This is a genomic window from Bianquea renquensis, from assembly GCF_014384895.1.
GTDB lineage: Bacteria > Bacillota > Clostridia > Lachnospirales > Bianqueaceae > Bianquea > Bianquea renquensis.
This window is the reverse complement of the sequence record NZ_JACRSQ010000020.1, coordinates 1-53,752: the sequence shown is the minus strand read 5'-3', so window position 1 is coordinate 53,752 and position 53,752 is coordinate 1. Positions and strand designations below refer to the sequence as shown.

Genomic DNA, 53,752 nt, shown 5'->3' with positions numbered 1-53,752 from the left:
AGCGGATAGAAGCCTATAAGGCCAAATGGTGTGTATAACATAAATATCCGCCATATCTGAACACAGATATGGCGGATGCCTATAATCTTATTTTAGATATTTCGCTTGTCTACTTGACAAGGGGCTGATCATTTGGATGGCTCTGGTTTTTTTGCGTATTTCATGGATGGGTTGCGTCTACATAGTTGATTTTTCTTAAGAAATGCCGTATAATAAGAAAAATGGGTAGCCGTATCCGTACGGCGTGGAGGCTATATGAGGGCAAAACCGGTGATTGGGATTACGACGGATTATGATATGCAGGAGAACCGGTATTATCTGAGAGAAGAATATGAGAAAGCGGTCGTCGAGTGTGGAGGAATCCCTGTAGGCATCTTTGCGCCAGCTGGCCGTCCGGTGCAATGGTCCGGCGGTGCAGAGCAACTGCTGGAAGACTATACAGTGGACAATACCTTATGGGAGGTATTGGACGGAATCCTTTTCAGCGGGGGAGAGGACATAGATCCTATGTTTTACCGTGAGAAGACGCGGCAAGAAAATGGAGAGATCAATCCCATACGCGACCGGTATGAGCTGAATTTGGCGAGAGAAGCTATGGCGCGCGATATCCCCTGTCTTGGCATATGCCGTGGTATTCAGGTGATGGCGGTGGCCTGCGGAGGAGGCATCTGGCAGGATTTAGCCATGCTAGACGGATTGCGCGTCCAGCATAAGGGGAAAGCGCCGAACTGGTATCCGATTCACTCTGTCAGGGTGGAGGAGGGGAGCCGGTTAGCGGAAATATTGGGGGAGAGCCAGATTCGAGTCAATTCGAGCCATCATCAGGCTGTCCGGGAGAGCCGGGAAGATCGGTACAGGGTTAGCGGGAGAGCGGAAGATCTGGCGGTGGAAGCGATCGAGATGTGCGATCTGAGGTTTTGGATCGGGGTCCAGTGGCATCCAGAACGAATGCTGCATGATCCCATTCAAAGGCGGTTATTTCAAGTATTTATAGACACATGTAGCACCACAAGATAAGGAGAGATGAGCGTGGACATTCAGCTAAATGATATTGTAAAACTCAAAAAGCCCCACCCCTGTGGCAGCTACCAGTGGCGAGTGCTCCGCACAGGGATTGATTTCCGGCTGCGCTGCACAGTCTGCGGTCATGAGGTTATGATTCCCAGAGAAAAATTGGAGAAAAAGATTCGGCGGATTTTGCGGGGCGATACGGAGATAAATCCCAATAAGCAGTAAAAACTACAGAAGTGCAAACTGCGGGAAATGATGGGTTTCTATTGGCTATGGGAGAAAACTATGGTATAATAATCGCGTTAGCGATTATAAGCGCCGGCCGCGCAGTGAGCGAAGCGAACAAACCGCGGTTTACGAGAGTATTTATCTGTGGGAAAATTGGGGAGGGATGTGCATGAAACGATCCGTTGCAAAGGGCCTGAATATTTATTTCATCCTTCTGTATTTTGTATTGCTTATTTTGACTGCCACGACTGCCATGTTCTTTGCCAGCGGAAACAACACAGAGGGCATCATCTCCGCATGTCTTGTCGTTGTGACGGCAATCGCGGCGTTCTATGTGATTATGGTTCTGCGGACGACCGTGAGCGAACGGATTCTGTGGAATGCGGTCCAAATTGGAACGATCCACGAACAGTATATGAATCAATGGGATTATCCCTATGCGATCCTCACGCTGGAACGGACAGTCTTATGGTATAATCAGGAGTTCAAGAAACTTTTTGCGGACGTTGATGACCTGGAGGAAAAGAGCATTGAGGAGCTCTTAGGGGGAATAAAGCTACAGAAGGACGGCAGGGAGCTGGAAGAGAAGGAAATTACCTATAATGGCCGCTACTATTTCCTGCGGCTGAACCGGGTTCAAATTGAGGATGACGAGCAGGCGGAGGAGAAAGACGGGCTGGATGAGCACGTAAAGCAGTTTTATACTATAAGCCTGATTGATATCACCCGCGAGGTGGAGCTGGAACAGGAAAATCTGGACCGGCAGACAGTTGTCGCGCTGATCTATATCGACAATTATGACCTTGTATTCAGCAGCATGGAGGAAGGCCGCAGGCCCTTATTGGAGGCCATGATTTACCGTCGGCTCAACGACATGGCGGCGGAATTGGGCGGCATCTTGACGCGCCTCGAGAAAGATCGATTCTTTTTGATCTTTCCGCATAAAGCGCTGCTCAAAATTGAAGAGGGAAAATTTAAAATTCTGGAAGAGGTTCGAAAGCTCAATATTGGAAATAAATTGCCGGTAACTCTCAGCATCGGCGTCGGAATCGATGAAAAACTGGAGCAATCCCAGGAGTACGCCAGGGCTGCAGTGGATTTGGCCCTCGGCCGCGGCGGCGATCAGGCGGTGATCAAGAATGAAGAGCGGTATATTTTCTATGGAGGCCGCACCAGCGGCGTAGAAAAGAACACGAGAGTGCGAGCGCGCTTGATCGCCTATGCCCTCAAGGAACTCATTGTCGAGTCGGACCGTGTTTTTATCATGGGGCATAAAAATCCAGACCTGGACTGCTTTGGGTCTGCGCTGGGAATTTATCGGGGAGTGACCGCGCTCAATAAGCCGGCCCATATTATCATGGGTGGCCCTCACCCAGCGGTCATGGATCTATACCGCAGGGTGGTGGAGGAACGGGATTATGCCGATATCATCATTGATGAAGAGCAGGCCCTTGACTATACCGATGAGAATACGCTATTAATTTTAGTCGACGTCAACCGGCCATCGATCTGTGAGAGCAGCCGGCTTGTGGAGATCATCAAGAATGTGGCGGTTATCGATCATCACCGGACCAGTGTTGAAAATGTAGGAAAGGCTGTTGTGTCCTATGTGGAGCCGTATGCATCCTCCGCCAGCGAGATGGTGACAGAGGTACTACAATACCTTACGGAGCGGATTAAGCTAAAACCGGTGGAGGCGGACGGACTCTTTGCGGGGATCGCCCTGGACACGAAAAATTTTACCATTAAAACGGGAGTCAGGACCTTTGAGGCCGCCGCCTTCTTGCGGCGCAACGGCGCAGACTCAATCCGAGTTCGGAAAATGTTTAAGAATGATATGGAGGAGTACAAGGCCAAAGCACAGATTGTGGCCAGCGCAAAGATCGTATATGATACCATGGCGATTGCAGAGTGGGTTAGCGGGATGGACAACGCCAATGCGGTGGCAGCGCAGGCTGCCGATGAACTGCTGGATATTGCGGGAATCCGTGCTTCCTTCGTATTGACGAAGACTCCTGAACAGGTCAATATTAGTGCCAGATCCCTTGGGGACATCAATGTGCAGCTCATCATGGAGAAGCTGAGCGGCGGTGGGCATCTCACGGTGGCTGGCGCGCAGCTGAAAGGCGTATCTTTGGAGGAGGCAACAGCCAAACTTCGCGAGGCCATAGAAGAATTTACGCGCGGATCGGACAGAGAGTAACGGCGGTCTGCCGTGCAGGACAGAAAGGGGTAAACACGATGAAAATTTTATTGCTGGAAGATGTAAAGAAACTTGGGAAAAAAGGCGAAATCATGGAAGTGAGCGATGGTTACGCCAAGAATTATATTATACCGAAAAAATTGGGGAAAGAAGCGACGAAAGAGGTTATCAACGAATGGTCTATCAAAAAGGAGAGCGAAGCCAGAAAAAAAGAGCGGGAAGCCGAGGAGGCAAAGGCGTTGGCGGAGACTCTCAGCAAGACGGTTGTTGTCATCAAGACGAAATCCGGCGAGGGCGGGCGTCTGTTTGGCTCCATCACATCCAAAGACATCGCGGAAGCGCTGCTCAAAATGGATCTCAATGTGGATAAGAAAAAGATCTTTGTGAAGGACCCCATCAAGGCCATAGGCAATTACAGTGTAGAAGTAAAGCTTCATGCCAATGCGGCAGCCAACCTCACGGTCCGCATTGAAGAAGCGTAAAGTTGCGGGAGAGATACAATGGCAGATGAGAATCTAACGCCGAGAGTTCCACCCCACAGCGAAGAGGCGGAACAATCGGTGCTGGGCTCTATGCTCATGGACCGGGACGCAGTCAACGTGGCGGTTGAAAACCTATCGCAAGAGGATTTTTATAATTTGCGCCATGGCGAGATTTTTGGAGCCATGGTGGATCTATATCATGAGAACCGCGCAGTGGATCTGGTCACTCTGAAAAACCAGCTGGAACAAAAGGGAAAGCTGGAGGCCGCCGGCGATATGAAGTACTTGAGTCAGATTGCCGCCGCCGTACCCAATTCGGTCCATATTAAAAACTATGTGCAGATTGTAAAGGACAAATCCCTCTACCGGAAGTTTATTCAGCTTGGCAATCAAGTCATGGCCGAGGGATACAGCACGGAGACTCCCATCGATGTCCTATCTGAGGAGGTGGAGCAGAAAGTATTCCGCATTCTTCAGAATAAAGGCAACGAGGACTTTTCCCACATTCGGGACGTGCTGCTGGAGACCTTTGACGATATCGAGCGGATTGCAAAGAGCGAAGGTGAGATTACCGGTATCCCCACCGGATTTGTGGATCTGGATTATCGGACCTCGGGTTTACAGCCATCGGACCTTGTACTGGTAGGCGCAAGGCCCTCCATGGGAAAGACAGCTTTCGCGCTGAATGTTGTGCAGCATGCGGCGGTTCGGAAGCATAAATGCAGTGCCATTTTCAGCCTGGAAATGTCAAAGAAGCAGCTAGTCAACCGAATGCTGTCCTGTGAGGCGGGCGTGGAGTCGGAGAAGCTTCGCTCCGGAAAGCTGGAGGATTCGGATTGGGAGAAGCTAGCCATGGCGCTGGCACCGCTGTCGGAGGCGCCGATCTATATCGATGACACGCCGGGCATCACCTTGGCGGAGATGCGCTCCAAATGCAGAAAGCTTAAGTTGGACAAGGGGTTAGACCTCATTATGATCGATTATCTTCAGCTCATGAGCGGAAGCGGACGAAATGGGGACAACCGGCAGCAGGAGATTTCGGATATTTCCCGGGGGTTAAAAGCGCTGGCCAGGGAGATGCAGGCTCCGGTGGTTGCGCTGTCCCAGCTGAGTCGGGCCTTGGAGGCCAGAGCCGATCACCGCCCCATGCTGTCGGATCTGCGTGAATCAGGTGCCATTGAGCAGGACGCGGATGTCGTCATGTTTCTGTACCGGGATGAGTACTATCATCCGGAAACAGAGGATAAGAATATCGCGGAAATCATCATCGCTAAGCAGCGAAACGGCCCGACGGGAACTGTGAAGCTGGCGTGGCTTGGACAATATACAAAGTTTGCAAATTTGCAATTTTAAGAAAAGCAGGAAGTCTGTCTGGGAACAGTTCCTGCTTTCTTATCCCAAAAGTCCGCCGAAAGGCGGACCTGATTCGAAGAACCAAAGGTTCTTGCAAAGTTTGCGAGGACGCAACTGCTCAATCACGATACTCCTGAAATCTACAAGATGAAAGGAAGGTCCAATCATGGCAAAGGAACAGTCGAAGCTGTCTTTTCTATGGCGGCTTACCAGAGGACATCGGTTTAAATTTTTGCTTGCTCTCCTGTTTTTATTCGCAGCCAGCTTCGCGGCCCTCATCGGCCCACAGGTCATCCGTCTGTTTATCGACTCGGTGGTTGGCGGCATGTCGCCAGGGCTTCCAGCCGTTGTTCTTCCGTGGTTCGAGTCAGCTGGCGGTACGGAAATGCTGCGCCAAAATCTGTGGCTAGCTCTCATAGGAATTGTAGCCGCAGGGGGGTTGTACATGCTATTTCAGTATATGTATGATGTGACGGCAGGGGACGTGGGGGAGAGCGTGGCGAAGAATACTCGCGAAAGCATTTACACCCATCTTGTCCGCCTTCCCTATGATTATTTTGTGCGGACGCCTTCGGGTGATATTTTGCAGCGCTGTTCCTCCGACATCGGTGAAATTCAATCCCTTCTATCGGAGGATTTGATGTCCATCATCGGCGCAGTGATTACCATCGCCGTCAATCTGGCAATCATGATTGCCATTGACCCGGTCTTAACCGTGGTATCGGTGGCCCTGGTGCCATTCATGATTATTCTGACGTCGATAACAAAGGGCGTCATGGCTAGGGCCTTTGAAAAAAATAAGAGCTGCGGTGACGATCTAGCGAGCTTTATGCACACCTATGTCCAGGGAATCCGAGTGATCAAAGCCTTTGGCCGGCAAGCGTACGAAAATTCGCGTTTTCAGAAGCTCAATCAGAGTCTGGGTGACAGCGTCCGTGACACAGAATACGCGTCCGCATACTACTGGCCCTTTTATCTCACCCTGATTCTAGGGCAGACAGCTCTGGTGATCATTGTCGGGATTTTTCGCGTTGCAGGCGGCTTGACCTCCGTTGGGACTGTGGTCGCCTTTATCTCCTACTCAACAGCGACGATCAACCAGTTCCGATATTTTGGATACATCCTAATCTCCATCGCAATGGCGCAGGTGGCGCTGGGGCGGCTCGATGACATCCTTGGCGAGGAGCAGGAAATGCCGGATGGCGAAGACTTTGAGAAAGCCCTCCAGGGAGACATCGGCTTTGAGAATGTATCCTTTTCCTATGGGGAGCGGCAGATTCTGCGAAATATAAACCTGCATGTGGCGCCCGGAGAGACAATCGGAATCCTGGGAAAGGCTGGTTCAGGGAAATCGACGCTAATGCAACTCTTAGTCCGCCTGTATGATCCCACATCGGGGCGCATTACAGTCGATGGACATGACCTTAGCACAATCTCCCGCCAGTATATGCGGAATAACGTGGGCTTTGTGGTGCAGGAGCCCTTCTTGTTTTCGCGAACGGTGGCGGACAATATTGCAATGGCACAGCCGGATGCGACGGAAGACGAGATCCGCGCTGCGGCGGAGATGGCGTCCGTTGACCAAGATATTCAGGCATTTCGCGACGGATATGGAACGGTGGTTGGTGAGAGAGGGATGACGGTGTCGGGGGGACAACGGCAACGGATCGCCATTGCACAGACGCTGATTCGAGATTGTCCGATTCTCATACTGGACGATTCCCTGTCCGCTGTGGATGCTGATACCGACAAGCGAATCCGGTGGGCTCTCAAGAGGGCGGCAGCGAACAAGACCGTCTTTGTGATCTCCCACCGCATCAACAGCTTAGCGACTTGTGACCGTATCTTTGTGCTGGAGGACGGCGAAATCACAGCATGGGGGACGCACAGAGAACTGGCATCGAGGGAGGGGCTGTACCGGCGAATTATGGAAATTCAGTCCGCAGACAGGGATATGGTGCTGGAGGATGTGGAGAAGGCTCATCAGGAGGGGGGACTGGCATGAAGAAGACGGATACGCAGATCCAGCGGGACGGGCGCAGGATGCTGAACCGGCTGCTGTCATACCTCAAACCATATCGCAGAGAACTCGCCTTCGGCATTTTTGTCCTTGCGGTGCTGGCAGCGTTGGATACGATTTTTCCCATCATGCTAAGGGAGGGGATTGACCGATTTGCGGAGACGGGTTCCCTTGAAGGAATCTGGGAATATGTAGGCATTTACATTGCCCTTATCGCGCTGTCCACCGTGTTTGTCTCCCTGGGCCTGAAATCCTGGGCTCGAAGCTGGGGCTATTTACTCAACGCGCTGCGGCGGGATCTATTTGGTAAATTGGAATGTCTCTCGCTGGATTACTATGATACGGCGCGCTCAGGATGGATTATCGAACGATTTATGCGGGATGTGGACATCATAGCATTTTTTCCCACAAAATTTGTGCATCAGCGCGGAAGCTGTGTGTTTCGCCTTGTGTTCTTTGCCGTGGTCATGCTTGCGCTTGATTGGCGCATGGGGCTGATTATCATGGCCACCATACCGCTCATCCTGCTCCTCATCAAGTTTTTTAGCATATTGATGATCAAACGCCAGCGGGAAACGCGGCGGCAGGGCTCCGATATGACGGCTTTTTTCTCTGAGACTGTCACCGGAGCTAAAAATATTAAATGTTTGAATTTGGAGGACCGGCTGACAGAAGAGTTTCATGAACAATCCACACAGGTCAAAAAGGTGTCCATGTCGCTGATCCGAGTTAATTCCGCGTACGCACAGGCAATCTACTTTATGGGATGTCTCACCATGGGCATTGTGGTTACCCTTGGCACTTCCCTCTGCCTTGACTACAGTATGAGCGTGGGTACCCTTGCGGCCTTTATCTCCTATGCCACTGCACTTTACAACAATATTGTCAGCCTGTCAGCTGTGGGGGAGCGATACCAGAACTGCAAAGCGGCCATGGAGCGCTTTTTTTCCTTGCTGGATCAGCCGGTCCGGGTGGATGATACCCCGGAGGTTAAGGCACAGTATCCCGACGAGGCGGCCATAGCGCATCTGCCTAAGCTACATGGCGGCATTACCTTTGAAAATGTACATTTCTCCTATGAGGACGGTCAAACTGTTTTTCGCGGCCTCAACCTGACCATCCGCCCGGGGGAGACCATTGCCCTCGTCGGGGAGACCGGGGCGGGAAAGACAACCCTTGTCAATCTGGCCTGCCGGTTCTATGAGCCGACAGAAGGCCGAATTCTCCTGGATGGCCAGGATTATCGAAACCTGCCTCTCCGGTATATATACAAAAACCTGGGCTATGTGCTCCAATCACCACATTTATTTTCGGGTTCGATTCTAGAAAATATTCGGTATGGCCGGCTGGACGCCACCGATGAGGAGGTGAAAGCGGCGGCGCGAATGGTGTATGCGGATGCCTTCATTTCAAGGTTGGCGGAGGGGTATCAAACGGATGTAGGGGAAGGGGGGAGCCTATTATCCACCGGCGAGCGGCAGCTCGTGTCCTTTGCCCGCGCGCTGCTAGTTGACCCGTCGATTCTCGTATTGGACGAGGCCACAGCCAGTGTGGACAGTGAGACGGAAGTACTGATCAGCAAAGCGACGGAGGCGCTCATTGAGGGACGGACCACCTTTATCATTGCCCACCGATTATCGACGGCGCGAGGTGCTGACCGCATCCTGGTGGTTGATCACGGGGCAGTGGTGGAAGATGGAACCCATGAGGAACTGATGGCAGCTCGAGGGTACTACTATCGCCTGAATCTTCGACAGTATGAAAATGAATTGTTGGCCTAAAGGAAAAGGGGCTGTCTCAAAATGATTTTGCGAAATCATGAGGGACAGCCCTCTTTATTTGCATGAGGCTGGGAAAAATGGGACAACCAGGTGCGTTCCCAACTGGCCTGTTTGTATTTTATGATGCAGCTTCAGAAGGTTGTAGGCCATGCTCACTAGATACCATCCAACCATGACATTGGAATTCCCCGTATCAGAAACCGCCGGAAGTTCATGTCCTCTTTGATCATGGCAAATACACCCTCCGACTGGATGGAACGGTTGACTCGGAGCAGAATCCCTTCCTCTATGGATATCTTTTGCTCTATGACTTCCCGCTGCCGGATGCACTTCTCCTTCACCGGACACTCCTTGCAGTTGGCGCATTCATATACCGTCACATCCTAGACATAGCCCGTCTCTGACTTCCGATTTTCACAGCCACAGTCTGTAGTTTCTGCCCCTGTGCACATGTATAGATATCTTTCTCCTCGTCATAGGCCATATTTTCCCTGCGGCCAATGTCACTTTTATACTTGCGCTTCTTTTTCTGCTCACGGTTGGAAGGCTTTACAAACAGGGAGAGCTGCTCCCTTCCATCTACATAGTGGTAGTTCTCCTCACTCTCATAGCCGGAATCTGCCATGACCCGGTTTACAGGGTATTTCTGACACAGCTTTTCCAGAAATGGGATAAAGGTTTTGGTATCCGTCCGGTCTTCCCCACAATATATTATATATTGGAAGACTGCCCGCCGGCGTGCATTTTTCTTCCCGATTCTCCGCCGGCAAGATCGTCTCGCCGCTGGCGGCAGGGAATTAGCCTCCGTGTGCCCGCTGGCCGGTGTCGTTCTTAGCCTTGCCGGCGTGCATTTATCGTTCTGTTTTTCCGCTGGCAAGATCGTTTCGACGGTGGCGGTGTGGAATATGTCTCCGTGTGCCCGCTGGCCGGTGTCGTTCTTAGCCTTGCCGGCGTGCATTTATCGTTCTGTTTCTCCGCCGGCAAGATCGTTTCGAAATTGGCGGCGTGGAATATGTCTCCGTATGCCCGCTGGCCGGTGTCGTTCTTAGCCTTGCCGGCGTGCATTTTTCGTTTTGTTTCTCCGCCGGCAAGATCGCCTCGCCGCTGGCGGCGTGGAATTAGCCTCCGTGTGCCCGCTGGCCGGTGTCGTTCTTCGCCACGCCGGCGTGCATTTATTATTCTGTTTCTCCGCCGGCAAGATCGTTTCGACTTGTGACGGCGTGGAATATGTCTCATTATGCCCGCTGGCCAGTGTCGTTCTTAGCCTTGCCGGCGTGCATTTTTCATCCCGTTTCCCTGCCGGCTCGGTCGTTTCGACGGTGGCGGCGGAGAATATGTCTTCGTGTGCCCGCTGGCCGGTGTCGTTCTTCGCCACGCCGGCGTGCATTTATCGTTCTGTATCTCCGCCGGCAAGATCGTCTCGCCGCTGGCGGCGTGGAATTAGCCTCCGTGTGCCCGCTGGCCGGTGTCGTTCTTCGCCACGCCGGCGTGCATTTATCATTCTGTTTCTCCGCCGGCAAGATCGTTTCGAAATTGGCGGCGTGGAATATGTCTCATTATGCCCGCTGGCCAGTGTCGTTCTTAGCCTTGCCGGCGTGCATTTTTCGTTCTGTATCTCCGCCGGCAAGATCGTTTCGCCGGTGGCGGTGTGGAATATGTCTCCTTATGCCCGCTGGCCGGTGTCGTTCTTCATCTCGCCGGCGTGCATTTTTCGTTCTGTATCTCCGCCGGCAAGATCGTTTCGCCGGTGGCGGCGGAGAATATGTTTCCGTGTGCCCGCTGGCGGCTGTCGTTCTTCGCCACGCCGGCGTGCATTTATCATTCTGTATCTCCGCCGGCAAGATCGTTTCGCCGGTGGCGGCGGAGAATATGTTTCCGTGTGCCCGCTGGCGGCTGTCGTTCTTAGCCACGCCGGCGTGCATTTATCATTCTGTATCTCCGCCGGCAAGATCGTCTCGCCGCTGGCGGCGTGGAATTAGCCTCCGTGTGCCCGCTGGCCGGTGTCGTTCTTCGCCACGCCGGCGTGCATTTATCATTCTGTATCTCCGCCGGCAAGATCGTTTCGCCGCTGGAGGCAGGGAATTAGCCTCTGTGTGCCCGCTGGACGGTGTCGTTCTTCGCCTTGCCGGCGTGCATTTTTGATCCCGTTTCTCTGCCGGCTCGGTCGTTTCGACGGTGGCGGCGGAGAATATGTCTTCGTGTGCCCGCTGGACGGTGTCGTTCTTTACCTCGCCGGCGTGCATTTATCATTCTGTTTTTCCGCCGGCAAAATCGTTTCGACTGTGATGGCGTGGAATATGTCTCCGTATGCCCGCTGGCGGCTGTCGTTCTTCGCCACGCCGGCGTGCATTTATCATTCTGTTTCTCCGCCGGCAAGATCGTTTCGACTGTGATGGCGTGGAATATGTCTCCGTGTGCCCGCTGGCGGCTGTCGTTCTTCGCCACGCCGGCGTGCATTTTTCGTTCTGTTTCTCTGCCGGCAAGATCGTCTCGAAATTGGCGGCGTGGAATATGTTTCCGTATGCCCGCTGGCCGCTGTCGTTTTTAGCCACGCCGGCGTGCATTTATCATTCTGTTTTTCCGCTGGCAAGATCGTTTCGACGGTGGCGGCGTGGAATATGTCTCCGTGTGCCCGCTGGCCGGTGTCGTTCTTCACCTCGCCGGCGTGCATTTATCATTCTGTATCTCCGCCGGCAAGATCGTTTCGCCGGTGGCGGCGGAGAATATGTCTTCGTGTGCCCGCTGGCCACTGGCGTTCTTCACCTCGCCAGCGTGCATTTTTCGTTCTGTATCTCCGCCGGCAAGATCGTTTCGACTGTGACGGCGTGGAATTAGCCTCCGTGTGCCCGCTGGCCGGTGGCGTTCTTCACCTTGCCGGCGTGCATTTTTCATCCCGTTTCCCTGCCAGCTCGGTCGTTTCGCCGGTGGCGGCGGAGAATATGTCTTCGTGTGCCCGCTGGCCGGTGGCGTTCTTCGCCACGCCGGCGTGCATTTATCGTTCTGTTTCTCCGCCGGCAAGATCGTTTCGACTGTGACGGCGTGGAATTAGTCTCCGTATGCCCGCTGGCCGCTGTCGTTCTTCGCCACGCCGGCGTGCATTTATTATTCTGTTTCTCCGCCGGCAAGATCGTTTCGAAACTGGCGGCAGGGAATATGCCTCCGTGTGCCCGCTGGCCGCTGTCGTTCTTCATCTTGCCGGCGTGCATTTTTCGATGTGTCTCTCCGCCGGCAAGATCGTCTCGACGATGCCGGTGGGCAATTTGCCTCCGTGTGCCTGCTGGCCGCTGTCGTTCTTCGCCACGCCGGCGTACAAAAGGGGGCTGTCGGGAAATAGACAGCCCCCTGTGTTATCCCAATAGAAAAGTCCGCCGTGAGGCGGACTTGTGCGAAGAACCGAAGGCTCTTCCAAAGTTCGCATTCTGCGAACTTTTATTCTGCTGAAGGAGCGCCAACAGGACAGACACCGGCGCAAGCGCCGCACTCGATGCAGGTTTCAGCGTCAATTACGTACTTGCCGTCACCCTCCGAGATGGCGCTGACGGGACATTCAGCCTCACAAGCGCCGCAGCTGATGCAATCATCGCTAATTACGTATGCCATGGCAATAGCACCTCCTATATAAGTATTGATATTCACCGTGTGATGAATTCCTTTATAAATAACACAGTCTTATTCTACCGTATTCCCCCGATTTGCGCAAGGGAATTTTTTATGAATTTTTATATGGTAGAAGCTGCGTATTTATCAATGCAACAGACATCGTTTAGGACGGAGACTGGAGCGGTACCCCATACTGCCGCAGGATAGCGGCAGCTTCGGCAATCTGCGCCTTGGTAGGCTCTGGTGTTTCCCATAGGGTATAGGGGTACTGAAGTGTCTTCCATTTATATTCCCCTAGCTTGTGGAAGGGAAGCAGATCCACGCGCTGAATATTTTCCATGGGCTGGAGAAAGGCGCCTAAGCGGTGGAGTCCCTCTTCCTGGTCCGTCAGCCCGGGAACCAGCACATACCGAATCCATGTGGGGATCTTCTGCTCTTGGAGATAGCGGGCAAATTCCAGCGTAGGCGCTAAGGCTCCCGCTGTAAGATCGCGATAGCGGTCCGGATCCATATGCTTGATGTCCAGCAATACAAGATCTGTATGCTCCAGGACAGCGCGGCAACGGTCCAGAGGAACACTGCCGGCAGTATCCAGCGCAGTGGAGATCCCCTCCTCATGGCAGAGGCGAAAGAATGTCTGAACAAATTCAGACTGTAGCAGAGGTTCGCCGCCGCTGACGGTGACGCCGCCGCCAGAAAAACGCATATAAGACTTATATTTTCCCGCCTCTGAGACAAGCTGGCCGGCGGTCACAATCCTGCCATCCTGGAGTTTCCAGGTGTCAGGATTGTGACAATATTGGCAGCGCAGGGGACAGCCCTGCATGAAAATAACATAGCGGATTCCAGGCCCATCGACGGTGCCGCAGGATTCGGTGGAGTGGATATATCCCTGTATGGTAGAATCAGGCATGTCTGTAGATCCCCTTTCCGAGTGTTTACGCGTGTTCGTGGAATGTGCGGTGAATGACGTCCAACTGCTGTTCGCGGGTGAGCTTAATGAAATTGACCGCGTATCCGGAGACACGGATGGTCAGCTGGGGATATTTTTCTGGGTGGTCCATCGCGTCGATAAGGGTCTCCCGATCAAAAACATTGACGTTGATGTGATGCCCTTCGTCGTGGAAATAACCGTCCAGCAGACCGCACAGATTTTGGATCCGCTCCTGTTTCGACTTTCCGAGAGCGCCAGGGACGATGGAAAACGTATAGGATATCCCATCCTGAGAGTGCTCATAGGGCAGCTTTGCCACAGAGGACATGGAAGCGATAGCTCCATTTTTATCCCGCCCGTGCATGGGATTTGCGCCGGGAGCGAAGGGTTCTCCGGCCTTTCGACCATCTGGGGTGCAGCCGGTCTTCTTGCCATAGACTACATTGGAAGTAATGGTCAAGATGGACAGCGTGGGGATGGACTCCCGGTACGTCTTGTGTTTGCGCAGTTTATTCATGAAGCGCTCCACAATGTCGCAGGCAATGGAATCCACCCGATCATCATTGTTGCCGAAGGCCGGATACTCGCCCTCCACATCATAGTCCACCGCCAAGCCGGCCTCATTGCGGATGACTTTCACTTTGGCATATTTAATAGCGGAAAGTGAATCCGCGACGACGGATAAGCCGGCAATACCACAGGCGGAGGTCCGCAGGATATCATTGTCGTGTAGGGCCATCTGTAGCCGCTCATAACAATACTTGTCATGCATATAGTGGATGATATTTAGCGTATTGATATACAGGTTTGAAAGCCAATCCAAGATTTGGTCAAACCGGTCCATCACCTGATCGTAGTCCAGATAATCCCCCGTAATGGGTGCAAACAAGGGGCCGACTTGATCGCCTGATTTTTCATCCTTGCCGCCGTTGATGGCATACAGGAGTGCCTTTGCCAGGTTGGCGCGAGCGCCAAAGAACTGCATCTGTTTCCCGATGCGCATGGCGGACACACAGCAGGCGATCCCATAATCATCGCCCCAATATTCCCGCATTAGGTCATCATTTTCATACTGAATGGAGCTAGTATCAACGGAAACTTTAGCGCAGAACTGCTTAAATCCATCGGGAAGATGCTCGGACCACAAGACTGTCAAATTTGGCTCCGGAGCGGGCCCTAAGTTGTACAGGGTGTGAAGGATACGGAAGCTATTTTTTGTCACGAGCGTCCGGCAGTCCAGTCCCATACCACCGATGGATTCTGTGACCCAGGTGGGATCCCCGGAAAAAAGTTCATTGTAGGAGGGAGTTCTGAGAAAACGGACCATGCGAAGCTTCATGACAAAGTGATCCATGAGCTCCTGTGCCTCCACCTCTGTTAGAACACCTGCCTCCAGGTCGCGCTGGATATAGATGTCCAGGAAAGTCGAGACGCGGCCAAGGCTCATGGCAGCTCCGTCCTGCTCCTTGATGGCGCCCAGGTACGCAAAGTATGTCCACTGAATGGCTTCCTTCGCGTTGGCGGCAGGACGGCTGATATCAAATCCATAGGAGGCGGCCATCTCTTTGAGTTCGGCAAGAGCGCGAATTTGTTCGGATATCTCTTCCCGCTGCCGGATAACCGGAGAGTCCATATAGTTGGGATCCATCAGTTTCTTATCCTGCTTTTTCTGCTCGATAAGAAAATCCACACCGTACAGCGCCACCCGGCGGTAGTCGCCAATGATACGGCCGCGGCCGTATGCGTCGGGCAGACCGGTAATGATTCCAGAATGGCGGGCCTTGCGCATGTCATCGGTGTACGCGTCGAAAACGCCATCATTGTGAGTCTTGCGGTATTCCGTGTAGATAGTTTTTGTGCTGGGATCTAATTCATACCCAAAGGCGCTCAGCGCGTTTTCCACCATGCGGATGCCACCCTTTGGCATTATGCCGCGCTTCAGCGGAGCATCTGTCTGAAAGCCCACAATCTGTTCCTTTTCTTTATCGAGATAGCCGGGGCCGTGGGATGTGATGGAAGAGGGGATTTTTGTTTCCGCATCTAAGATCCCTCTTTTGTGCTCCTCGTCCATAAGCTTGCGCACATCCGCCCACAGTGCTTCCGTGCGGTTGGTGGGTCCCTCCAGAAAGGAATCATCACCTTCATAGGGCGTGTAGTTGCGCTGTATAAAGTTACGGACATCGATGGTGGATGTCCAGTGTCCTTCTGTAAAACCGGTCCATTCAGGACGCATTAGAATTCCTCCTTTACATTTGGGTATGGTCTGCATACCGGGGCCGAAAGATAAATCATGCCACTATTGAGAATGATTATTACTTGAAAAAAGTTGTTACCTAAAGTACATCTATATTATATTCGTATACTGTATACAAGTCAAGGTTTTTTGATAAATTGCCTCAGAATTTCATGCCGAAAAAATGAAGAGAATATTGAAAGCTTTTGGGAAGAATGTTACAATGGAGAAAGAAAGCTGGTGAGGCAATGGAAAGGAAGAGCGGAGAGGGTCCTATTTATCTAAAGATTAAGGAGGATATTCTCCAAAAGATTGAAGCTGGTGAATACAAAAAAAGTAGCCGGATTGAGCCTGAGCGCCAGTTGAGTCTTCAATATGGAGTCAGCCGCATGACACTCAGGCAGGCGATTGAAGAGCTGGTCGGTGAGGGATATCTGTATAAGGTCCAAGGGAGAGGCACCTTTGTCAGCACGCCCGCTTTTCAGCAGAAAAATTTGAAAAGTTTTACAGATACCTTGCGCGAATCGGGCCATGAGGCGAAAACTAAGGTTTTGGAGGTGGAGCGGGTCCACCAGATGAGCCGCCTCTGCCAATTATTAGAGGTGCCTGTCAGCATGCCTCTCGTCAAAATCAAAAGATTGCGCTTTGCCGACGAGATTCCGACAGCGCTGGAGACGGTGTATTTGCCGGCGATGTACGCTCCTGGAATTGAGACTGAGGATTTATCAGGCTCTCTGTACAATCTGTTGGAAACCCAATATCAGTCCACAGTGGAAACGGTCCGATGCGATATGGAAGCCTGTATCTCAGACCAGATGCAGATGCGAATTTTTGAGCTTGAAAAGCCGGAAGCTCTCCTCCGGGTTGAGGGAATTAGCATTGGAGCGGGAGAGCGAAAGCTATTTTATGAGATCTCGTATTACAGGTCGCAAGTCTATCGCTATCGGGTCGATCTATACCGGCGCGATTTTGAGCTTCGATAGAGCAGCATGGAGGGAGATATGAAAAGAATATGGTGTTGGCTTTTGGCGGTCACGCTTATAGTTGGAATGACTGGGCCGGCTGCATGGGGCCTTGAGGATGAGGCGAGTCCAGATGTGTATATGGAATACAGTTACTATAGCCGGCCGCAGGTGGAGGATCCCGGATATAGTGTGTCCGTAATCAACGCGGAGTATGAATTTTATCTTGCTTTTTTTCAGGAGGATGGGCGGCTTGTGGAGGGCTCACCGCTCTATCATTTGACTGACTACTGGAGCGACGCCCGCGTATTTGACACGGGTGACGGATATACCCTCTTTTATCGCAGTGTCCTGGATACGCTGGACTATGTTTTCATAGAGAAAGAAAGCCTGACTGTCCGCTGGCGGGCATCCTTGCAGATTGCGGCGGAACAGCCATATTATATCTATTGGAAGGGCAACCGCGTTTTTTACATCATGGGATACTGTGGGAATCGGTTTATCATGCAAGAGTATGAAATCGGAGTTGCGGAGGACTTTTCCGGGAAGCAAGGGTTCCAAATTGGGGAGGAACCCATGATTGGGAATGTTGCAGGGTTTACACGGTACCGGCAGGGGAGCGTGGATTACATTGAAGTATTCCTGCAGGACGAGGATGCGAAGTATATCGGATCCCTTGAGGTTTTTCCGAAAGATGGAACCATCCTCCGACAGCGATGGACGGAGGATGAGGAGGGATTTTACTGGGATCAGGATTACATCCAGGAGTGGAACGAAGCTCTCTTGCGGCTGTATCCCGATTCCTACCAGCATCTCTTTCTCAGCGGGCCATTTTTGGATATCTATGGGAAGCAGCTGTATCTGTGGGAGGGGCCGGAATACTATCTGGGCGATCGCTTGGAGTACTACGATCTTTCCCTAGACGAGACACAAGGGGAGCTTCCTATGGCGAAGTATGCGCCGGTGAGCGAAATGCGGTTTGTTCAAGGGAAACTATTGTTTGAGGATTCCAATGTGGCTGCGATTTTACACAGGGATACCGGTGGCATGGCGTTGGCATCCCCTTCTGAGGAAGATACCATGACCAGCGAAGATTTTGAGGGGACGCAAGCGGCGCTGGGTGAACTTCCCTATGCGATCACCATTATGAGTCGGAGCGGGGAGGTGCTGGCGGCGATCTCCCAGGAGAGCTTTCCGCTAATGTGGCAAGGTACAGCTGAGATTCTGCTGTCACCGGCTCTCGATGGACAGTTTTTTCGGGGAGATGATGCACAGTATCTCTTGATTCGAAACGAGGAAGAGGTCTATGGCGAGGACGTGACCTTCTTCTATAATATCACGGATCATGTCATGATCTATGATTCTGGGAAATCGGCGGAAGAGTTAGAGGGGGCCATTTCATCGCGACAGCTGGAAGAAGCGGAGGAGATTGTCACTTCTGCCGGATCCAGCCCCTCGGAGGACATTTTGTCCAATTGGAATGCCCAGGAGGAGTGGGAGAATGACATGTGGCTTGTTTCTGTGGCGGTGATCGCAGGAATCGTCATCTTTGTTCTTGTTCTCATCCTTGTGCTGTTCCTGCTCACGAGGAATCGGGCGGCAAGTACGCTGAAGCGCCGGTTTGACCATGAGGAGACGGCAGCTGCCAGCGCAACCGTGACGCGCGTGCTGAAACAGTATGGCTACGATGATGAGCAATTCTCAAGCTACAGCGACATCCTTGTGACGTTTCAGGATATGAAGAACAGGCGTTACCAGGCGATGATCAGAAAAGCGCCCATAGGCAATACATCGGGATACCAGGTAGGCGACTACATCTTAATCGAATATTTAGTTAAAAATCCTACCATCGCCAGAAGTCGTTGGTAAATGCTTCTAGACACAAGCAACGATTGTGGAGTCGAAGGGGAATCATAGCCGCTTTAATTTTTAAAAATATAGTTGTAAAATGTCTCGAAATGTATTATAATATAACCGGAACATGAGTCTGGTACAGTAAGGAGGTTGAGATCATGGCTGCTCAGATCACCAAGGATATGATTATCAATGATATCATTTCGATAGATGAGGCGATCGTGCCGATTCTTATGGCAAGCGGAATGCACTGTGTTGGTTGTCCTTCCGCGAGAGGCGAGACCCTGGAAGAGGCTTGTTTTGTACATGGAATGGACGCGGATCAGGTCATCAACGAGATCAACGAATATTTAGCTCAGAAAGAGGAAGCGAAATAAAGTCAGACAGCCTTGCGGTCGTATTGTCGAGCGCAGGGCTTTTCTTTAGACTTGCCCGAGAGGGGACAGCGTCAAAAACGTCGTGATAGCGGCGTTTATTTTACGGATTTTACCCCGACAAAAAGAGGAAAAACTCTTGTATTGTCTGGTTAAATCATGTAGAATACAATTTAACTGAAGACAAAAGCAAACGATTTTTATGCGTATCGGCTGAGCCCGGATTCTTTTAAAAAAAAGAGCGGGGGAAGCCGTCCGCCGGCAGCGGCGTAGATCATATGAGGTGTGAGGTAGAAGCAGAGTATGAAGAGAGAAGATATTCACAAGGTACTGATTATTGGTTCGGGTCCGATTATCATCGGACAGGCGTGTGAATTTGATTATTCGGGGACACAAGCGTGTAAGGCTTTGAAGAAGTTGGGATATGAGATCGTTTTAGTCAATTCCAATCCCGCAACTATTATGACGGATCCGGAGACGGCGGATGTGACCTACATTGAGCCGTTGAATCTGGAGAGGCTGACCCAGATCATTGAGAAGGAACGGCCGGATGCGCTGCTCCCCAACCTAGGAGGACAATCTGGCTTGAATCTCTGCTCTGAGCTTGCATCCGCCGGAGTATTGGACCAATACGGAGTGAAGGTCATCGGGGTGCAGGTTGACGCCATTGAGCGCGGGGAGGACCGCATCGAGTTCAAGAAGACGATGAATGACTTGGGAATTGAGATGGCGCGAAGCGAGGTGGCCTACACGGTGGAGGAAGCGCTGGCCATTGCGGACAAGCTTGGATATCCTGTGGTGCTTCGCCCAGCCTATACCATGGGAGGAGCCGGCGGCGGTCTCGTCTATAATGTGGAAGAATTGAAGACGGTATGCGCTAGAGGTCTACAGGCGAGCCTGGTGGGCCAGGTCCTGGTGGAAGAATCGATTTTAGGCTGGGAAGAGCTAGAATTGGAAGTCGTCCGCGATGCAAAGAATAACATGATCACCGTATGCTTTATTGAAAATATCGATCCGCTAGGCGTACATACAGGGGATTCATTCTGTTCAGCTCCCATGTTGACCATCTCAGAGGAAGTGCAGCAGCGGTTACAGGAGCAGGCATACAAGATTGTGGAAGCGATCCAGGTCATCGGGGGGACCAACGTACAGTTCGCCCACGATCCGGTGAGCGACCGAGTCGTTGTGATCGAGATCAATCCCCGAACCTCCCGTTCTTCCGCTCTGGCGTCTAAGGCCACAGGATTCCCCATCGCGCTAGTGTCAGCTATGCTGGCCAGTGGGCTGACTTTGGATGAGATACCTTGTGGAAAGTACGGCACTTTGGACAAGTATGTTCCAGGGGGAGACTATATCGTCATCAAGTTTGCACGATGGGCCTTTGAGAAATTCAAGGGTTCCATGGATAAGCTGGGAACGCAGATGCGGGCTGTCGGTGAGGTCATGAGCATCGGCAAGACATATAAAGAAGCATTTCAGAAGGCGATCCGGAGTTTGGAGACAGGTCGATATGGCCTGGGCGGCGCCAAGGATTTTGCCGATAAGACAAAAAAAGAACTGTTGAAGATGCTCTGCGTCCCCACCAGCGAGCGGCAATTTATTATGTATGAAGCATTGCGAAAGGGTGCCACGGTGGAGGAACTGTATGAGCTGACGAAGATCAAGCGGTACTTCATCGAACAAATGAAAGAGCTGGTTGAGGAGGAAGAGTCGCTCAAGCAGTATCGAGGGAGTGTGCCGCCGGCGGCTGCGCTGAGACAGGCGAAGCTGGACGGATTTTCCGATAAGTATCTGAGTCAGATTCTCGGCGTTCCGGAGGAGGCCATCCGGGATGCCAGAACTCAGCAGGGCGTCGTGGAAGCATGGGAAGGCGTCCATGTCAGCGGTACCCAGGATGCAGCATACTATTATTCTAGCTATCACATCGAGGACAAAAGTCCCGTCAACACGGACAAGCCGAAGGTTATGATCCTGGGCGGCGGTCCCAATCGAATCGGCCAGGGCATTGAGTTTGACTATTGTTGCGTCCACGCCGCATTTGCTCTGAAAGAACTTGGATTTGAGACGATCATTGTCAACTGCAATCCAGAGACGGTATCCACGGACTATGATACCTCGGATAAGCTGTATTTTGAACCGCTGACACTGGAGGACGTCCTGAGCATTTACCATAAGGAGAAGCCGGTGGGCGTCATCGCTCAATTTGGAGGGCAGACGCCGCTGAATCTAGCCTCGGATTTGAAGAAAGCTGGCGTCACTATTCTGGGAACGACGCCAGAGACCATTGATTTGGCGGAGGACCGGGATTTGTTCCGTGACATGATGGACAAGCTGAAGATTCCCATGCCGGAGTCGGGGATGGCGGTCAATGTGGAAGAAGCCGTGGCGATCGCCAACCAAATTGGGTATCCGGTTATGGTGCGTCCATCCTATGTGCTGGGAGGCCGGGGCATGGAGATTGTACACGATGACGAGGATCTGACGTATTATATGAAGGCAGCCGTGGGCGTGACGCCGGATCGCCCCATTCTCATAGACCGCTTCCTACACCATGCCACGGAGTGCGAGGCGGATGCCATCAGCGACGGGGAGAATGTGTTCGTTCCGGCTGTGATGGAGCACATTGAGCTGGCCGGCGTCCATTCCGGGGATTCGGCCTGTATCCTGCCCTCCATGAATCTTACCCAGGATCAGGTGGACACCATCAAGGAATATACCCGCCGTATCGCGAAAGAAATGCATGTCGTTGGCCTGATGAACATGCAGTACGCCATTGAGGACGACACCGTATATGTGCTAGAGGCGAACCCAAGAGCCTCCCGCACAGTTCCTCTCGTGTCGAAGGTATGCAATATTAAGATGGTGAAGCTAGCCACAGATATCATGACCGCCCATCTAACCGGGCGTCCATCGCCTGTGCCGGCATTAAAGGAAAAGCATTTCTCCCACTACGGTGTGAAGGAGGCCGTCTTCCCCTTCAATATGTTCCAGGAGGTCGATCCGGTCTTAGGGCCAGAGATGCGTTCCACCGGCGAAGTCCTCGGCATATCCGAGAACTTTGGGGAGGCATTCTTTAAGGCCCAGGAGGCGACGCAGACACGGCTTCCCCTGGAAGGAACCCTCCTGCTCAGCGTCAACGATAGAGATAAGGCGGAGGTTCTGGATGTGGCCCGAGACTTCTACCAGTGTGGCTTTTCGCTTATGGCTACAGGGCGAACCTATGAGACCATTGTGGCTGGTGGGATCCCCTGTGAAAAGATTGCCAAGCTCAATGAGGGGCGGCCGAACATCATGGATGCCATCACCAATAAAAAGATTGACCTGATCATCAACACGCCCATCGGGAAGAAGAGCGCTACGGACGACAGCTATATCCGTAAGGCTGCGATTAAAGGAAGGATTCCCTATATGACCACCATGGCGGCGGCGAAAGCCACTGTGGAGGGAATCAAAGCTGTGAAGAGGGCTAGCCGTCTCAGCGTAAAGCCGCTACAGCAGTTCCACAAGGAGATTCAGGACAAATAAATCCCTATATAAAACGCCCTGTCTTGGCGACACAGATGTATATCTGGGCCAACCGGCAGGGCGTTTCATTTTTCCTCTAAAATCCGCTGGAAGAAGGAGTTATTTGGCTGGTTCCCTGTCTGGGGCGACATATTCATAGCTGGCATTTTGGCATACCTCGTCCAGCAATAGATGGGATCCGGCATAAAACCGATACCGCACTTGACAGCAGAGACTTTCCTGGATACTGCGGGACATGCCGCCCCGCATAGGAGCTTGTAGAGGGTGGGGCGCGACCTTAAGCACATCGGCCCGAAGATATTTTTTCCCTTGGCGGACAATGACGGTTTGAGGGCGCAGGCGTAGCACTTTGGCCCCCAGATACGTGGCCAGTCGATACTGGCGGCCGCCATAGAGGATACAGCAGGTGGTTCCGGTGAACGAGAACTTTCCTATGGGGATGTGGGCCGCTGACATGAAAATACTCTGGCTTCCGCCTGCGGATTGATTGCATTGAGTCCAGAAATACTGGCTGGGAAATGATGTTCCCCGATCTTTTTCAATATATCCGATCCCGCGGTGAAATACCAGGGGCTTGCCGTTCAGCAGAAGAGTGCCCTCCACCGTATGGCAAAGGCTTAGCACCTCATGGCTGCACTGCATAAAGGGGAGGAGCGAGAAGGGGCCCATGGCAGAATACGAGAGAGGCGTCAGGGAGTGGAACCGGACTTGCCCTGTAATCCTATACCGGGGGGTCGCCAGGTCCAGCTTCATCCCTTGCTCTGAAAAAACATTTTTCCCGATTCGAACCCAAAAGCGGTCCTTTCGCGCGGCAAAAGAGCCAGAATCAAAGGCGGCGAAATCTGAGCCGTCGGGGGTTATGATCTGGATCGATGCGGATGGATTGCCATACTCGTCGATGTGATAGGCGGGGATGAGCGCCAGGCTGTACGGCCCGCATTGCTGTTTGAGATACCAGCCTTCAAAATAGGTTCGCTTTCTTCGAGTGCCGTGGAAATGGGTCATGATTGGCCTCCTACATTTGATTTTGCCGGGCTGTCGAGGAGTTTGCCAGTATAGTCAAACCGGGACCCATGACAGGGGCAGTCCCAGGAGCGCTCCGCCGGATTCCACTCCAGCTGGCAGCCGAGATGTGGACATTTTGCGCTTATGTGATAGAGTCTGTCGGATTCATCCCGGTAAGCCGCCACCTTGCGGCCACCGAGCCGTACAATTCCAGCTTGTCCGGGCAATAGATCATCCACAGACTTTTTAGGTCCAGTGAAGAATTGTCGGCTGAGAGATTTGACGGAGACGCGGATATCCTCCTTCAAATTTTGTTTGCTGGCCTTTAAGGAGAAGCGGCGCGGAGAAAACACGCCGCTGTAGGCAGGCGGTTCGCCCAGAATCATGCCTGTCAGGATCATAGCGGCGGCCATGGAGGTCGTCATCCCCCACTTATGAAAGCCCGTTGCGACGTACCAATTCGGTCTAGTTGGAGAAAAAGTACCGATATACGGGATACCGTCCAGTGGCATACAATCCTGGGCGGACCAGCGTGCGGCCTGTTCACAGTTAGGGTATAGCAGCTGCGCTTGCCGCCAGAGCTGCTGATACGGATTCTGATCGAGCCGTTTCCCAGTCCGATGACCCGCCCCGCCCAAAAGCAGAAGAGAACCGCTATTTCGAAAGGAGAGGCCGTCGCTGTCAATGCCGTAATACATTCCGTCCACCTGGTCCGCCTCGCGCAAAGCCAGCACATAGGACCGCTCTTGGTGCATTCGGAGAAAGTAGAAACCGGGCCAGCGAGGAAAGGGGTAATGGCAAGCCAGGATGATATGGCGGGCTTGCACAGTGGCACCCGGCACGGAGACGGCCTGCTTCTCAATGGATAGCACAGGTGTCTTTTCATAGATCGTCAGCGACGGGAGGAGCGCCTGTAAAAATAAAAGCGGATTGAACTGGGCTTGCCCGGGAAAGCAGAGGGCCGCTTTAATGGGAAAGGGTAGGGAAGTGTCCGTGGTAAAACGGCTGTCAAGGCCAACACGGGCAGCGGCAAGAGCTTCCTTCTCTAAAAGGGCTTCGTCCATGGTTGTATAGAGATAGGATGGAACTTCCTCCCACTCACACGGAATGTTGCCCTTTTGTATGAGGGTTCGAAATTCATGGATCGCAGCTTGATTGGCAGCTGCGTACTGTGCGGCCTTTTCCTCTCCATAATTCTGGATTAGCGGATGGTAGCATATTCCGTGCTGTGCTGTGATTTTGGCGGTTGTGTCATGGGTTTGTCCACCCCAAATGCGGTCCCGCTCCAGGACCACTGCATGGATCCCCCTTTTTTCAAGCTGATAGGCGATCAGAAGTCCCGCGATTCCACCGCCAATGACTGCGGCGTCAACGGTTATATTTTGATGTAGAGCTGGGTATGTTGGGACTGTAACAGTTGAATCCCAGATTGAGTTCATTTCGCATGCCTCCTACAGGATGATAGAAGGTAGGATACGCATTTTTTATGAAATTACTCAAGTTTTGCCCACATTCAGATTTTTTCGCAATAAAAAAGTTCGCGGAACGCGAACTTATGATTATGTCCGCCCTACGGCGGACTTTCCCATTGGGCAAAACCACAGTGCAAAGCGGATTGTAGGTTCCCTTAGCTGTGCTCCACCGCGGATAATTTCTGTAATGCACGGGTCTTGATGAGAAGACGGCAATGCTCTGTCAAGTAGGAACTCATCAGGTCTGCATCGCAGATGTCCGTCGCATATTCACCCAGCATCGTCAGAACAAAACGCGTTTTTCCACTGGTCTTGGTGAAACGCACGGCAAGATAGTAGATTCCCTTGGCCTCATCCTTATACAATTGATTCTTTAACTGCATGGAATCGGGAACCAATGCGGCGGCCCTACAGAGCAGGGAGAAATCGGTAAAGCGATAGATGAAATGCTGTTCAGAGCCCTTTGTCTGATCAGCCGGGTCGAATTCCGATGACGGAGTAAAGGGCGCGGACATGGTTTTCGGTTTGGGAGCGCTGGCGGTCTCGGGAAGTCCAAAGAGTGCCGCAAGGTCGTTCTGGCCGGACACCTTGGTAACTGTAATCATCAGACTTTCTTCCGAGATGGGGATCGCTTCGATCATCAGAGGTTTCTCCGAAAAATCAAAGCCAAACTCAGTCAAAGCCGTATGCATCATATCGTCAAACAGCGCCTTCGTCTTGTCAGATCCATAGGCCAACTCCGTAACCTTGAGCTGGCGTTCCTGTAAATCCGCTTTATTCAATGTAAACCGTATTTGGTTCTTGTTGATTCTTTCTGCTTTCATATTCACCAACCCTTTCTATGTGAGGTGAACCCGAAGTTACGCCGGGAAAGAAAAATATACCTTTTCTTTACTGTATTATACTGGGTTTATAGGTGTTTGTAAATAGTGAATTTGTGTCATTTTTCTGAACTTATCTTGAAGAAAAGAGGCGCAGCGACCCCTTGAGAGGCGAATGCCGTCGAAAGGGAAAGAATCACTTGATTTCCAAATCACTTTGTAGTATGATTAAAACCAATCCACGAAAGTCGTTTTGTGGGCTGGAACCTAAAATGCGGAGGTGTTGAGGATGGCGAGTACGGCTATCATCGGAGCCCAATGGGGTGACGAGGGAAAAGCGAAAATCATCGACAGGTTGGCAAGTTCTGCGCAGATGGTTGTTCGCACGGCAGGAGGCAATAACGCGGGGCACACAGTAGCCGTACAGGATCAGATCTATCAGTTTCGACTGATCCCCTCGGGGATTCTGTACCCGGATGTAACATGTGTCCTAGGGAATGGCACAGCCATCGATCCGCAGGATTTGCTTGCGGAGATGCGGCAGCTGGAAGAGCGAGGTGTCAGCCTCTCGAATTTGAGAATCAGCCTTCGAGCCCACCTGGTCATGCCCTACCATAAGATTTTAGACACGCTGATGGAGGCGGCCAGAGGACGCGAGGATCTGGGAACGCCGCGCAGAGGCATTGGACCCTGTTATATGGACAAGGTGGAGCGCATCGGGCTTCGCGTATGTGATCTTCTACACCCTGATGAGTTTGCCCATAAAGTCAAAGAAAATGTAAAGATTAAAAACCGCTACATCACCAAAGTCTATGGCGGGATTGAAACCGTGGATGCGGATGCGGTTGTTGAACAATATCTGCAATACGGAAGGACCCTGAAACCCTATATGGCCGATGCCAGCTTGCTGGTGTATACGGCGATTCAGAGTGGGCAGACGGTGATCTTTGAAGGCGCTCAGGCCACGATGCTGGACGTGGGAATGGGGACGTACCCTTATGTGACGTCGTCCCATTCAGCAGCAGGAGGTGTGTGCATCGGGGCGGGCATTGGACCGGCAATGATTCATCACACCCTTGGTGTCATGAAGGCCTACATCACGCGTGCCGGCGAGGGTCCCTTTCCCACGGAGCTATTTGGCGGTGAAGCGCAGGAGCTTCGCGACCGGGGCAATGAATATGAGATGTCCACGGGCCTTGCCCGCAGAGTTGGCTGGTTTGACGGCGTAATGGGACGTCTGGCTGTGCGGGCCAACGGACTGGAGTCCATAGCGCTCAACAAGTTAGATGTATGTGCCAATATGCCGGTGGTGAAGCTCTGCACAGGATATAAAAAAGATGGGAGTGCGATCGTTGACTTTCCTGCCAGCCTGGAGGATTTGGCAAATTGCGAGCCAATCTATGAGGAGTTCGAGGGATGGGGAAAGCTTGATTTTTGTAAGACCTACGAAGAGCTGCCAGAGGCAGCCAGACGGTTTGTTGCGAGAGTTGAGGAGATTTGTCAGATTCCAGTGACGATGATCGGAGTCGGACCAGGGCGAGAACAGACGATTATGAGGTGACGAAGGTGCAAGAATTTCAAGTGGGACGGCCTTTTCCACTGCCGAGGGTTGAAGAGGAGGGAGCGGTCTTTTCAGTAGAGCCTTATACCATGATGTTGATCTATCGGTATCAAAGGCCAACGGAGGAAGAGATAGCGGAGTTTACCAACGGAAAAGTTGAGCTGGCAGTGGCGGATATGCGAGGGGTGCTGCTATTTTTGTCCAAGATTGGCTCCCTGAATTGGGCGGACGCAGCCTATAGCACTCATTTGACGGACAGAAAGAAGGTGCTGCCCGATCTCGAAGAAGGGCAGGGGTATTCCCTGGATGCGTTTTTGGTGGATTGTGTGGATAACACTCTGGCTGCACACCGGCTCATCCGCATGAACACCCGTTTTTCTCGGGAGCTGCGGGGAATGCTGGAGGATGAAGAAAAGAGGCCCTTCGATCCACAGGCATTTGAACGGCAGGTGGCGGATATCTTTCGGGCGTACCGGCCTAAGGATTTAGCCAAGTTTGCCCGGCTTACGATGCGGGGATGATCCAGGATTTCCGCTGAGCTCCGCCCTGTGGAGGGATTTATACCGACGAAACGGTGACGGAAATTCGAGGTTTTTTGCCAATTTATATTGACATGCGCGCGCGATACGTTGTATGATAGACAGAAGAAAGAATCTATCCAGCACTTAAGGAGGCATTGGCATGTCGATTGTCACACAATTGGACCATCCCATGTTACAACACAAACTGACGCTGCTGCGCTCGAAGGACACCTGTTCCAAGGATTTTCGCAACATCGTCAAGGAGATCGCGATTTTGATGGCCTATGAGGTTACCCGCAATTTTCCTCTCGAGGAGATTGAGATAGAGACACCCATCGCAAAAATGAAATCGAAGATTGTGAGCGGCAAAACGGTGGCGATTGTCCCTATTCTGCGGGCTGGCTTAGGAATGGTTGATGGCGTGCTGGAAGTCATTCCGGCCGCAAAGGTGGGACATGTGGGGCTATACCGCAATGAGGAGACGCTGACACCGGTGGAATATTATTTCAAGATGCCGAAGGATATTGAGCAGCGGACGGTGATCATCACGGAACCCATGTGCGCCACAGGCGGCTCTATCATCGCGGCGGTCAACCTCTTGAAGAACCGCGGCGTAAAGAATATCAAGGTTATGTGTCTGGTGGTGGCGGAGCCTGGAATCAAGGCGGTCGAGGCCGTCCATCCAGATATCGAGATCTTCACTGTGGGCTATGATAAAGAGTTGAATGAGCGCGGGTACATCACACCGGGACTTGGCGACGCAGGGGATCGACTGTTTGGGACGAAATAAAAAGAGGAGGCGGCACCGCAGGGCAGTGGCGACCTCGCAGGAATAAGCAAAAGAGGGCTGACCACGGCGTGGCAGCCCTCTTATTGATCCTTAGAAGAGACCGCCGCGAGGCGGATCCAATTCCGAAGAATCGAAGGTTCTTCCAAAGTTTGCGTTTCTTGATGGCGCTAATCATCGTCCCTCTCGCTGTCCCAATCAAGAATAGCCCCAGATACAGCGTCGATCTCCGCCTCATATTCCATAGACCCGCTTTTGAATTCCAGCTCATAGAGGGCCCTTCCATCGTCGTAATCCAGATTCACTTTATAAAAGGTAACCGCGGAGTCGGAGAGACCGGCCTTTTCCAGCGCGATGGATTTCGCCTGGTCCTGGCTGATATAGTCTGGTGACGAAGCGTCATTCTGGCCGGAATGTTTCGCATCACAATCCCATTCCAGAATTGCGCCGCTGAAGGCGTCGATTTCATACTCGTAGTCCCCGCTGCTGCTGTAGAATTCTACATCATAGATCATCCGACCGTCGTCGTGGTCCAGCTTGACCTTAGTGAAGGTCACGTCGCCCTCCGACAGATTGGCGTGCTGTAGGGCGGCGGCTTTGGCCTTGGCGTCGCCAAGATAGGAGGCGGAGCTGTCGTTGGTGGGAATGGTAAAGTTCTCCACATCCGCGTCGAATTTTAGAATCGTGCCGTCATAGGCATCGACCTCATAGTCGTATTCTGTAGTGCCGCTGTAAAATTCCACGTCATAGTGGGCCTTTCCGTCATCGATGTCCAGCTCTGCTTTGACAAACTGGACGTCAGAAGACGAGAGCCCCGCATGGGTTAGCGCCTTCATTTTGGCGTCCTCCTCCCCGATGTAGCTCTGGGATGTGCTGGAGTTGGTGGAGTTGGCAGTGCGTTTCTGTTCCCTCTCATATTTGAGAACGGTTCCTTCCGCGGCGTCGATCTCATACTCATAATCCGTTCCGGCGCTGGAAAACTCCACCTCATAGACGACGCGCCCGTCCTCGTAGTCCAATTCGACTTTTTGAAATGCCGCCTCCGAAAGGGATACTTGTGCGTGCTCAACGGCGATGGATTTGGCTTTTTCTTCTCCGATATACGCGCCAGAGCTTGCATCGCCGACGGACGTTATCTTGTTGAGATCCGCATTTTTTGAGGAGAGCAGCAAGTTGAGGTCATTGATGGAGAGGTTGGCCATGTCCTCAAAGGTCAGGGAGGGATCCTGCTCAACCAAAAGTTGGATTACAGCGGCCTTTCCCAAGGAAATCCCATAGGTCTGCGCAAGCTGCTCTAAATCCTCCGTGCCCGTGAGGGTTTGGCTCAAGACAGCACCCTGAATGCTGCTGTCGGCCAAAAGCTTGTTGACCTCCTCTGTCAAGCGCTGGGAGAGGGCGGCACTTTTGGCTTCGTCTTCATTTTCCACTGAGATCAGAACGGAATTTCTCAGTTCATTCACATATCCATTTTTAAGCATGGAGCCGATCAGGGCGTTGAGGGCGATATCCAGGTCCACGCCCTTTAGATCCATTCCATCTAAGATAACATCCGCGTCCGTGTTGAGTGGAGTGGCGGAGAGTATTTTTTCTTGCCGGTTGATTTTAAGCTCAATGCTGGGATTGACGTCGATCTCTACGATGGAATCGACGCGGTGCAGGGATTGATATTGATATCCCATAATGAGTCCCGTCGCCAGAATGAATACGGCAGCGGCAGCGCTCAGGGCAATACGCCAGGTGCGCTTTTTAGGATGGTGGTTGATTTTCTGTATGCTGGACATAGGTAACACTCTTCCTTCCTGCTCATCGCATTGCTGAAGGACGGAGTCCAGAACGTCGGGCGTGGTCTGTTGTACGTAAGTTGCCAGTCTGTTTTCAATATCACGGTCCTTCATCGAGGATCCTCCTCCTTCATGGATTTTTTTAGCTTCTCTAAAGCACGATGGTATTTTGAAAGGACAGTCGGGAGTGGAAGATCGAGCAGTGCGGCGATCTCTCGGTGTTTAAGCGCTGTCAGAGAGTGAAGTATGACAATCTGCCGCTCTTGGTCGGTCAACCGGTTCAGGAGTGCGCTGACAAGGAGCTTGGTATCATCCGGTCCGTGGGTGACATCGGGAATCTCCCAGTCCTCCGGTGGAAGGGTGGTGACTCGTTTTTGCTCTCGAAGTTTCATGAGCGCGAGATTGCGAACGATAGTCAAGATCCAAGCCAAAGGTTTCCCCTGCGTCTTATAAGTGTGGGCATTGGCGTAAATGCGAATATACGCCTCCTGCATAATATCCTCCGCATCGTGACTGTTTTTCAAAATAGACAAGGCAAAGCCATAGACCGCGGATTTGGTCTCTGCGTAAAGCTGGGCAAGCGCTTCCTTGCTTCCGGAGGCAATTTGGAAGAGCAGGGCTTCCTCGACAGAGGCGCGCCGCGGCGAACTGTTCGAATGTGCTGATGACGTCATAACCATAGCTGTCTTCTCCTGTCAATAGAATAATGCGTGAGGAAGGTACAATATTGCATGGAAAAAAATTTTTTTTGTCCGATTGGAAAATCCGCCTTGGGCGGACCGAATGCATGTAGAAAGGAACCTCCGCTTTCATCTACAGTTTAATTGTAGCACGATTTGGAAAAATACTCAAGAAGGATTCTGCGCCTGCAACCATGATGGGATGGAAGTTTTGACAAACCGCTGTCGCGGTGCTATAATACTTTTAAAATCAAAGTACAGTATAGTATAGGAGATAAAACGATGACATCAAGAAAAGGCAGTTTGATGGGAGTCAGGGATGACATTAAAGTCCTTGACGCGACGATACGGGACGGCGGACTTTGCAATAATTTTGAGTTTACGGACGAATTCGTGACAGAACTCTATAAAATAAACATTAAATGCGGCGTAGACTATATGGAATTTGGGTACAAGGCGAGCAAAAATATGTTCCGTGAAAGTGACTTTGGAAAGTGGAAATTCTGCAATGAAGACCATATCCGCGCCATTGTTGGCGACAATATCTCGGATATGAAAATTGCTGTTATGGCAGATGTGGGGCGATGCGATTTCAAAACCGATTTCTTGCCTAAAAGCGAGAGTGTGATCGATATGGTCCGTGTCGCCTGCTATATCCATCAGATACCTGCGGCCATTGAAATGATCGAATACTTACACAATCTTGGCTATGAGACGACTTGCAATATTATGGCAATCTCACAGGCCAATTTGGATCAGGTGGAGCAGGCATTGGAAATGATCACAGCTTCCAGCGTCGATGTGATGTATCTCGTCGACAGCTTTGGGTCGCTGTACCCAGAAAATGCGTCGGAACTCGCGAAGATATATCTCACCGCCGCGGAAAAGACGGGGAAGAAAGTTGGGTTTCACGCACACAACAATCAAAATCTTGCCTTTGCCAACACGATCGAAACCATGTCCTACGGCGTCTCGTATCTCGATGCTACGGCACAGGGCATGGGGCGAGGCGCGGGAAATTGCCCGATGGAACTCCTCCTTGGCTTTCTAAAAAATCCGAAATATAACCTTTACAATCTATTGCTCTTCATCGAAAACTATATGCTTCCCCTGAAGGAACAGGGGGTTTCCTGGGGGTATGATCTCCAATATATGTTTACGGGCCAATTAAACTGCCATCCCCGTGAGGCCATTGATTTCACTGCAAAAAAACGCACTGATTATTCGGAGTTCTATAAATATTTGTTGGAAAATTATTAATCCGCTGTCGCACTATCGATCTGCCACATTTTTTCTACAGCGATGGGATATAATAAAAGACTGGAAGCACACCGAAGGAGGTTGTGAGATTGGATATTCATTCCTGCGCTATGCTATCCAATGGAAAGCAAATGCCAATGTTAGGGTTTGGGACATGGCAAATGGAAACGGACGAGGCCAAACGGTCTGTTTTAGCCGCTATCGAGATGGGTTACCGGCATATCGATACGGCGGCGGCATATCACAATGAAGAGGGAGTTGGACAGGGGATTCGGGAGAGTGCCGTTCCCAGGGAAGAAATTTTTTTGACGACCAAGCTCTGGAATACTGAACACGGCTACGACAAGACGCTTCGGGCCTTTGAGGAATCTTTGAAGCGTTTGGGCACGGAGTATGTGGATCTGTACCTGATTCATTGGCCTAAACCCTTGCGGAATGAATCCTGGAAAGCATTGGAGCGCATCTATAAGGAAGGACGGGCGAAGGCGATCGGAGTGTCCAACTTTCATCGGCACCATCTGGAAGAGCTTATGGCAGACTGTGAGATCGCGCCTATGGTGGATCAAATCGAATTTCATCCATATCTAGTTCAGGAGCCACTTCTGACGTTCTGTCGGGAGCACCAGATTCAGTACGAGGCCTGGAGCCCCCTTATGCGGGGACGGATGTTGAGCGAGCCTCTGATTGTGGAATTGGCAAAAGCCTACGGTAAAACGCCGTCGCAAATCATTCTGCGCTGGGATTTGCAGATGGGAGTCGTCACGATTCCCAAGTCATCCTCGGAGTGCCGTATGCAAGAAAATATGGGGATCTTTGATTTTGAATTATCGGCGCTGGACATGAAGAGGATTCTTCAGCTCGACCGCGGGGAGAGAAGCGGATCGGATCCGGATCATTTCAATTTTTAGAAGGGAGGAACTTATGAAAGCACACACACCCCAAAGCAGCAAAGCCGTGCTGGCCCAGATGGTATTGCCGAACCAGACGAATCCCGGCGGGAAAATCCACGGCGGCGAGATCATGAAGATGATGGACAGCGCGGCTGGTGTAGCGGCCCAGAAATATGCGCGCAGCAACGTGGTCACCGCGAGAGTGGATGAGCTTATCTTTCACAAGCCGGTTACCATCGGGCAACTGGTAACCTGTCAGGCACAGGTGATCTATACCGGCAATACGTCTATGGAGGTCTTTGTTATGGTGGAGGTGGAGGACCTGATCGATGAACAGGAGTCCTTCATTGCCCAAACCGCATTTTTTACAATGGTATCTCTGGACGCCAACGGAAGGCCCCAGAAGGTTCCTCCCATTGAGATCGACCCGGAGGATGCATATTCCTGCAAACTCTATGAAGAGGGGAAAAAACGGCATGAGATCATTCATCGGAGAAAAAATCAGAATCTCCGGGGAATCAAATCATTTCGGGAAGAATGAAATCCTACAGTTCTGGAAATCCTACCTTCGAGGTTTGTTTGAAGGAGGTTTTTTCTATGGACTTGGAAGAGAGACGGGATCTTCTCAATGAGAAGATGGCGGAACAGATTGAGATTTTGCCAGGACAGTCATTGGATGAAGCGCAGATCGGCTGGACGTCGAAGCATGTTAAAGAGTATTTGTCTCGCAGGAGAAAGGCATATATCACAACATCTCCGGATCCGGACACGGTGATCATCACGACATCCAACATGATGTTTACTATGGACAAGAAAAAGGATTATGTGCACCGCATCTCCGTCTATGACGATTTTAAGGGGCGGTTTCGAGGTGTTGGGCTGGGTTCCAGTGTACAGGATGTCTTGAATGTGACGGGTGAGATTAAAGACGATGGCGGTGTTTATGTGATACCAGGCTATCCGGGAATCTGTTTCGAGGCGTCTGAAGAGGGCATTGATTCCATGATGAGGCCTATCATTTGCTTTTCCATTGTTGATGAGGCGTATTACCAATAAAATGACATTTATTTCCCAGGAAATAGGTTTTTCGCAAAAATAGGCTACAATTTGACAGAGAATGTCAAAATGTGGCCTATTTTTTACCTAAAGGAAGGCCGCCGGAACGCGAACTTTTTTGTCCTAAAGGAAGGGAGCCAGGAGGCGGACGCAATTCTGAAGAACCGGAGGTTCTTCCAAAGTTCGCGGAACGCGAACTTTTTTATAATCGGAGGAAACTAAGAATTGCGATTCCTACCAATTCGTGATATACTAAGACCCTGAGAGAAGTAGCGATAAGAGGTGCAGAGAATGCTAAATATAAAAAACTGGAAACGATGGGTCATCGCCCTTGGGATCTTGATGCCCCTAATCTTTTTTACAGCTTGTGGCGGTACGAATCAAGGCGATTCCCGTGACATTCAGTCTTCGGAATCGGAGTGGATGGAAAGCAGTTCCGTCGTGGAATCATCGAGTCTGGAGCCGGTCTCAGAGGAGGATGAGCTCCTGGAGGACAGCGGAGAGGATTCGGAATTGGAGGAGACATCGGAAGTCGAAGAATCGGAAGAGGAAAGTTCGCAGGAGTCATCGTCAGCCCCTGCGGAGCCGGTTCAGAAGAAAAATCCATACATCATCAAGGTCAATAAAAAGATGAACTGCGTAACCATATATGGACTCGATGAAAAGGATGAGTATACCATTCCTGTCAAGGCCATGGTCTGTTCAACTGGCTCAGCGACGCCGCTGGGCACCTTTAAGACCAGCGACCGGTATCGGTGGAAGATTCTGGACGGCGACGTATGGGGACAATATTCGACACGCATAACAGGGCACATTTTGTTTCACTCGGTTCCCTATAAAGAGAAGGACAATACGACACTTAAATGGAATTACTATAATAAGTTGGGAAGTACGGCATCCGCTGGCTGCGTCCGTCTCACGACCATCGATGCCAAATGGATTTTGGACAATTGCCCTAAGGGGACTACGGTGATCATCTATAATGATTCAAATCCGGGCCCTTTAGGCAAGCCATCCGCTTTGAAGCTTCCTTCTGGGACAGGATGGGATCCCACGGACCCGGATCCTGCCAACCCGTGGAAATTAAAAGAAGCGTCGCTCAAGGGAGTGTCAGACAGAACCATCGAGTATGGCGGAAGCGTCGATGTGATGTCCGGTGTGAAAGGGTTGGATAAATGTGGCAATGACATTACGGATTCCGTCGAGGTATCCGGCTTAGTGGATGCCAATACACTGGGAACCTATTCCGTGACGTATACCGTGACAGATATCACAGGGAGCACGGCGACAGCCCAGGCTACGTTTACGGTTCAGGATACGGTTTATCCGGTGATCACCATGAATCGCGTTTTCATAGAGGAATTGGAAGAATTCAATGAGGATATGGCGCTGAAAATGGCGGAGGCCAGTGATAAAAGCGGAATCAAATCCTTTACCGCTGCGGTTGAGGCCCAATCGCCCTGGAGTTATGTTGTGCTGTACACGGCGACGGACAAGAATGGCCTGACGCAGACTTTGCAACAGACGATTGAGCGTGACCACTATGGGGAATTGACAGGCGTGGAGGATCGAACCGTGACCTCTGAAGCACAGGTGACGGAGGTGTCACACATCCAAGGAAGCGATAAGGGACAGCAGGCCGCAGTCGAGGCGGTAATCGAGAACTGCGAAGGAAATCGATATACCGTTCGATATGAGGTTGTAGGAACAAAAGCGGCGCAGACTGCTGTGATCACACTGGAGGAAGAAAGCAAGCCGGAGCCCGAGGAGAGCCAGGGGGAAGGCGTGGAACCCTCGGACTCAACAGAAGAAACTGGAGCGTGAGACATGGAACAAATTGTTCAATCATATCGAGAAAACGACACGTATCAGCTGGGTGTAAGGCTGGGGAAACAGGCTAAACCGGGGGATATCCTCTGTCTTACAGGGGATCTGGGTACAGGAAAGACCGCTTTAGCAAAGGGGATTGCGGCTGGCCTCGACATTGTAGAGGATATTGTCAGCCCCACCTTTACCATTCTCCATGAATACAGTGGCCGACTGCCCTTGTATCATTTTGACGTATATCGCCTGGAAGATGGGGAGGCGCTGTGGGACATTGGGTTTGAAGAGTATTTGGACCGAGGCGGCGTTTGTCTGATTGAGTGGGCAGATCAGATTTCAGAGCATATCCCAAAGGAGGCGCAATGGCTTCATATTGAGAAGGATCTATCCAAGGGAACGGAGTACAGAAAAATTACCATACAGGGAGGGGAAGACCAGTGATTGTACTGGCAATCGAGGCATCAGCCCAAGTGGCAAGTGTGGCGGTGCAGAGGGATGAGATGCTGATGGCGGAGCAGATGATCAATGGCAAGCTGACCCATTCCGAAACGTTAATGCCTATGGTTCAATCTGTAATGTGCCAGGCGGAGCTAGAGCCGAATGACTTAGATATGCTGGCGGTGACAGTGGGACCGGGTTCCTTCACAGGGCTTAGAATCGGTGCTGCCACAGTAAAAGGCTTAGCTCTTGGTCTGGATATTCCCGTGATGCCGCTGCCGACCTTAGAGGTATTAGCCTATGGAGCGGTTTTAGCCGATGAGCTACTCGTTCCGATTATGGATGCAAGGCGAGGTCAGGTTTATGCGGCGCTGTATCGCCGGAAGGATGACGCGCTGGGGTGTGTCCAGGAGGCTGCTGTGTTGACAGTTGAAGACCTGATTCAGCGGCTGGGGGAGCAGGAAGGTCCCTGTGTTGTATTAGGGGATGGTATTCCTCCCTATGGAGAGAGGCTTAGGGAAACGCTGGGTCCGCGGGTAAAGGTAGCGCCGCCTCATCTGCGATATCTGCGCGCGGGGGCGGCGGCAGCGCTGGCGCTGGCGCATTGTCGGGAAGGAATGTTGCCCGTCCGTGGCGATGACATAGAGCTGGTCTATCTTCGAAAGCCGCAGGCGGAGCGGGAGAGAGAAGCGAGATTGCAGCGAGAGGCGCTCCCATGATCTATCAAATTCGGCCGATGACGCTGGAGGATGTGGAAGCGGTGGCCCAGCTAGAGCAGGCATGTTTCTCCATGCCCTGGTCCCGGGAGGCCCTAGCGCATGAATTGACAGGGAACCATGGGGCACATTATCTTGTTGCGGAGGCAGAAGGAGAGATCATTGGATATGGAGGCTTTTGGCAAATTTTTGACGAGGCGCATATCACCAACATCGCAGTCAGTCAAAGATGGCGGCGTACAGGTGTGGCCTCTGAGATTTTGCAGGGCCTTGATGTCTGGTGCGAGAGCCTGGGAATTCAATATGTAACCCTGGAGGTCCGAATGAGCAATGTTGCCGCCCAGGCATTGTATGAAAAGCATGGATTCTATTCGGCGGGCATTCGGCCTGGATACTATGAGAAGCCGAGGGAAGATGCCAATATCATGTGGAAAAAACGGTAGGAGGGCAAAATGATTCGTCATATTTTTGATCAGGACTGGACTTTTTATTTGCAGGCGGAGACAGATCCAGAGGTGGAGTATGGGTTCTTGAAGCATCAGGAGGCGTCTTTATTTGCTTCCCGACATTTTGACAGTTCCTCATGGCAGAAAATTGAACTGCCCCATGACTGGGGCGTCGAGCTGCCTTTTGACCGCAACGCGGATCCCTCCCATGGACATCGTCCGATTTCAGAGCAGAGGGGAAATTTTGCGGATGAAAACGGCACGCCGCTGCGGACTAAGGCCTATCCCATCGGATGGTATCGGAAGAATTTTGTGGTCGGCGAGGATAAACGGGACCGCCGGTTCATCTTAGCCTTTGAAGGTGTATATCGGGATTGTATGGTGTGGGTGAATGGAGCGTATATCGATGGCCATCTCAGCGGCTACACAGGATTTTCTCTCGATATCACAGACCAGATCGCATTTGGGGAGAGCAATTCCATTGCGGTGCGGGTGGATGCGTCGCAGTACGAAGGTTGGTGGTATGAGGGCGCTGGCATTTACCGCCATGTGTGGCTGTATGAGGCTGGTCCAGTTCATATCCCATTGGAGGAGACGTATATTCGGGCCTTTGTTTCTGGAGAGATAGCAATCCATACAAAAGTGAGCAATCAATTGGAGCAGTCCGGCGTCTATGAAGTGGAAGCCGCCGTAACAGCGCCGGATGGAAGGAAGTTCAGCCTTGGAGTGGAGGAGGTCCAACCCAACCCATGGGAAGTGTTGGACGTACAGCTGTCAGGCGTGATTTCGAACCCGATTTTATGGGAACTGGAAAATCCTCAGCTGTATACCCTGACGCTGACAATCTATCGGGAGGGAATCCCGCTGGACGAGGAGACGACGAGCTTCGGATTTCGTGACATTGTATTTGATGCGGAAAAAGGGTGCTTCCTGAACGGCCGGCACATCGAGATCCAGGGCGTGTGTGTACACCAGGATTTTGCGGGTGTGGGCGTGGCTTTGCCGGACAGGATTACGCAGTACAAGATCGAAAAATTAAAAGAGATGGGCGTCAATGCCTATCGGTCATCCCATCATCCGCCATCGCCGGCACTTTTAGACGCCTGCGACCGGCTGGGTATGCTGGTTATGGATGAGCACCGGCAGACTTCCTCGACTCCGGAAGGACTCAGGCAGCTGACAGCGCTTGTGAAGCGGGATCGAAATCATCCCTGTGTTATTTTGTGGTCCATTGGCAATGAAGAACATCAGATCCAGTCCAATGAATTCGGGGAGCGGGCGGCGAAGACCATGATCCGAACGATTCGCCAACTGGATGACACGCGCGCTGTCACCTACGGAGGAAATAATGGCGCTGATTTTGAGGGGATCAACGGGGTCGTGGACGTTCGCGGTATCAACTATATCCGGCTCGTGGGAGACGTGGATGCCTACCATGCCGCACATCCAGGTCAGCCCATCATCGGCTCAGAAGAGGCCAGTGTTGTCATGGCGAGGGGAATCTACAAAAATGATCCGCAGACAGGCTATGTCAGTGCATACGATGAGAACACAATGTCCTGGGGGTCAACAGCGGAGGGCTGGTGGAAATTCTACCATGCACGCCCCTATCTGTGTGGTGCCTTCGTGTGGACTGGGTTTGATTACCGCGGTGAACCGTCACCCTTTGTCAATCAAGATAGCTGTTCGAATTTTGGAATCATGGATTTATGCGGCTTCCCCAAGGATGTCTACTATTACTATCAATCTTGGTGGACGGCGGAGCCGGTGCTGCATCTTATGCCACACTGGAATCATACGCCAGGGGAACCGGTTCGGGTGGTGGTGTATACCAATTGCGACGCTGTGGAGCTTTGGCTGAATCAAAAGAAAATTGGTGAACAGAGGGTGGAGCGGGATGGCTGTGCCCACTTTGCCACTATTTTTGAACCAGGCGAGCTCATGGCCATCGGGTATCAAGGAGGGAAAGAGATCTTGCGGGACATCTGTGTGACGGCGGAGGAACCTGCTGTCATTCGGATTCAACCTGATCGGAATGAAGTTGCCGCTGACGGCGATGTAGCCATACTGACGGTACAGCTGGAGGATGCCCACGGCACGCCTGTGCCCCACGCGGACCGTTTGCTTTATTTCCGTGTTCAGGGCGGTGTCCCCATCGGCGTCGGCAATGGGGATCCCGTCAGCACAGAGCCGGAGGTGTTTCCGGATCTTGTGGAGGATCACCCCCTTGGAGAGTGGTTCCTGCGACAGGGAGGCATTGTTATCCCCGTTTCTGTGGAGACGCCATGCCAGGAGAAGCCTTGGGGACGACAAGATCTTATGGAGATCACAGAGGTGGAAGAGGGGCATCCCGCTTTTAACGATCGAAAGCGCCTCATCTGGTCTGTGCAGAGTAGCCCGGAAGAGTGTAAGGAATATACCGTTTCTTTTCAGGGTGAGGGCGGAAAGGCGCAGCTGGTGTTTAAGAAGATCTATGGGGAGTATGAAATCCGACTCAATGGAACCCAGATTGCCGCGGGAAAAGACCATTCGACAAAGCACAGAGATCGGGATTGGTCTTCCTGTGTGCTGGATGTGTCCCTGGTCAAGGGTGAGAATAGGTTGACTGTTGTCTGCAAAAGCAGCACCGGGCGATGTGGACTCCATGATGGCGTGTATCGGCGCAGTACGCGGAGGGCAGTATGGTCCCGTTCAACCTTTGGAGGAAAATGTATGCTTTTAGTCCGGTCACAGCAGGAGCCCATTCATGTGGAAGCCTTTGGTCAAGGCTTGGAGAGCGGCCATGCGGTCATTGGGATAGCGCAATAACAGTACAAAGAAAACGGATGAGTCTCTCTTTGAGAGAGCCATCCGTTTTCCAATAGAAAAGTCCGCCCAAAGTTCGCGAAGCGAACTTTTTAATCTAGATTCGAAGAACCGGAGGTTTTTATTGCTTGCTGTAGATGAATTGTTCCACCGCATCCAACGTCGTGGCATTGGCGAGGGAGGGATAGGCATCCCTTGCAAATACAAGCCCCTGGTCAGTTTTGAGAAATGCAAACCGTTCGCCGTCAGAAAACCCGTAGGGGGCCAGGTCCTGCCAGTACAGTGTGGCGCCGTTTTCTGAATAGATGGAGGAGGTGTCATAGACCATAGGCATAAAGATTCCGGACATGCCAGGCCGCATGGCGGACACGACACCTGTATCCTCCACCCAGACTTCGCTGTTGATAGGGCAGGGGATGACCACGGAAGCTATTGTTCCAGGGGAGCAGTTCCCGCGGTATACAGCATCCACCGAAATCTGTGCAATGGCGCGATAGAGTTTACTGCCGTTTAAGTCAATTTCAATATTCTGTATCGACTGGATGGTACCTTTGAAAATGATCGTGTTGCTTTTGTTGATGAGCTCCTCCTCCGTGAGCACTTGCAAATCACCGGACGATCCTATGGTGGGCGCTTTTTCAATATAGCGAGCGGTTATAGAATCAGTGGAAAGTGCAAGCTGGATGTCAGTGGACGGATTTGTGAAGATGGAGGCGCCGAAGATCAGAAGAATGCAGGCCGCGGCGATGGACATCCATTTGACGCGATTTCGGCGTCGAAATTGTAAGGGGTTGGCCTGCGCGATCAGCTTTTCTTCCACAAGCCCAATTTCCTGGTATAGTTGCATTGCGTTCATCGATAAATCCCTTCTTTCTCAAGATATTGTCGGAGCCTATTTCGTGTTCGGAACAACATGGATTTAACCTTGCTTTCACTGATTCCGAACTGTTTCGCGATATCGCGGATCGAATCGGAATACCAGTACCGTCGCAAAAATACCGCGCGGCTTTCATACGGCTGTTCTCTCAGGAAGCGGTTGATGGTTTCCGCTGTCTGCCCGGCCTCATATTGGGTCTCCACACTGTGCGGGGAGACAAGACAGTCTTCTAGCTCGGAGAGGATCTGCTCAAATTTTTGATTCCGCTTTTGCGCAGTTTTATAATCATATTTATCTAGCGCAATGTTGCGCGTCAGGCGCCCAAGAAATATTGCAAGGTGGGTGGGGCGCTTAGGCGGAATGGTGTTCCACGCTGCCAGATAGACGTCATTTTCGCACTCCTCAGCATCAGCAGCATCGGACAGGATATTCCATGCGATGGTCCAACAATAGCGGCCAAATTTTTTTGCAGTTTCTGTGATGGCGGATTCGGAGCGCTTCCAGTATAAATCCAATATTTGTTCATCGTCCACATCATCATCTCCTTCACTTCTATAGTAGGATTCTGACAGAATTGGTTGCTTAAAAAAATACGCCGCCATTTCTGGGGCGCTCTGTATCCGTGCTGTCATCGGCATTGATTTTACTATATACCATAAGTGGGAGGGTGTCAAGAAGCGCATTGTGTCTGTGATTGGATGGCAACGCTCCGTCGGCGGGAAGTTGGGAAAGGGAGGTGCCCGCGAGATGGGGAGGCGACCCGAGGAGTCCGGCGTGCAAAAGGTATCTTTACTTATTCCAAAAAACTTAAATTATTTACATTGCCACTGCGGGAGGGATATGGTATACTGCAAGAAATTTACAATGGTGTAATTGTGGGGGAAAGGACAATGGCATTATATAAGAACCATATGAAGGAGAAACTGACAGAGGAGCAATTTCAAAATCCAACCAGCGAATACAGAGGCGCTCCATTCTGGGCATGGAATAACAAGTTGGACCGAGACCAGCTGCTGCGTCAGATTGAGTATTTTAAAGAAATGGGGATGGGAGGATTTCATATCCACTGCCGCGCGGGCTTGGATACGCCGTATATGGGAAAGGAATATCAATCCATCGTGGCGGCATGCTGTCAAAAAGCGAAGCAAGAGGGGCTGCTATGCTGGCTGTATGACGAAGATAGATGGCCCTCTGGCAGCGCCGGCGGCATGGTTACAAAGAATTCTGAGTATTGCCAGCGGCGGCTGATCTTTACTGCATTCGAACATCCCAGCGAAGAGTTTGTCAAAGGGGATTCGCTGACATATGGCGTCCTGTATCACATGGCGGAATACGCCATCACGGTGCAAGAGGGAATCCTCCAGGCCTATGAGCGAATTGCACCGGGAGAGATCATTCCCACATCCGCCAGGCGATGGTATGCCTATTTGACCATCGCGCCCAGAGGCGACAGCTTCAATGGGGAATCCTATGTGGATACACTGAATAAGCGGGCCATTGAAAAATTTATCGAAAAAACTCATCAAGAGTATTATCGCATTCTGGGCAGCGAGTTTGGCCGAACGATACCGGCTATATTTACCGATGAACCCCAATTTGCCTCAAAGCAGACATTGAGACGCTGCGACGAACCGCAGGAGCTCCAGATTCCATTTACCGACGACTTGGAGGAGGCATATCAGGAAGCGTACGAGGAAAGTTTACTGGATAAGCTGCCGGAGCTGTTTTGGGAATTGCCAGAAGGCGTGTCCGTCACGCGGTACCGATTTCATAATTTCGTCGCAGAACGCTTTGCAGAAAGTTTTGCCGATACAATCGGACAGTGGTGTGAAGCGCATGGGATTATGCTGACAGGTCATATGATGGCGGAGGACACGCTGATGTCGCAGACCTCGGTGCTGGGGGACGCGATGCGCTCCTATCGGAGCTTTCAGCTGCCCGGAATTGACATCTTAATGGACAGGCGGGAGTTTGCCACCGCCAAACAGGCCCAGAGCGCATCCCATCAATATGGGCGCGAAGGGGTGCTAAGTGAGCTGTATGGTGTGACCAACTGGGATTTCGATTTTCGAGGACATAAATTGCAAGGGGATTGGCAGGCCGCATTGGGAGTTACAACCCGCGTTCCCCATCTGACATGGGTCAGCATGAAGGGGGAGGCAAAACGGGATTATCCAGCTTCCATCGGCTATCAATCGCCCTGGTATCAGCAGTATTCCTTGGTGGAGGACCATTTTGCAAGAGTAAACACAGCGCTGACTAGAGGGAAAGCGCGCGTTCGAGTCGGAGTCATCCATCCAGTCGAAAGTGTTTGGCTTTACTATGGATCGAATGAAAAGACCGGCGCCATCCGGGAAGAATTGCAGGAAAATTTCCAAAACCTCCTGCAATGGATGCTTTTTGGTCTCATTGATTTTGATTACATCTGCGAATCCCTACTGCCCTCCCAGTGTTCCGTGAAGGAAACGGATGTGCTGCAAGTGGGGCAGATGCAATACGAGGCAGTCGTTGTGCCGGGCTGTGTCACACTCAGGTCTTCGACATTGGAGAGTCTGGAAGCCTTTGCCCGAGGTGGAGGCCGTGTTATATTTGTGGGCGAGCCGGCGCCATATACGGATGCGCAGCCGTCAAACAGAGCGGCCGCACTGGCTGCGAAGAGCGAAACCGTTCCGTTTTCAAAAAAGCGGGTATTAGATGCCTTAGAGCCATTCCGAGACTTGGATATTATCTCCGTTAACGGAGTATACAGTGAGTGGGGCGGAAGAGGAGCAGGAGCACGCACGGAGCGGCTGTTGTATCAGATGCGGCAGGATGGCGAAGATCGATGGCTTTTTATAGCCCATGGCCTTCCCATGCTCAACCCGGACATCCCCTATCGGGAGAGTATTGAAATACAGCTGGCAGGTGAGTGGAAGCCTACCCTCTATCATACCATGTCCGGCAGCATCACGCCGGTACCAGCGCGGTATCAGAACGGAAAAACCCAGATTACCTGTGAGTTCTATGAGCATGACAGCCTTCTCTTCCTGCTAGAACCTGGGACAAGAGCCACAACCCTCACCAGGGAGGCGGATCGGCCGGGAGAGGGGGAAATCGTAGAATTTCCAGACATCCTGCCGATTACGAAATCAGCACCCAACGTGTTGTTGCTGGACATGGCAGAATTTAAGATCGATAGAGGCCCATGGAAACCTAGGGAAGAGATTTTGCGCATCGATAAAAAGGTAAGAGAGGCACTGCACATTCAGCGTTCCCATGTACAGCCGTGGACGATCCAGGAGACGGGGAAAGCCCGCCATATGGTCCGCCTTCGATATACCATCGAATGCCAGTATCCCGCTAGAAATCTGACCCTAGCGCTAGAAAATCAAGAAGAGACACGAATTTTTCTGGATGATTGCGAGATCGAGAAGAAAGTACAGGGGTATTTCACCGACGAGGAGATCGAAACCATAGCATTGCCGGATTTAGAAGAGGGAACCCATCATCTGGAACTGGAGCTGCCCTATTCAGAAAAAACATACCTGGAAGCGTGTTACGTGATCGGAGAATTTGGGGTGCAGGTTATCGGGAGCCAGGCGAGCCTGGTAGAGCCAGTCCAGCAACTGGAATTTGGCAGCTGGACCGAGCAGGGGTTGCCATTTTACGGACAAAATATAACGTATCACATTCCCATCAAATTGGAAAAAGCGGGGACGCTACAGGTTCAGGCAACAAAATTTCGCTGCCCTCTCTGGAAGGTCTATCTAGATGGAGATGAGAAGGCGGCGGTGGCGTTTGCGCCTTACACGGCGGAGATCCCTGATGTTGCGGCGGGACAGCATGAGGTGGCGATTGAGGTGTTTGGAAATCAGATTAACACCTTTGGCTGTGTTCACAACTGCAATGAGCAGTTGCGGTGGTTTGGCAGTGGGGCCTGGAAGACGGAGGGCGCTAGCTGGGCATATGAGTATCAACTAAAACGCTGTGGAATTCTTAAAAAGCCAGAAATCCGGCTTTTGGAAAATAAGGAGTGAGGATGAGTATGGAATGGATTCTGTTAGGAACAGGGGCGGCCGACTGGCAGAAACCGCGGGAGAATGGGGAATACAGAGGGTATACGAGTGCGCTGCTTGACAGCCATATTTTGCTGGACTGTACGGAGCATTCTCTCCGAAAAATGCAAGAGCTGGGGATTGAATGGGCGCAAGTGACGGATCTTTTCTTTACCCACAGCCATGACGACCACTGTGATGTGGAAGCGGTCCAGGCTATTGCCGAGGCGCGTCAAAAGGTTCATGGCAGCCCTCTGCGGATCTACGGGGAGGGTTCGTGGATCCAGACGCTGTTTGCGCCGGAAGAGAGCTGCTGGCAAGTTTCACGGCTCAGCGCCTACGAGGAGGTCAGCTGCGGGGACTATCGATTGCTTCCCCTGGCAGCCAACCATAGGACGGAGCGGGAGACGGAGATTGCGCTCTCCTATTTAGTTCGAAGGGGAGGGCACGCAGTCTTGTACGCTCTCGATGGCGCCTGGATGTTAAACAAGACCTGGCAGGTTCTGCGGAAAACAACAATCGATGCCTGGATTGTGGACTGTACCATAGGAGACGGGCATGAGGGAGATTATCGGATTTTCGAGCATAACAGCCTGCCCATGGTGAGAGCGATGGCCAACACGTTGATGGCAAAAACCCCCTATGGACCGCCGGTTCTAAAGCAAGGAGCGCCCATTATTCTCAATCACCTGGCCAAAACGCTGCATCCCTGCCAGGAAGAGCTAGAACAAAGGTTACAACCGCCCTTTGTGGTTGCAAGGGATGGAATGCGGTTCCGGATCGGCTAGCACCCGCCGCTCCACAAACCAGGCGGGATCTTCAAAAAATAGATAGGTTTGTTTCCCCAAAATCCGGCAGGTATACCGGATTCCCCGGCCGCCAGCTTTTAAGCTGGCGCCCGGCCGTATATCCAGAATCCGGTCGATGGAAAATACGCGGCCATCCTCCCATCGAATGGATTTTGGCGTCATCGTACCGGCCTCGTCAAAGAGAACCAAGACTTGGACAAATACTTTTTCGTGCATGGCAGACTCCTTTCCTCTTTTAGCCGGCTCGGTGCCGGTAAAAACTTTCAGGGTGGATCACATGATCGGACTCCGGATTCAGGGCAGACAACCCAGAATCTGTTAACATGATGCCGCGCTGAATGCAGGAATGACCAAAGCGATGGCGCAGGTTGTCGATGGACTGCTCCAGCAGCGACTGTTTTTCAAGATAAATCTGATCCGGCAAAAGAGAGAGCTGTCTGGGACCTGTGCTTTCCAGATCACAGGCGCGCACCCCTAAACTGCGGATGGGGGTATTAGGGCCGTGTTCCAGGTAGAGGGAAAAGGCTGTTTCAAACAACTCCTGGGAAGTCTGTCCGGGCTGAGCCAGCTTTTTTTGCCGCTCAATTGAGATCAAGGCGGCATCCCGGATCCAGAGCTGGACGGTGCGGCAGCAAAATTCATGGCGGCGCAGGCGGGCGGCGACACTCTCACACAAAATATAGAGTGTAAGTTTTACATCGTCGTCAGAAACGAGATCGCGGGGCGTCGTGGTGCTGTTGCCGATGGATTTGATCCACGCCTTTGCCTCCTCGTGGGCGACGGGGGATGCGTCATCGCCCCTGGCCCAACGCTGTAGCCGCAAGCCAACGCGGCCTAGAAGGGATTGAAGCAGGGCGGGAGTCGCGTTGGCCAGCTGTCCGATCGTCAAGATGCCATGCCGGCGAAGCTTATTTTGCGTCGCGGGGCCGACAAAGAGCAGTGTTTCCACCGGCAGAGGCCAAATGCGGGCGGACATCTGCTCCCGTGGAATATAGATGGTGGCGTCCGGCTTCTTTAAATCCGATGCCAGCTTTGCAAAGATTTTGTTGAAGGAGACGCCGATGGAGGCAGTTACGCCCAGCTCACTGCGAATAAGAGAACGGATCTTACCCGCGATGGTTTGGCCGTCCCCGAAAAGGGAGGTGCTGGCGGTTACATCCAACCAGCATTCATCAAGTCCAAAACTTTCGATTTGATCGGTAAAGCGCCCGTAGATTTGCCGGACTAGATGGGAGTAGCGGAGATAGCGGTCATAATTGGCTGTGACAAACTGGATGTCAGGGCACGCTTGCCTTGCCATCCACAGAGGCTGCCCTGTCTGAACGCCAAAGGCTTTGGCGATATAATTTTTTGCAAGGACAATCCCGTGGCGCAGCTGTGGATCTCCCACCACAGCCACCGGCCGTCCTCGAAGAGACGGCTGATACAGGCATTCCACAGAAGCGTAGAAATTATTTAAATCTGAGTGAAGAATAACGCGCTGCAAAGGATCACCACCAATAAGAACTTGTGTTCGCATATAGTATAGCGCAGCAGCGCAAAAAAAACTAGCGGTAAAATAAGGAAAAACTAAAGATAAATGGAATCCCATCGATAAAATTGGTGGGATTTTTTAAATTTAACATTTCGCAAACATCTTGCCAACCTTTTAAAAACAAGTATATCGTAATATGAGCATCAATACGCGTGGTCAGCAGCACACACTTGTCAGGATTGAACCGCCGCGTACCGAACGGCATCCACGGCGGTGTGAGAGGTTACACGATGCATTTCAGGGGTGGCAATATGAAACGAATCTTACGGTATTATGTCAATAAAAAAGAAGTGGAACGGGAATATAACGTCATTCCGTTTCGGTATATTCTCGCCATACTTATTACTGTATTTGAAGTGGCGGCGATTATAGGAATTCTTGTCGCTCTCTGCTATTATGTGCCGTATTTTTATGTCCTGTGTTGGATCACGGAGACCGCCTGCGTTATAAACATAATCGCCTCGGACGACAACCCCGACTATAAGGTTCCGTGGCTTTTGTTCGTGATGATTCTGCCGGTTGCTGGATTTATGCTGTATTTCATTTTCTATTCCCGCAAGCTCAAGCGCAAGTATGTCAGACGGCTGAAAGCCTTGAAAGACAACGCATATCACAAGAATGACGGTGAACTTATTGAGAAACTGCGCAGGGAAAATCCGGTGGCCGCGTCTCAGGCCAAAATGCTGTGTTACATTGCGGAAGCGCATCTGTTTGCCGATACCAGGCAGACCTATTTTCCGTTGGGCGAAGATATGCACCTACAGATCCTCTCCGATCTTCATAAGGCGGAACGGTTCATTTACATGGAATATTTCATTATCGAAGAAGGAAAGTTCTGGAACTCGATATTGGATATTCTCAAAGAGAAAGCTGCCGCCGGTGTCGATGTGAAGATCGTCTATGACGATGTCGGCTGTATGGTGACATTGCCCGGGGATTACTGTAAAACTCTCAAATCCTATGGAATTGACGCGACTCCGTTTTCAAGACTGAAAGGAAATGCCGACAGCGAATTTAACAACCGCAGCCACCGTAAAATTTCTGTGATCGACGGCAAGGTTGGGTATACCGGCGGCATCAATCTCGCAGATGAATATATCAATGAATTTGAAAAGCACGGTCATTGGAAGGATACCGGCATAAGGCTTGAAGGTGAAGCGGTATGGGAGATGACAAAACTGTTCCTGATTGACTTCGGCATCAATGTAAAGAGGATGCCCGACATGAAAGCGGAGATGTTTCCGGAGCAAAAAGACATCAGGGAAGAAGGATACATCATTCCTTTCGGCGACGGCCCGCATCCGCTTTATAAGCGCAGAGTGGGAAAAAGCGTCATTCAGAACATGCTGAACGGCGCCACACGCTATGTATATATGACAACGCCTTACCTCATCATCGACAACGATTTGTGTTTAAGCATTGAAAATGCCGCCCTTCGCGGAGTGGAGGTCAGAATTATTGTTCCGCATATTCCCGACAAAAAGCTCGTATTCGGCATGACGCGGAGCTTCTACAAACGGCTGATGGATGCTGGTGTACATATCTATGAGTACAAACCCGGCTTCATCCACGCAAAATCGTATCTTGCCGATGATGAATATGCAATGATTGGAACAATCAATCTCGACTACAGAAGTCTGGTTCACCACTTTGAGAACGGTGTGTGGATGTATCGGTGTGAATCCATCGGGGACCTGAAACATGACATGGAGGCGACCTTTGAAAAGAGTATCAGGGTAACGCCGGATGTGTGTAAAACCAATTTGATTCAGAGATTCATCCGTGCGGTGGTCCGGATTTTTGCCCCGATGCTGTAAAAAAGTTTTATATTAACAAAACATAAATAAAACTCAAAACTTTCAAAAACAACCCATGATTATAATAGGCCCATAAGTAGTATGACGCATCAAAAACAAAGCAGAAAGAGGGAGCAGTTATGAACAGAAACGATCAGGAATATTTAGTACAGAAGATCCGCACGCAGTATACTGAAAAGGAACACACCCAGCTTGACGCTCTCAGAGAGCTTGACGCCAAGGTAAAACGTCCGGCAAATGTGTTTTCCTACATATTCGGCAGCGTCGGCGCTATCATTATGGGCAGCGGCATGAGTCTTGTTATGACCGACATCGGCTCCACCCTCGGCATGAACAGCACAATGGCCCCCGGCATTAGTATCGGTCTTGTAGGCTTATTTATGGCAATCATCAACTATCCCATCTACAAAGGCATTCTGAACGGCCGCAAGAAGAAATATGCGGATCAGATTATGGAGCTCAGCGATAAAATCATGGGCAGTCGCTGACAGCATTCTAATAAAATTAAATTGTGATGGAGGAGAACAGAAGAATGGCAAACTTTTTAAAAGATGCATTCAGGGAAATGAAGGAAAGCGCAAAGTAAATAGTCCCTGAACGGCAAGCGAGACAATGAAGCCCTTGTCTCGCTTTTGTCATTTACCGCGGATACGGTACATACAGCACTTAGAAGAGGGGCGCTAGTGGCTTTATCGGCTAGTCAGTTGAAAATAATTTGAAAAAGAATCAAACGGAAACAAAACTTTAACATTTATGAGATATAATTAAATGCAGGAGGTGATGATACGATGTTTCAGATATTGGTAGTAGAAGATGATTCGGATTTGAGCCGTACTGTCTGTACATTTTTGAATAACAGCGGCTACGAGGCGACGGGCTGCCTGAATGCAACCGACGCTTATGACGCCATGTATGATAAAACATTTGATTTAATTGTATCCGACATTATGATGCCGGATACAGATGGGTTTGCGTTTGCGGAGACAGTTCGCTCTCTGAATGAGGATATTCCGATCCTGTTTATGACAGCGAGGGATGATTTCGCGTCCAAGCAGCGCGGATTTCGCATCGGGATAGACGATTATATGGTAAAGCCTATCGATCTCGACGAGCTGTTTTTGCGCATCGGCGCTTTGCTCCGGCGCTCCAAAATAGCCTCCAGCCGCAGACTTGAAGTTGGCAAATTTACAATGGATGCCGACGAGCACACTGCATACTTGGGAGACGAAGAGATTCAGCTTACGATGCGGGAATTTAACATTCTATATAAGCTCTTATCGTATCCCAAGAAGACCTTTACCCGCCAACAGTTGATGGAGGAATTTTGGAATGCCGATACAGAGACAGCTCCCCGCGCCGTTGACGTGTATATGACTAAGCTGCGCAGTAAACTCAGCGGCTGTGACAGCTTTGAAATCGTTACGGTCCACGGATTGGGATATAAGGCGGTAGTGAAATGAAATTGCTAAAATGTCTCGGTTCATATATCATTACGTTTTTGGCTTATTTTTTGCTCTGCGCTTTTGTCATCACGGTTTCCTTTCTTTTATTCTTCTGGAATTTCGGTGAAATAGACGAGGCACGGCTTCACTTTACTGCAATTGTGACATTCTGTAATGTGCTGTTCATCACTCTGCTCTTTACGGTCGGAGACATCATTCGCCGTAGGTTCACGGTAGATCGCCCTGTAAAAGAGATACAAGAGGTACTCGACCGATTGACAAACGGTGACTACAGTGCGAGAGTTTCCGAATCATTCATTGCGGGAAAATACAGCAAGTTCGGTGATATTGCAGAGAGTATCAACGATCTTGCAGCGGAGCTTTCCGGCGTGGAAACCCTGCGCGCTGACTTCATTTCCAATGTATCGCATGAGCTCAAGACGCCCCTTGCCGTTATGCAGAACTACGGTACTATGCTCCAGCAACCGGGACTTCCCGAGGAAAAACGCATGGAATATGCAAAGTCCGTCAGCGATGCCTGCCGCAGGCTGGCGCACTTGATTACAAATATTTTGAAACTGAATAAGCTGGAAAACCAACAGATATTCCCTACCGTTGCGGAATATGACCTGAGTGAACAGGTTGTCGAATGTCTCTTGCAGTTTGAAAATACATGGGAGAAAAAGAATATCGATATTGAAACCGACATACCCGACGGGGTGAGGATACGCGCAGACGCGGAGCTGCTCACCCTTGTCTGGAACAACCTGCTGTCCAATGCCTTCAAGTTTACAGGGGAGGGCGGTACTGTGGGGGTATATCTTTCTACTGACGAAAAATATGCGATCGTAAAGGTTTCCGACACAGGCTGCGGTATGAAACCGGAGGTCGGCGCTCATATTTTTGATAAATTCTATCAGGGCGATACATCCCATGCAACACAGGGCAACGGTCTGGGTCTTGCCCTTGTCAAACGGGTTGTGGGTATTATGCAGGGGGAGATCGGTGTCGAAAGCGTCTATGGACAAGGCAGCACCTTTACGGTAAAAATACGGAGGTGCTAGATTGATATGGCAGATTGGAAGAAGGCCGGCAAAAAACTGCTTTTCCCACCGGTGTGGCTGATTGTCATAGTAGCTGTTATAAGCGCCGCCGCCTTGGCTGTTGTTTTTATGGAAGGGTTGGATACGTCACCAATAGTTTGGGTTTCCGGCTTGGTATACGCGGTATATGTGCTGGCATTTTACTCGCTTACGGTAATCTGTGCAGCCTGTGCTCTCGTATTTCCGGGATGTTACCGAAAAATTAAACAGATGATTTACCATACTAAGTTCGGCAACAAGTATATGACCGACGCAGCGTACAGAACTCATTTTTCCCTCTGTGTCTCGCTGGGTATCAATCTTCTGTATGTTGCGGCCAACTTGTTTTCCGGTATTTGGTACCGTTCAGTTTGGTCCATGACCCTGGCAGCGTATTACATAATTTTAGCGGTGATGCGCTTTTTGCTGCTTCGATTTGCTAACAAAATCGGGATAGGAAATGACCGGGTACAAGAACTCCGCCGTTCAAAACTTTGCGGCATAATCCTTATGACGGTCAATTTTGTCCTTTCCGGCGTTGTGGTTTTGGTAATCGTCCAAAACAAGGGATTTGAGTATAGCGGTATCGTACTGTATGTGATGGCAATGTATACGTTCTATGTGACGGTGAATTCGACCCTCAATATCTTTAAGTACCGAAGATATAACAGTCCAGTAATGTCTACGGCAAAAACAATCAGCTTAGCGGCGGCACTGGTTTCGATGCTTTCGCTTACAACCGCTATGCTTTCTCAGTTCGGCGCCGAAAACAAAACGCCTCATTTCAATCAAATCATGGTTGGGGCAACCGGCGCAGGAGTATGTGTGATTGTGGTGACAATGTCTGTTTATACCATTGCGCGCACAAACAAAGAATTAAAAAAGCTGAGAGTTACGAATTCTCAAACATAACGTTATCACCATAGAAACAGGCAGGCAGTATCCTATATTTCAGAACATAAAAGGAGAGTGGCACAATGGAAAATCAGGATAAAGAAAAATTCAGTTACACGTATTCCGCCAAAGAACAGGAAGAGATCAATCGAATCCGTAAAAAGTATATGGCTGAAGAGAATAAGATGGAACAGCTTCGCCGTCTGGATGCCGGCGTTACTGAAAAAGCGACTGCCGTATCTATAATAGTCGGCATAGCCGGCGCCTTGATAATGGGTATCGGAATGTGCTGCGCTATGGTTTGGCAGGGAATATGGTTTATTCCCGGCATTGTGATCGGGCTAGCCGGCATAGTGGTTGTGGCGATGGCATATCCGATCTATCAGAAAATTCTCAAAAAGGAACGTGAAAAGATTGCTCCCGAAATCATTCGCCTGACGGATGAATTGATGAAATGAGGTAAGGGCTACACCGCATCCCGCATAGCGACTGTCCTTTAGAGTGCGACTCTAAAGGACAGTTTTTGTTTGCCCAGCATGGGCGTTCTCTAACGGGTGAAAGTCCCGAGTGCGCGTAGGCAACGACGAAGCACATAGCCGAACAGCAAGGGTGTCCATCGCGAGGTGGAATCTGAAAGAAG

The 53,752-nt window shown here is 51.2% G+C and carries 53 protein-coding genes; 31 read left to right on the top strand and 22 right to left on the bottom strand.

Annotated features, from left to right (window positions below; genetic code table 11):
* Positions 1-255 precede the first annotated feature (255 nt).
* The 7 genes from H8730_RS12700 (at position 256) to H8730_RS12670 (ending at position 9,078) form a co-directional block, all read left to right on the top strand.
* Positions 256-1,017 (top strand): gamma-glutamyl-gamma-aminobutyrate hydrolase family protein, encoded by a 762-nt coding sequence (locus H8730_RS12700; RefSeq protein WP_177718856.1) that lies wholly within the window; start codon positions 256-258, stop codon positions 1,015-1,017.
* 6 nt (positions 1,018-1,023) lie between these two features.
* Positions 1,024-1,236: a DUF951 domain-containing protein gene (locus H8730_RS12695; protein ID WP_283243971.1), complete on the top strand. Its 213-nt coding sequence runs from the start codon at positions 1,024-1,026 to the stop codon at positions 1,234-1,236.
* Positions 1,237-1,408: 172 nt separating this feature from the next.
* The gene (locus tag H8730_RS12690) at positions 1,409-3,442 is read left to right on the top strand and encodes a DHH family phosphoesterase (RefSeq protein ID WP_177718852.1); all 2,034 of its coding nucleotides are present in this window, start codon (positions 1,409-1,411) and stop codon (positions 3,440-3,442) included.
* A gap of 38 nt (positions 3,443-3,480) precedes the next feature.
* Positions 3,481-3,924: a 50S ribosomal protein L9 gene (rplI, locus tag H8730_RS12685; RefSeq protein WP_177718850.1), complete on the top strand. Its 444-nt coding sequence runs from the start codon at positions 3,481-3,483 to the stop codon at positions 3,922-3,924.
* Positions 3,925-3,942: 18 nt separating this feature from the next.
* Positions 3,943-5,277, top strand: a complete 1,335-nt coding sequence (gene dnaB, locus H8730_RS12680; RefSeq protein WP_177718848.1) for a replicative DNA helicase — start codon at positions 3,943-3,945, stop codon at positions 5,275-5,277.
* A gap of 166 nt (positions 5,278-5,443) precedes the next feature.
* Complete coding sequence (locus H8730_RS12675) at positions 5,444-7,282, top strand: ABC transporter ATP-binding protein (protein ID WP_177718846.1); 1,839 nt, start codon at positions 5,444-5,446, stop codon at positions 7,280-7,282.
* Positions 7,279-9,078: an ABC transporter ATP-binding protein gene (locus tag H8730_RS12670; protein WP_177718844.1), complete on the top strand. Its 1,800-nt coding sequence runs from the start codon at positions 7,279-7,281 to the stop codon at positions 9,076-9,078. The genes H8730_RS12675 and H8730_RS12670 overlap by 4 nt, the downstream gene beginning before the upstream one ends.
* A 155-nt stretch (positions 9,079-9,233) precedes the next feature.
* On the opposite strand, the gene H8730_RS12665 is transcribed toward H8730_RS12670, so the two are convergent.
* The 13 genes from H8730_RS12665 to pflB all read right to left on the bottom strand — a co-directional run bounded on the left by H8730_RS12665 (position 9,234) and on the right by pflB (position 15,845).
* The gene (locus tag H8730_RS12665) at positions 9,234-9,419 is read right to left on the bottom strand and encodes a transposase (RefSeq protein ID WP_177718842.1); all 186 of its coding nucleotides are present in this window, start codon (positions 9,417-9,419) and stop codon (positions 9,234-9,236) included.
* A gap of 35 nt (positions 9,420-9,454) precedes the next feature.
* Positions 9,455-10,036 carry a hypothetical protein gene (locus H8730_RS12660; RefSeq protein ID WP_177718839.1) on the bottom strand — a complete coding sequence of 194 codons (582 nt, stop codon included), beginning with the start codon at positions 10,034-10,036 and terminating at the stop codon, positions 9,455-9,457.
* Between the two features lie 87 nt (positions 10,037-10,123).
* On the bottom strand, positions 10,124-10,465 hold the full coding sequence (locus tag H8730_RS12655) for a hypothetical protein (protein ID WP_249289887.1): 342 nt from the start codon (positions 10,463-10,465) through the stop codon (positions 10,124-10,126).
* 169 nt (positions 10,466-10,634) lie between these two features.
* A complete protein-coding gene (locus tag H8730_RS12650; RefSeq protein WP_249289886.1) occupies positions 10,635-11,000 on the bottom strand; it encodes a hypothetical protein in 366 nt (121 codons plus the stop codon).
* Between the two features lie 3 nt (positions 11,001-11,003).
* Entirely contained in the window at positions 11,004-11,321 is a 318-nt protein-coding gene (locus H8730_RS12645; RefSeq protein ID WP_249289885.1) for a hypothetical protein, read from the bottom strand.
* Positions 11,303-11,428 (bottom strand): hypothetical protein, encoded by a 126-nt coding sequence (locus H8730_RS17700; RefSeq protein ID WP_283243970.1) that lies wholly within the window; start codon positions 11,426-11,428, stop codon positions 11,303-11,305. Before H8730_RS17700 ends, H8730_RS12645 begins: the two co-directional genes overlap by 19 nt.
* A 3-nt stretch (positions 11,429-11,431) precedes the next feature.
* The gene (locus H8730_RS12640) at positions 11,432-11,749 is read right to left on the bottom strand and encodes a hypothetical protein (protein WP_249289884.1); all 318 of its coding nucleotides are present in this window, start codon (positions 11,747-11,749) and stop codon (positions 11,432-11,434) included.
* Positions 11,731-11,970: a hypothetical protein gene (locus tag H8730_RS12635; protein WP_249289883.1), complete on the bottom strand. Its 240-nt coding sequence runs from the start codon at positions 11,968-11,970 to the stop codon at positions 11,731-11,733. The genes H8730_RS12640 and H8730_RS12635 overlap by 19 nt, the downstream gene beginning before the upstream one ends.
* Positions 11,967-12,284 (bottom strand): hypothetical protein, encoded by a 318-nt coding sequence (locus H8730_RS12630; protein ID WP_249289882.1) that lies wholly within the window; start codon positions 12,282-12,284, stop codon positions 11,967-11,969. The genes H8730_RS12635 and H8730_RS12630 overlap by 4 nt, the downstream gene beginning before the upstream one ends.
* Positions 12,266-12,496: a hypothetical protein gene (locus H8730_RS12625; protein WP_249289881.1), complete on the bottom strand. Its 231-nt coding sequence runs from the start codon at positions 12,494-12,496 to the stop codon at positions 12,266-12,268. Before H8730_RS12625 ends, H8730_RS12630 begins: the two co-directional genes overlap by 19 nt.
* 11 nt (positions 12,497-12,507) lie before the next feature.
* Positions 12,508-12,678: a DUF362 domain-containing protein gene (locus tag H8730_RS12620; RefSeq protein WP_177716416.1), complete on the bottom strand. Its 171-nt coding sequence runs from the start codon at positions 12,676-12,678 to the stop codon at positions 12,508-12,510.
* A gap of 163 nt (positions 12,679-12,841) precedes the next feature.
* Positions 12,842-13,591: a pyruvate formate-lyase-activating protein gene (gene pflA, locus H8730_RS12615; protein ID WP_177716414.1), complete on the bottom strand. Its 750-nt coding sequence runs from the start codon at positions 13,589-13,591 to the stop codon at positions 12,842-12,844.
* A 25-nt stretch (positions 13,592-13,616) separates the two neighbouring features.
* Positions 13,617-15,845: a formate C-acetyltransferase gene (pflB, locus tag H8730_RS12610; RefSeq protein ID WP_177716413.1), complete on the bottom strand. Its 2,229-nt coding sequence runs from the start codon at positions 15,843-15,845 to the stop codon at positions 13,617-13,619.
* Positions 15,846-16,093: 248 nt separating this feature from the next.
* On the opposite strand from pflB, the gene H8730_RS12605 reads away from it, so the two are divergent.
* The 4 genes from H8730_RS12605 (at position 16,094) to carB (ending at position 22,560) form a co-directional block, all read left to right on the top strand.
* Positions 16,094-16,828 carry a GntR family transcriptional regulator gene (locus H8730_RS12605; RefSeq protein ID WP_177716411.1) on the top strand — a complete coding sequence of 245 codons (735 nt, stop codon included), beginning with the start codon at positions 16,094-16,096 and terminating at the stop codon, positions 16,826-16,828.
* Positions 16,829-16,846: 18 nt separating this feature from the next.
* Positions 16,847-18,676, top strand: coding sequence for a hypothetical protein (locus tag H8730_RS12600; protein WP_177716409.1), 1,830 nt, complete (start codon positions 16,847-16,849; stop codon positions 18,674-18,676).
* Between the two features lie 143 nt (positions 18,677-18,819).
* Positions 18,820-19,038, top strand: a complete 219-nt coding sequence (locus H8730_RS12595) for a DUF1858 domain-containing protein (RefSeq protein ID WP_177716407.1) — start codon at positions 18,820-18,822, stop codon at positions 19,036-19,038.
* A 300-nt stretch (positions 19,039-19,338) separates the two neighbouring features.
* Positions 19,339-22,560, top strand: a complete 3,222-nt coding sequence (carB, locus tag H8730_RS12590) for a carbamoyl-phosphate synthase large subunit (protein WP_177716405.1) — start codon at positions 19,339-19,341, stop codon at positions 22,558-22,560.
* A 99-nt stretch (positions 22,561-22,659) separates the two neighbouring features.
* Here the strand turns inward: carB and H8730_RS12585 are convergent, their stop codons facing one another.
* The 3 genes from H8730_RS12585 to H8730_RS12575 form a co-directional block, all read right to left on the bottom strand.
* Positions 22,660-23,565, bottom strand: coding sequence for a tocopherol cyclase family protein (locus tag H8730_RS12585; protein ID WP_177716403.1), 906 nt, complete (start codon positions 23,563-23,565; stop codon positions 22,660-22,662).
* Complete coding sequence (locus tag H8730_RS12580) at positions 23,562-25,004, bottom strand: FAD-dependent oxidoreductase (protein ID WP_249289880.1); 1,443 nt, start codon at positions 25,002-25,004, stop codon at positions 23,562-23,564. The genes H8730_RS12585 and H8730_RS12580 overlap by 4 nt, the downstream gene beginning before the upstream one ends.
* 188 nt (positions 25,005-25,192) lie before the next feature.
* A complete protein-coding gene (locus H8730_RS12575) occupies positions 25,193-25,861 on the bottom strand; it encodes an adaptor protein MecA (RefSeq protein WP_177714032.1) in 669 nt (222 codons plus the stop codon).
* A 286-nt stretch (positions 25,862-26,147) separates the two neighbouring features.
* Between H8730_RS12575 and H8730_RS12570 the strand changes: the two genes are divergently transcribed.
* The 3 genes from H8730_RS12570 to upp all read left to right on the top strand — a co-directional run bounded on the left by H8730_RS12570 (position 26,148) and on the right by upp (position 28,730).
* On the top strand, positions 26,148-27,419 hold the full coding sequence (locus tag H8730_RS12570; protein ID WP_177714033.1) for an adenylosuccinate synthase: 1,272 nt from the start codon (positions 26,148-26,150) through the stop codon (positions 27,417-27,419).
* A 5-nt stretch (positions 27,420-27,424) separates the two neighbouring features.
* The gene (locus H8730_RS12565; protein ID WP_177714034.1) at positions 27,425-27,940 is read left to right on the top strand and encodes a hypothetical protein; all 516 of its coding nucleotides are present in this window, start codon (positions 27,425-27,427) and stop codon (positions 27,938-27,940) included.
* A gap of 160 nt (positions 27,941-28,100) precedes the next feature.
* On the top strand, positions 28,101-28,730 hold the full coding sequence (upp, locus tag H8730_RS12560; protein ID WP_177714035.1) for a uracil phosphoribosyltransferase: 630 nt from the start codon (positions 28,101-28,103) through the stop codon (positions 28,728-28,730).
* Between the two features lie 167 nt (positions 28,731-28,897).
* On the opposite strand, the gene H8730_RS12555 is transcribed toward upp, so the two are convergent.
* Both H8730_RS12555 and H8730_RS12550 read right to left on the bottom strand, forming a co-directional pair.
* Entirely contained in the window at positions 28,898-30,622 is a 1,725-nt protein-coding gene (locus H8730_RS12555) for a PepSY domain-containing protein (RefSeq protein ID WP_177718810.1), read from the bottom strand.
* Entirely contained in the window at positions 30,619-31,188 is a 570-nt protein-coding gene (locus tag H8730_RS12550; protein ID WP_177718812.1) for an RNA polymerase sigma factor, read from the bottom strand. The genes H8730_RS12555 and H8730_RS12550 overlap by 4 nt, the downstream gene beginning before the upstream one ends.
* Before the next feature lie 282 nt (positions 31,189-31,470).
* Here H8730_RS12550 and H8730_RS12545 point away from each other — a divergent pair, with 282 nt between their 5' ends.
* The 9 genes from H8730_RS12545 (at position 31,471) to galA (ending at position 40,626) form a co-directional block, all read left to right on the top strand.
* On the top strand, positions 31,471-32,448 hold the full coding sequence (locus tag H8730_RS12545) for an aldolase catalytic domain-containing protein (RefSeq protein ID WP_177718814.1): 978 nt from the start codon (positions 31,471-31,473) through the stop codon (positions 32,446-32,448).
* Positions 32,449-32,558: 110 nt separating this feature from the next.
* Complete coding sequence (locus tag H8730_RS12540) at positions 32,559-33,356, top strand: aldo/keto reductase (RefSeq protein WP_177718837.1); 798 nt, start codon at positions 32,559-32,561, stop codon at positions 33,354-33,356.
* A gap of 13 nt (positions 33,357-33,369) precedes the next feature.
* Complete coding sequence (locus H8730_RS12535; protein ID WP_177718816.1) at positions 33,370-33,879, top strand: acyl-CoA thioesterase; 510 nt, start codon at positions 33,370-33,372, stop codon at positions 33,877-33,879.
* 56 nt (positions 33,880-33,935) lie between these two features.
* On the top strand, positions 33,936-34,394 hold the full coding sequence (locus H8730_RS12530) for a hypothetical protein (RefSeq protein WP_177718818.1): 459 nt from the start codon (positions 33,936-33,938) through the stop codon (positions 34,392-34,394).
* A 291-nt stretch (positions 34,395-34,685) separates the two neighbouring features.
* The gene (locus tag H8730_RS12525; protein WP_177718820.1) at positions 34,686-36,218 is read left to right on the top strand and encodes a L,D-transpeptidase family protein; all 1,533 of its coding nucleotides are present in this window, start codon (positions 34,686-34,688) and stop codon (positions 36,216-36,218) included.
* Between the two features lie 3 nt (positions 36,219-36,221).
* Positions 36,222-36,659, top strand: coding sequence for a tRNA (adenosine(37)-N6)-threonylcarbamoyltransferase complex ATPase subunit type 1 TsaE (tsaE, locus tag H8730_RS12520; RefSeq protein ID WP_177718822.1), 438 nt, complete (start codon positions 36,222-36,224; stop codon positions 36,657-36,659).
* Positions 36,656-37,375, top strand: coding sequence for a tRNA (adenosine(37)-N6)-threonylcarbamoyltransferase complex dimerization subunit type 1 TsaB (gene tsaB, locus H8730_RS12515; protein WP_177718824.1), 720 nt, complete (start codon positions 36,656-36,658; stop codon positions 37,373-37,375). Before tsaE ends, tsaB begins: the two co-directional genes overlap by 4 nt.
* Positions 37,372-37,815, top strand: coding sequence for a ribosomal protein S18-alanine N-acetyltransferase (rimI, locus tag H8730_RS12510; RefSeq protein WP_177718826.1), 444 nt, complete (start codon positions 37,372-37,374; stop codon positions 37,813-37,815). Before tsaB ends, rimI begins: the two co-directional genes overlap by 4 nt.
* Positions 37,816-37,824: 9 nt before the next feature.
* The gene (gene galA, locus H8730_RS12505) at positions 37,825-40,626 is read left to right on the top strand and encodes a beta-galactosidase GalA (protein ID WP_177718828.1); all 2,802 of its coding nucleotides are present in this window, start codon (positions 37,825-37,827) and stop codon (positions 40,624-40,626) included.
* Positions 40,627-40,744: 118 nt separating this feature from the next.
* Here galA and H8730_RS12500 read toward each other — a convergent pair whose 3' ends face one another.
* Both H8730_RS12500 and H8730_RS12495 read right to left on the bottom strand, forming a co-directional pair.
* Complete coding sequence (locus tag H8730_RS12500) at positions 40,745-41,479, bottom strand: hypothetical protein (protein WP_177718830.1); 735 nt, start codon at positions 41,477-41,479, stop codon at positions 40,745-40,747.
* Complete coding sequence (locus tag H8730_RS12495; RefSeq protein ID WP_177718831.1) at positions 41,476-42,033, bottom strand: sigma-70 family RNA polymerase sigma factor; 558 nt, start codon at positions 42,031-42,033, stop codon at positions 41,476-41,478. The genes H8730_RS12500 and H8730_RS12495 overlap by 4 nt, the downstream gene beginning before the upstream one ends.
* 357 nt (positions 42,034-42,390) lie before the next feature.
* Here H8730_RS12495 and H8730_RS12490 point away from each other — a divergent pair, with 357 nt between their 5' ends.
* Complete coding sequence (locus H8730_RS12490; RefSeq protein ID WP_249289879.1) at positions 42,391-45,516, top strand: glycosyl hydrolase family 2 protein; 3,126 nt, start codon at positions 42,391-42,393, stop codon at positions 45,514-45,516.
* A gap of 8 nt (positions 45,517-45,524) precedes the next feature.
* Entirely contained in the window at positions 45,525-46,322 is a 798-nt protein-coding gene (locus H8730_RS12485) for an MBL fold metallo-hydrolase (RefSeq protein WP_177718835.1), read from the top strand.
* On the opposite strand, the gene H8730_RS12480 is transcribed toward H8730_RS12485, so the two are convergent.
* Together H8730_RS12480 and H8730_RS12475 are read right to left on the bottom strand one after the other, a co-directional pair.
* Positions 46,269-46,559 carry a hypothetical protein gene (locus tag H8730_RS12480; protein WP_346726580.1) on the bottom strand — a complete coding sequence of 97 codons (291 nt, stop codon included), beginning with the start codon at positions 46,557-46,559 and terminating at the stop codon, positions 46,269-46,271. The two genes, H8730_RS12485 and H8730_RS12480, sit on opposite strands and share 54 nt — an antisense overlap.
* 19 nt (positions 46,560-46,578) lie before the next feature.
* Positions 46,579-47,829: a DNA polymerase Y family protein gene (locus H8730_RS12475; RefSeq protein WP_177720230.1), complete on the bottom strand. Its 1,251-nt coding sequence runs from the start codon at positions 47,827-47,829 to the stop codon at positions 46,579-46,581.
* Between the two features lie 299 nt (positions 47,830-48,128).
* Between H8730_RS12475 and cls the strand changes: the two genes are divergently transcribed.
* From cls to H8730_RS12445, 6 genes are all read left to right on the top strand, one after another.
* Positions 48,129-49,694 (top strand): cardiolipin synthase, encoded by a 1,566-nt coding sequence (cls, locus tag H8730_RS12470; RefSeq protein ID WP_177720231.1) that lies wholly within the window; start codon positions 48,129-48,131, stop codon positions 49,692-49,694.
* 119 nt (positions 49,695-49,813) lie between these two features.
* Positions 49,814-50,182, top strand: a complete 369-nt coding sequence (locus H8730_RS12465) for a dihydropteridine reductase (RefSeq protein ID WP_177720232.1) — start codon at positions 49,814-49,816, stop codon at positions 50,180-50,182.
* Between the two features lie 300 nt (positions 50,183-50,482).
* Positions 50,483-51,154 carry a response regulator transcription factor gene (locus H8730_RS12460; RefSeq protein WP_177720233.1) on the top strand — a complete coding sequence of 224 codons (672 nt, stop codon included), beginning with the start codon at positions 50,483-50,485 and terminating at the stop codon, positions 51,152-51,154.
* Entirely contained in the window at positions 51,151-52,200 is a 1,050-nt protein-coding gene (locus H8730_RS12455) for a HAMP domain-containing sensor histidine kinase (RefSeq protein ID WP_177720234.1), read from the top strand. Before H8730_RS12460 ends, H8730_RS12455 begins: the two co-directional genes overlap by 4 nt.
* 6 nt (positions 52,201-52,206) lie before the next feature.
* The gene (locus tag H8730_RS12450; RefSeq protein WP_177720235.1) at positions 52,207-53,130 is read left to right on the top strand and encodes a hypothetical protein; all 924 of its coding nucleotides are present in this window, start codon (positions 52,207-52,209) and stop codon (positions 53,128-53,130) included.
* Between the two features lie 65 nt (positions 53,131-53,195).
* Complete coding sequence (locus tag H8730_RS12445; protein WP_177720236.1) at positions 53,196-53,570, top strand: hypothetical protein; 375 nt, start codon at positions 53,196-53,198, stop codon at positions 53,568-53,570.
* Positions 53,571-53,752: the final 182 nt, after the last annotated feature.

Excerpts from the sequence above, each read along its gene's own strand:
- H8730_RS12700 (WP_177718856.1), top strand. The coding sequence starts at position 256 with ATGAGGGCAAAACCGGTGATTGGGATTACGACGGATTATGATATGCAG.
- H8730_RS12695 (WP_283243971.1), top strand. The coding sequence starts at position 1,024 with ATGAGCGTGGACATTCAGCTAAATGATATTGTAAAACTCAAAAAGCCC.
- H8730_RS12690 (WP_177718852.1), top strand. The coding sequence starts at position 1,409 with ATGAAACGATCCGTTGCAAAGGGCCTGAATATTTATTTCATCCTTCTG.
- rplI (WP_177718850.1), top strand. The coding sequence starts at position 3,481 with ATGAAAATTTTATTGCTGGAAGATGTAAAGAAACTTGGGAAAAAAGGC.
- dnaB (WP_177718848.1), top strand. The coding sequence starts at position 3,943 with ATGGCAGATGAGAATCTAACGCCGAGAGTTCCACCCCACAGCGAAGAG.
- H8730_RS12675 (WP_177718846.1), top strand. The coding sequence starts at position 5,444 with ATGGCAAAGGAACAGTCGAAGCTGTCTTTTCTATGGCGGCTTACCAGA.
- H8730_RS12670 (WP_177718844.1), top strand. The coding sequence starts at position 7,279 with ATGAAGAAGACGGATACGCAGATCCAGCGGGACGGGCGCAGGATGCTG.
- H8730_RS12660 (WP_177718839.1), bottom strand. The coding sequence starts at position 10,036 with ATGCACGCCGGCAAGGCTAAGAACGACACCGGCCAGCGGGCACACGGA.
- H8730_RS12655 (WP_249289887.1), bottom strand. The coding sequence starts at position 10,465 with ATGCACGCCGGCGTGGCGAAGAACGACACCGGCCAGCGGGCACACGAA.
- H8730_RS12650 (WP_249289886.1), bottom strand. The coding sequence starts at position 11,000 with ATGCACGCCGGCGTGGCTAAGAACGACAGCCGCCAGCGGGCACACGGA.
- H8730_RS12645 (WP_249289885.1), bottom strand. The coding sequence starts at position 11,321 with ATGCACGCCGGCGAGGTAAAGAACGACACCGTCCAGCGGGCACACGAA.
- H8730_RS17700 (WP_283243970.1), bottom strand. The coding sequence starts at position 11,428 with ATGCACGCCGGCGTGGCGAAGAACGACAGCCGCCAGCGGGCATACGGA.
- H8730_RS12640 (WP_249289884.1), bottom strand. The coding sequence starts at position 11,749 with ATGCACGCCGGCGAGGTGAAGAACGACACCGGCCAGCGGGCACACGGA.
- H8730_RS12635 (WP_249289883.1), bottom strand. The coding sequence starts at position 11,970 with ATGAAAAATGCACGCCGGCAAGGTGAAGAACGCCACCGGCCAGCGGGC.
- H8730_RS12630 (WP_249289882.1), bottom strand. The coding sequence starts at position 12,284 with ATGCACGCCGGCAAGATGAAGAACGACAGCGGCCAGCGGGCACACGGA.
- H8730_RS12625 (WP_249289881.1), bottom strand. The coding sequence starts at position 12,496 with ATGCGAACTTTGGAAGAGCCTTCGGTTCTTCGCACAAGTCCGCCTCAC.
- H8730_RS12620 (WP_177716416.1), bottom strand. The coding sequence starts at position 12,678 with ATGGCATACGTAATTAGCGATGATTGCATCAGCTGCGGCGCTTGTGAG.
- pflA (WP_177716414.1), bottom strand. The coding sequence starts at position 13,591 with ATGCCTGATTCTACCATACAGGGATATATCCACTCCACCGAATCCTGC.
- pflB (WP_177716413.1), bottom strand. The coding sequence starts at position 15,845 with ATGCGTCCTGAATGGACCGGTTTTACAGAAGGACACTGGACATCCACC.
- H8730_RS12605 (WP_177716411.1), top strand. The coding sequence starts at position 16,094 with ATGGAAAGGAAGAGCGGAGAGGGTCCTATTTATCTAAAGATTAAGGAG.
- H8730_RS12600 (WP_177716409.1), top strand. The coding sequence starts at position 16,847 with ATGAAAAGAATATGGTGTTGGCTTTTGGCGGTCACGCTTATAGTTGGA.
- H8730_RS12595 (WP_177716407.1), top strand. The coding sequence starts at position 18,820 with ATGGCTGCTCAGATCACCAAGGATATGATTATCAATGATATCATTTCG.
- carB (WP_177716405.1), top strand. The coding sequence starts at position 19,339 with ATGAAGAGAGAAGATATTCACAAGGTACTGATTATTGGTTCGGGTCCG.
- H8730_RS12585 (WP_177716403.1), bottom strand. The coding sequence starts at position 23,565 with ATGACCCATTTCCACGGCACTCGAAGAAAGCGAACCTATTTTGAAGGC.
- H8730_RS12580 (WP_249289880.1), bottom strand. The coding sequence starts at position 25,004 with ATGAACTCAATCTGGGATTCAACTGTTACAGTCCCAACATACCCAGCT.
- H8730_RS12575 (WP_177714032.1), bottom strand. The coding sequence starts at position 25,861 with ATGAAAGCAGAAAGAATCAACAAGAACCAAATACGGTTTACATTGAAT.
- H8730_RS12570 (WP_177714033.1), top strand. The coding sequence starts at position 26,148 with ATGGCGAGTACGGCTATCATCGGAGCCCAATGGGGTGACGAGGGAAAA.
- upp (WP_177714035.1), top strand. The coding sequence starts at position 28,101 with ATGTCGATTGTCACACAATTGGACCATCCCATGTTACAACACAAACTG.
- H8730_RS12555 (WP_177718810.1), bottom strand. The coding sequence starts at position 30,622 with ATGAAGGACCGTGATATTGAAAACAGACTGGCAACTTACGTACAACAG.
- H8730_RS12550 (WP_177718812.1), bottom strand. The coding sequence starts at position 31,188 with ATGGTTATGACGTCATCAGCACATTCGAACAGTTCGCCGCGGCGCGCC.
- H8730_RS12545 (WP_177718814.1), top strand. The coding sequence starts at position 31,471 with ATGACATCAAGAAAAGGCAGTTTGATGGGAGTCAGGGATGACATTAAA.
- H8730_RS12540 (WP_177718837.1), top strand. The coding sequence starts at position 32,559 with ATGCTATCCAATGGAAAGCAAATGCCAATGTTAGGGTTTGGGACATGG.
- H8730_RS12535 (WP_177718816.1), top strand. The coding sequence starts at position 33,370 with ATGAAAGCACACACACCCCAAAGCAGCAAAGCCGTGCTGGCCCAGATG.
- H8730_RS12530 (WP_177718818.1), top strand. The coding sequence starts at position 33,936 with ATGGACTTGGAAGAGAGACGGGATCTTCTCAATGAGAAGATGGCGGAA.
- H8730_RS12525 (WP_177718820.1), top strand. The coding sequence starts at position 34,686 with ATGCTAAATATAAAAAACTGGAAACGATGGGTCATCGCCCTTGGGATC.
- tsaE (WP_177718822.1), top strand. The coding sequence starts at position 36,222 with ATGGAACAAATTGTTCAATCATATCGAGAAAACGACACGTATCAGCTG.
- rimI (WP_177718826.1), top strand. The coding sequence starts at position 37,372 with ATGATCTATCAAATTCGGCCGATGACGCTGGAGGATGTGGAAGCGGTG.
- galA (WP_177718828.1), top strand. The coding sequence starts at position 37,825 with ATGATTCGTCATATTTTTGATCAGGACTGGACTTTTTATTTGCAGGCG.
- H8730_RS12500 (WP_177718830.1), bottom strand. The coding sequence starts at position 41,479 with ATGAACGCAATGCAACTATACCAGGAAATTGGGCTTGTGGAAGAAAAG.
- H8730_RS12490 (WP_249289879.1), top strand. The coding sequence starts at position 42,391 with ATGGCATTATATAAGAACCATATGAAGGAGAAACTGACAGAGGAGCAA.
- H8730_RS12485 (WP_177718835.1), top strand. The coding sequence starts at position 45,525 with ATGGAATGGATTCTGTTAGGAACAGGGGCGGCCGACTGGCAGAAACCG.
- H8730_RS12480 (WP_346726580.1), bottom strand. The coding sequence starts at position 46,559 with ATGCACGAAAAAGTATTTGTCCAAGTCTTGGTTCTCTTTGACGAGGCC.
- cls (WP_177720231.1), top strand. The coding sequence starts at position 48,129 with ATGAAACGAATCTTACGGTATTATGTCAATAAAAAAGAAGTGGAACGG.
- H8730_RS12465 (WP_177720232.1), top strand. The coding sequence starts at position 49,814 with ATGAACAGAAACGATCAGGAATATTTAGTACAGAAGATCCGCACGCAG.
- H8730_RS12460 (WP_177720233.1), top strand. The coding sequence starts at position 50,483 with ATGTTTCAGATATTGGTAGTAGAAGATGATTCGGATTTGAGCCGTACT.
- H8730_RS12455 (WP_177720234.1), top strand. The coding sequence starts at position 51,151 with ATGAAATTGCTAAAATGTCTCGGTTCATATATCATTACGTTTTTGGCT.
- H8730_RS12450 (WP_177720235.1), top strand. The coding sequence starts at position 52,207 with ATGGCAGATTGGAAGAAGGCCGGCAAAAAACTGCTTTTCCCACCGGTG.
- H8730_RS12445 (WP_177720236.1), top strand. The coding sequence starts at position 53,196 with ATGGAAAATCAGGATAAAGAAAAATTCAGTTACACGTATTCCGCCAAA.